Source organism: Aeromonas sp. s10, assembly GCF_040907975.1.
Classification (GTDB): domain Bacteria; phylum Pseudomonadota; class Gammaproteobacteria; order Enterobacterales; family Aeromonadaceae; genus Aeromonas; species Aeromonas caviae.
In genome coordinates, this window is sequence record NZ_JBFOCV010000033.1 from 277453 (window position 1) to 333247 (window position 55795).

The 55795-nt window shown below is 63.4% G+C and carries 52 protein-coding genes, 1 pseudogene and 1 riboswitch (2 of these 54 running past the window's edge); of the genes and pseudogenes, 27 read left to right on the plus strand and 26 right to left on the minus strand.

Features of this window, described 5'->3' with window-relative positions; translation table 11 throughout:
• Together AB5Y59_RS10470 and AB5Y59_RS10475 are read right to left on the minus strand one after the other, a co-directional pair.
• Positions 1-335 carry the beginning of a class I SAM-dependent methyltransferase gene (locus AB5Y59_RS10470; RefSeq protein WP_368211944.1) on the minus strand. The gene continues 403 nt to the left of window position 1, outside the view, so the window shows 335 of its 738 coding nt (coding positions 1-335); its start codon is at positions 333-335; its stop codon lies beyond the left edge, outside the window.
• Positions 336-805: 470 nt separating this feature from the next.
• Positions 806-1288, minus strand: a complete 483-nt coding sequence (locus AB5Y59_RS10475) for a GNAT family N-acetyltransferase (protein ID WP_202044533.1) — start codon at positions 1286-1288, stop codon at positions 806-808.
• A gap of 271 nt (positions 1289-1559) precedes the next feature.
• Between AB5Y59_RS10475 and AB5Y59_RS10480 the strand changes: the two genes are divergently transcribed.
• The 3 genes from AB5Y59_RS10480 to AB5Y59_RS10490 all read left to right on the plus strand — a co-directional run bounded on the left by AB5Y59_RS10480 (position 1560) and on the right by AB5Y59_RS10490 (position 5502).
• Complete coding sequence (locus tag AB5Y59_RS10480) at positions 1560-3602, plus strand: TonB-dependent receptor (RefSeq protein ID WP_368211945.1); 2043 nt, start codon at positions 1560-1562, stop codon at positions 3600-3602.
• 65 nt (positions 3603-3667) lie between these two features.
• Entirely contained in the window at positions 3668-4288 is a 621-nt protein-coding gene (locus AB5Y59_RS10485) for a PepSY-associated TM helix domain-containing protein (RefSeq protein WP_164882046.1), read from the plus strand.
• A gap of 176 nt (positions 4289-4464) precedes the next feature.
• Complete coding sequence (locus AB5Y59_RS10490) at positions 4465-5502, plus strand: acyltransferase (RefSeq protein WP_368211946.1); 1038 nt, start codon at positions 4465-4467, stop codon at positions 5500-5502.
• Here AB5Y59_RS10490 and AB5Y59_RS10495 read toward each other — a convergent pair.
• Entirely contained in the window at positions 5474-5830 is a 357-nt protein-coding gene (locus tag AB5Y59_RS10495; RefSeq protein ID WP_151027249.1) for a helix-turn-helix domain-containing protein, read from the minus strand. The two genes, AB5Y59_RS10490 and AB5Y59_RS10495, sit on opposite strands and share 29 nt — an antisense overlap.
• 121 nt (positions 5831-5951) lie before the next feature.
• Between AB5Y59_RS10495 and AB5Y59_RS10500 the strand changes: the two genes are divergently transcribed.
• Complete coding sequence (locus AB5Y59_RS10500; protein WP_103261951.1) at positions 5952-6257, plus strand: monooxygenase; 306 nt, start codon at positions 5952-5954, stop codon at positions 6255-6257.
• On the opposite strand, the gene AB5Y59_RS10505 is transcribed toward AB5Y59_RS10500, so the two are convergent.
• Both AB5Y59_RS10505 and AB5Y59_RS10510 read right to left on the minus strand, forming a co-directional pair.
• A complete protein-coding gene (locus AB5Y59_RS10505) occupies positions 6238-6768 on the minus strand; it encodes a GNAT family N-acetyltransferase (RefSeq protein WP_368211947.1) in 531 nt (176 codons plus the stop codon). The two genes, AB5Y59_RS10500 and AB5Y59_RS10505, sit on opposite strands and share 20 nt — an antisense overlap.
• 45 nt (positions 6769-6813) lie before the next feature.
• Positions 6814-7428 (minus strand): outer membrane beta-barrel protein, encoded by a 615-nt coding sequence (locus AB5Y59_RS10510; protein WP_368211948.1) that lies wholly within the window; start codon positions 7426-7428, stop codon positions 6814-6816.
• A 201-nt stretch (positions 7429-7629) separates the two neighbouring features.
• Between AB5Y59_RS10510 and AB5Y59_RS10515 the strand changes: the two genes are divergently transcribed.
• A complete protein-coding gene (locus tag AB5Y59_RS10515) occupies positions 7630-8268 on the plus strand; it encodes an exopolysaccharide biosynthesis protein (RefSeq protein WP_160838150.1) in 639 nt (212 codons plus the stop codon).
• Between the two features lie 63 nt (positions 8269-8331).
• On the opposite strand, the gene AB5Y59_RS10520 is transcribed toward AB5Y59_RS10515, so the two are convergent.
• Positions 8332-9222, minus strand: a complete 891-nt coding sequence (locus AB5Y59_RS10520) for a sensor domain-containing diguanylate cyclase (protein ID WP_042015352.1) — start codon at positions 9220-9222, stop codon at positions 8332-8334.
• A gap of 328 nt (positions 9223-9550) precedes the next feature.
• Entirely contained in the window at positions 9551-10135 is a 585-nt protein-coding gene (locus AB5Y59_RS10525) for a hypothetical protein (RefSeq protein WP_010672673.1), read from the minus strand.
• 223 nt (positions 10136-10358) lie between these two features.
• On the opposite strand from AB5Y59_RS10525, the gene AB5Y59_RS10530 reads away from it, so the two are divergent.
• From AB5Y59_RS10530 to AB5Y59_RS10545, 4 genes are all read left to right on the plus strand, one after another.
• A complete protein-coding gene (locus tag AB5Y59_RS10530; protein ID WP_368211949.1) occupies positions 10359-10991 on the plus strand; it encodes a Vat family streptogramin A O-acetyltransferase in 633 nt (210 codons plus the stop codon).
• 122 nt (positions 10992-11113) lie between these two features.
• Positions 11114-11545, plus strand: a complete 432-nt coding sequence (locus tag AB5Y59_RS10535) for a GNAT family N-acetyltransferase (protein ID WP_323916383.1) — start codon at positions 11114-11116, stop codon at positions 11543-11545.
• A gap of 156 nt (positions 11546-11701) precedes the next feature.
• The gene (locus tag AB5Y59_RS10540; protein WP_042015349.1) at positions 11702-12115 is read left to right on the plus strand and encodes a GNAT family N-acetyltransferase; all 414 of its coding nucleotides are present in this window, start codon (positions 11702-11704) and stop codon (positions 12113-12115) included.
• A gap of 4 nt (positions 12116-12119) precedes the next feature.
• Positions 12120-12620, plus strand: a complete 501-nt coding sequence (locus AB5Y59_RS10545) for a hypothetical protein (protein ID WP_368211950.1) — start codon at positions 12120-12122, stop codon at positions 12618-12620.
• Between the two features lie 209 nt (positions 12621-12829).
• Here AB5Y59_RS10545 and AB5Y59_RS10550 read toward each other — a convergent pair whose 3' ends face one another.
• The 9 genes and pseudogenes from AB5Y59_RS10550 to AB5Y59_RS10590 all read right to left on the minus strand — a co-directional run bounded on the left by AB5Y59_RS10550 (position 12830) and on the right by AB5Y59_RS10590 (position 23026).
• On the minus strand, positions 12830-14653 hold the full coding sequence (locus AB5Y59_RS10550; protein WP_323943433.1) for an AIPR family protein: 1824 nt from the start codon (positions 14651-14653) through the stop codon (positions 12830-12832).
• A 222-nt stretch (positions 14654-14875) separates the two neighbouring features.
• Positions 14876-15991 (minus strand): annotated as a pseudogene (thiH, locus tag AB5Y59_RS10555) (2-iminoacetate synthase ThiH); the annotation flags it as partial.
• A gap of 152 nt (positions 15992-16143) precedes the next feature.
• The gene (locus AB5Y59_RS10560) at positions 16144-16911 is read right to left on the minus strand and encodes a thiazole synthase (RefSeq protein ID WP_336578244.1); all 768 of its coding nucleotides are present in this window, start codon (positions 16909-16911) and stop codon (positions 16144-16146) included.
• Between the two features lie 85 nt (positions 16912-16996).
• Complete coding sequence (thiS, locus tag AB5Y59_RS10565) at positions 16997-17203, minus strand: sulfur carrier protein ThiS (protein WP_064337452.1); 207 nt, start codon at positions 17201-17203, stop codon at positions 16997-16999.
• Complete coding sequence (locus AB5Y59_RS10570; protein WP_368211951.1) at positions 17200-17994, minus strand: ThiF family adenylyltransferase; 795 nt, start codon at positions 17992-17994, stop codon at positions 17200-17202. The genes thiS and AB5Y59_RS10570 overlap by 4 nt, the downstream gene beginning before the upstream one ends.
• Positions 17984-19591, minus strand: coding sequence for a thiamine phosphate synthase (gene thiE, locus AB5Y59_RS10575; protein ID WP_368211952.1), 1608 nt, complete (start codon positions 19589-19591; stop codon positions 17984-17986). Before thiE ends, AB5Y59_RS10570 begins: the two co-directional genes overlap by 11 nt.
• Positions 19588-21591, minus strand: coding sequence for a phosphomethylpyrimidine synthase ThiC (gene thiC / locus AB5Y59_RS10580; protein ID WP_368211953.1), 2004 nt, complete (start codon positions 21589-21591; stop codon positions 19588-19590). The genes thiE and thiC overlap by 4 nt, the downstream gene beginning before the upstream one ends.
• 263 nt (positions 21592-21854) lie before the next feature.
• A riboswitch (TPP riboswitch) is annotated at positions 21855-21968 on the minus strand.
• A gap of 62 nt (positions 21969-22030) precedes the next feature.
• Positions 22031-22519 (minus strand): hypothetical protein, encoded by a 489-nt coding sequence (locus AB5Y59_RS10585; RefSeq protein ID WP_041214323.1) that lies wholly within the window; start codon positions 22517-22519, stop codon positions 22031-22033.
• A 78-nt stretch (positions 22520-22597) separates the two neighbouring features.
• Entirely contained in the window at positions 22598-23026 is a 429-nt protein-coding gene (locus AB5Y59_RS10590; protein WP_029313554.1) for a hypothetical protein, read from the minus strand.
• Between the two features lie 90 nt (positions 23027-23116).
• On the opposite strand from AB5Y59_RS10590, the gene AB5Y59_RS10595 reads away from it, so the two are divergent.
• A complete protein-coding gene (locus AB5Y59_RS10595) occupies positions 23117-23785 on the plus strand; it encodes a response regulator transcription factor (protein WP_042864554.1) in 669 nt (222 codons plus the stop codon).
• A complete protein-coding gene (locus tag AB5Y59_RS10600; RefSeq protein ID WP_368211954.1) occupies positions 23782-25038 on the plus strand; it encodes a sensor histidine kinase in 1257 nt (418 codons plus the stop codon). The genes AB5Y59_RS10595 and AB5Y59_RS10600 overlap by 4 nt, the downstream gene beginning before the upstream one ends.
• Positions 25039-25192: 154 nt before the next feature.
• Here the strand turns inward: AB5Y59_RS10600 and rimK are convergent, their stop codons facing one another.
• The 3 genes from rimK to metH form a co-directional block, all read right to left on the minus strand.
• Entirely contained in the window at positions 25193-26089 is an 897-nt protein-coding gene (gene rimK, locus AB5Y59_RS10605) for a 30S ribosomal protein S6--L-glutamate ligase (protein ID WP_010672657.1), read from the minus strand.
• A 191-nt stretch (positions 26090-26280) separates the two neighbouring features.
• Complete coding sequence (locus AB5Y59_RS10610) at positions 26281-27348, minus strand: Gfo/Idh/MocA family oxidoreductase (protein ID WP_368211955.1); 1068 nt, start codon at positions 27346-27348, stop codon at positions 26281-26283.
• Between the two features lie 67 nt (positions 27349-27415).
• A complete protein-coding gene (gene metH, locus AB5Y59_RS10615; protein WP_368211956.1) occupies positions 27416-31111 on the minus strand; it encodes a methionine synthase in 3696 nt (1231 codons plus the stop codon).
• A gap of 204 nt (positions 31112-31315) precedes the next feature.
• On the opposite strand from metH, the gene AB5Y59_RS10620 reads away from it, so the two are divergent.
• Both AB5Y59_RS10620 and AB5Y59_RS10625 read left to right on the plus strand, forming a co-directional pair.
• The gene (locus AB5Y59_RS10620) at positions 31316-32593 is read left to right on the plus strand and encodes a sodium:proton antiporter (protein ID WP_042880492.1); all 1278 of its coding nucleotides are present in this window, start codon (positions 31316-31318) and stop codon (positions 32591-32593) included.
• Positions 32594-33064: 471 nt separating this feature from the next.
• Positions 33065-33241: a hypothetical protein gene (locus tag AB5Y59_RS10625; RefSeq protein WP_010672653.1), complete on the plus strand. Its 177-nt coding sequence runs from the start codon at positions 33065-33067 to the stop codon at positions 33239-33241.
• A 101-nt stretch (positions 33242-33342) separates the two neighbouring features.
• On the opposite strand, the gene AB5Y59_RS10630 is transcribed toward AB5Y59_RS10625, so the two are convergent.
• Positions 33343-33864: a GNAT family N-acetyltransferase gene (locus AB5Y59_RS10630; protein ID WP_010672652.1), complete on the minus strand. Its 522-nt coding sequence runs from the start codon at positions 33862-33864 to the stop codon at positions 33343-33345.
• A gap of 140 nt (positions 33865-34004) precedes the next feature.
• Between AB5Y59_RS10630 and AB5Y59_RS10635 the strand changes: the two genes are divergently transcribed.
• Both AB5Y59_RS10635 and AB5Y59_RS10640 read left to right on the plus strand, forming a co-directional pair.
• A complete protein-coding gene (locus tag AB5Y59_RS10635) occupies positions 34005-34268 on the plus strand; it encodes a hypothetical protein (protein WP_039040440.1) in 264 nt (87 codons plus the stop codon).
• Positions 34269-34342: 74 nt separating this feature from the next.
• Positions 34343-35194, plus strand: a complete 852-nt coding sequence (locus AB5Y59_RS10640) for a neutral zinc metallopeptidase (RefSeq protein ID WP_368211957.1) — start codon at positions 34343-34345, stop codon at positions 35192-35194.
• Positions 35195-35274: 80 nt separating this feature from the next.
• On the opposite strand, the gene AB5Y59_RS10645 is transcribed toward AB5Y59_RS10640, so the two are convergent.
• Positions 35275-35724, minus strand: coding sequence for an HAD family acid phosphatase (locus tag AB5Y59_RS10645; protein ID WP_368211958.1), 450 nt, complete (start codon positions 35722-35724; stop codon positions 35275-35277).
• A gap of 164 nt (positions 35725-35888) precedes the next feature.
• On the opposite strand from AB5Y59_RS10645, the gene AB5Y59_RS10650 reads away from it, so the two are divergent.
• From AB5Y59_RS10650 to AB5Y59_RS10670, 5 genes are read left to right on the plus strand one after another with little or no spacing between them, the layout of a single operon-like run.
• Complete coding sequence (locus AB5Y59_RS10650; RefSeq protein WP_368211959.1) at positions 35889-37109, plus strand: PAS domain S-box protein; 1221 nt, start codon at positions 35889-35891, stop codon at positions 37107-37109.
• Between the two features lie 17 nt (positions 37110-37126).
• Complete coding sequence (locus tag AB5Y59_RS10655; protein ID WP_043154645.1) at positions 37127-37501, plus strand: anti-anti-sigma regulatory factor; 375 nt, start codon at positions 37127-37129, stop codon at positions 37499-37501.
• A gap of 6 nt (positions 37502-37507) precedes the next feature.
• Positions 37508-38578 (plus strand): SpoIIE family protein phosphatase, encoded by a 1071-nt coding sequence (locus tag AB5Y59_RS10660; RefSeq protein WP_368211960.1) that lies wholly within the window; start codon positions 37508-37510, stop codon positions 38576-38578.
• Entirely contained in the window at positions 38579-41245 is a 2667-nt protein-coding gene (locus AB5Y59_RS10665; protein WP_368211961.1) for a response regulator, read from the plus strand.
• Positions 41246-41254: 9 nt separating this feature from the next.
• Positions 41255-42385 carry an HD-GYP domain-containing protein gene (locus tag AB5Y59_RS10670; protein WP_202043019.1) on the plus strand — a complete coding sequence of 377 codons (1131 nt, stop codon included), beginning with the start codon at positions 41255-41257 and terminating at the stop codon, positions 42383-42385.
• Here the strand turns inward: AB5Y59_RS10670 and AB5Y59_RS10675 are convergent.
• Positions 42382-43056: an ATP-binding protein gene (locus AB5Y59_RS10675; protein WP_368211962.1), complete on the minus strand. Its 675-nt coding sequence runs from the start codon at positions 43054-43056 to the stop codon at positions 42382-42384. The two genes, AB5Y59_RS10670 and AB5Y59_RS10675, sit on opposite strands and share 4 nt — an antisense overlap.
• A gap of 154 nt (positions 43057-43210) precedes the next feature.
• Here AB5Y59_RS10675 and AB5Y59_RS10680 point away from each other — a divergent pair, with 154 nt between their 5' ends.
• The 7 genes from AB5Y59_RS10680 (at position 43211) to AB5Y59_RS10710 (ending at position 50278) form a co-directional block, all read left to right on the plus strand.
• Positions 43211-44527 carry an MFS transporter gene (locus tag AB5Y59_RS10680; protein WP_039040437.1) on the plus strand — a complete coding sequence of 439 codons (1317 nt, stop codon included), beginning with the start codon at positions 43211-43213 and terminating at the stop codon, positions 44525-44527.
• Between the two features lie 120 nt (positions 44528-44647).
• Positions 44648-45370 carry a MarC family NAAT transporter gene (locus AB5Y59_RS10685; protein ID WP_368211963.1) on the plus strand — a complete coding sequence of 241 codons (723 nt, stop codon included), beginning with the start codon at positions 44648-44650 and terminating at the stop codon, positions 45368-45370.
• Between the two features lie 159 nt (positions 45371-45529).
• Entirely contained in the window at positions 45530-45733 is a 204-nt protein-coding gene (locus tag AB5Y59_RS10690) for a hypothetical protein (RefSeq protein WP_041212219.1), read from the plus strand.
• A 266-nt stretch (positions 45734-45999) separates the two neighbouring features.
• Positions 46000-46896, plus strand: a complete 897-nt coding sequence (gene murQ / locus AB5Y59_RS10695) for an N-acetylmuramic acid 6-phosphate etherase (protein WP_103244120.1) — start codon at positions 46000-46002, stop codon at positions 46894-46896.
• A gap of 98 nt (positions 46897-46994) precedes the next feature.
• Positions 46995-48449 (plus strand): PTS N-acetylmuramic acid transporter subunit IIBC, encoded by a 1455-nt coding sequence (gene murP / locus AB5Y59_RS10700; protein ID WP_201887962.1) that lies wholly within the window; start codon positions 46995-46997, stop codon positions 48447-48449.
• A 102-nt stretch (positions 48450-48551) separates the two neighbouring features.
• On the plus strand, positions 48552-49625 hold the full coding sequence (locus AB5Y59_RS10705; RefSeq protein WP_268451452.1) for a porin: 1074 nt from the start codon (positions 48552-48554) through the stop codon (positions 49623-49625).
• A gap of 47 nt (positions 49626-49672) precedes the next feature.
• Positions 49673-50278 (plus strand): DUF2057 family protein, encoded by a 606-nt coding sequence (locus tag AB5Y59_RS10710; RefSeq protein ID WP_286700929.1) that lies wholly within the window; start codon positions 49673-49675, stop codon positions 50276-50278.
• A gap of 88 nt (positions 50279-50366) precedes the next feature.
• Here the strand turns inward: AB5Y59_RS10710 and AB5Y59_RS10715 are convergent, their stop codons facing one another.
• From AB5Y59_RS10715 to AB5Y59_RS10730, 4 genes are all read right to left on the minus strand, one after another.
• Positions 50367-51230, minus strand: a complete 864-nt coding sequence (locus AB5Y59_RS10715) for an SIS domain-containing protein (protein WP_010672641.1) — start codon at positions 51228-51230, stop codon at positions 50367-50369.
• 32 nt (positions 51231-51262) lie between these two features.
• Positions 51263-52711, minus strand: coding sequence for a metalloprotease TldD (tldD, locus tag AB5Y59_RS10720; protein ID WP_069785497.1), 1449 nt, complete (start codon positions 52709-52711; stop codon positions 51263-51265).
• A 57-nt stretch (positions 52712-52768) separates the two neighbouring features.
• Positions 52769-53575, minus strand: a complete 807-nt coding sequence (locus AB5Y59_RS10725) for a carbon-nitrogen hydrolase family protein (protein ID WP_043154366.1) — start codon at positions 53573-53575, stop codon at positions 52769-52771.
• A gap of 117 nt (positions 53576-53692) precedes the next feature.
• Positions 53693-55795, minus strand: partial view of a YhdP family protein gene (locus AB5Y59_RS10730; protein WP_368211964.1) — the 3' portion only. The gene runs 1797 nt beyond the window's last position; the window shows 2103 of its 3900 coding nt (coding positions 1798-3900); its start codon lies off the right edge, out of view; its stop codon occupies positions 53693-53695.

Consider the following 55795-nt stretch of genomic DNA (forward strand, 5'->3'; position numbering starts at 1 on the left):
CTGTAAATGAGATCGAAAGGCTCATCGGACAGCGCAAGACCGTCCAGATCCCCCTGCCGATAGCGGATGGCCTCATCCCGGGTCAGCTCGGCGGCACGGGCCAGCATCTTCGCGGAGAGATCGATACCGACCACATCGGCAGCCCCGAGATCTCTGACTGCCCGGCAGAACCAGCCATAACCGCAGCCCAGATCCAGCACCCGCTTGCCGGCAAGATCCGGCAGCATGGCGTGCAGCGCCGGCCACTCCGGCGCCCCCGCCAGCCCGTGGAGGGAGCGTGGCAGTTGGGCATAGCCCTCAAAAAACCCTGGTTCGTCATAGATATTTTGTGACATTGCACTGTTTCCTCTTGAAGATGGTCAGCCTCTCTGGCCGACGACCCGGCCCTTGCCAAGCATACCCGTCGGTCATGACAGACCATAAAAAAAGCAGAGACCCGGGCGGGCCTCTGCTCTGTCTCGCACCCGCAGCCTGGCTGCGGGACAACAAAAAAGGCCATAGACGAGGCAACGTCTATGGCCTTGGTTCAGTCGTGCGGCAAGGTCACGGCTCCCGCGAGGTAGCGAGATCCGGTCGTCACTGCACGATGAATGGATGGGAGGTCTGGGCCTCCACCGGCTCCGGACAATGCTTCATCGTGCGCATCTGTACGGAGTTCATTCGGGTCACTCGCTGATCCGAAGCATAAAGGGTCATGTCACTCACCCGGCCGGGCCGGCTCCATCAACACATTGAAAAATCTGGTGCCACTCTAGGGGACAGGAGTCTCAGAGGCAAGCCCGGCAGATCATGTTTGCCGACTCTCTCACCCCAGCTTCTTCTGCCAGAACATAGCCCGGCCCACCTCGGGATCGAGCTCATAACCCGCAAAGCCGCTGGCGCGATAGGCAGCCTGGGCCACCTTGTTCCCCTCCAGCACCTCCAGGGTCAGCTTGCAGCAACCGAGCTCCCGGGCGAGCCGCTCCGCCTCCGCCAACAGCTGCTTGCCGATGCCCTGGCCGCGATGGGCAGGGTGCACCGCCACGTCGTGGATATTGAGCAGCGGCTGACAGGCGAAGGTCGAAAAACCCTCGAAGCAGGTGGCAACGCCAGCGGGCTCCCCATCGACCCAGGCCAGCAGCACATGAGCACCGGGTCGCGCGGCCAGGGCGTCGGCCAGATTCGCCTTCACCTCGTCCGCCAGTGCACTGCCGCCCCCCATCTCGTCCCTGGCGTATTCGTCCAGCATCGCGATCAGCGCCTCGCCGTGGCGAGGGTTGTGCAGATCCGCCCTGATGATCTCGACCATGTTTCTCTCCCTGTGTGTGCCGGATGGTGCGCCAAGGCGCGAGGCCACCATGGTAGCGTCCCCTCCGAACCGAACCAAGGTTCCCCCGGCCTTTTCCCCGAGGTTCCAGCCCCCTCAGTGCCTGCCGCCAATGATCTCTTTTTCTTGCATCTTCTCCTTGCAAGGCAAATGAAAATCAATATCATTAGCAACCTCTCGCGATGAGAGAAATCAATAATTACAATTAAATCAACAAGTTCAGGCCGATTGGTCGACAAAGAGTCACACCCAGATGAACCATTACAACTCCCCGCGAGCCTTGCTGGGCGTCGCCTTGCTGGCGGTTTGCACCAGCCCCCGTGCCGAAGACGAAACCCTGACCGTGGTCGGCAAACGCAGCCAACATGAAGAGGTCGCCACCGCGACCCGCACCGCCACCCCGGCCAAGCTGGTGCCCCAGAGCATCGAGAGCGTCAAGGCAAGCGAGCTGACCGCCTTCGGCCAGCCCACCCTGAGTGAAGCCCTGACCGGCATCCCCGGCGTCAACGCCAGCGGCGACACCCGCTTTGACGGCGTCACCATCCGCGGTTTCAGCGCCAGCAACGACTTCTACCTCGACGGCCTGCGCGACGACATGCAATACACCCGCGACCTTGGCAACATCGAACGGGTCGAAGTGCTCAAGGGCCCCGCCGCCGTGCTCTACGGCCGTGGCAGCACGGGCGGCATCGTCAACCGGGTCAGCAAGGTTCCCCAGAAGGGGCAGGCCTCCAGCGTCAGCGCCCAGGTAGGCAGCTTCGACAGCCGACGCTTCGCCGCCGACCTCAACGGCGAGGCAGGAGAGCGGGTACAGGTGCGCCTGAACCTGGCCCAGGAAGACAAAGACAGCTTTCGCGACGACGTGACCAGCAAGCGCACCCTGCTGGCCCCCTCCGTCAACTGGGAGATCACCGACACCCTGAACTGGCTGGTGCAATACGAGCGCAACGAGCACGATCGCACCCCGGATCGCGGCATTCCCGGCGTCGATGGTCGCCCGGCGGATGTTCCCATCGAGAGCGTCTACAGCGACACCCGCCGCGACTTCCTCGACGATGTGGCCCAGTCCACCCGCTCCCGCTTCACCTGGGACATCAACGATCAGTGGCAACTGCGCCAGCAGCTCGGCTACACCACCCTCGACAGCCAGTTCGACAATACCTATGTCACCAGCGTCAAGGGTGACAAGGTGACCCGCGCCCGCTGGCAGCAGGATCTCAAGGCCAGCAGCCTCACCAGCAACACCGAGGCGGAAGGCCAGCTGCAAACCGGCCCCATCGCCCATCGTCTGCTGGTGGGTCTGGAGCAGGGCTGGCAGGATCGCACCCCCAAGCTCTACCAGAACGCCAACCCGATCCCGGCAGGCAACCTCTATGATCCGGGCTCCCTGCCCACCTACGACGGCGCCATGAAACTCTCCAGCGACGCCCATCACAGGGTGCGCGGTGTCGGCCTCTATGTGCAGGATCAGCTCAGCCTGGGCGACTGGCACCTGCTGGCAGGCCTGCGCCGCGACGACTTCACCGTCACCAGCCGCCGCAACGACCTCGACAAGGAAGAGACCCTCTCGGTCACCAGCCTGAGTCCGCGCCTGGGCCTGGTGTGGAACCCCATCGAGGAGCATGCCTTCTACACCTCCTACAGCAAGACCTTCACCCCGGTGGGCGGTGAGCTTATCGGCATCACCCCGGGGGACAAGAACAACAACCTGGATCCCCAGCACACCCGGCTCTATGAAGGGGGCGTGAAGAGCGACTGGCTGAACGGCCGCCTCGCCACCACCCTCTCCCTCTACCGGCTGGAGATGTACAACAAGCGCAGCAAGGATCCGCTGGATCCCACCCGGGTGATCCTCACCGGTCTGCAGCGCACCGACGGCATCGAGCTGAGCGCCCGTGCCCAGCTGACCGACGAGATCTATCTGCGCGGCGGCGTCGCCATCCAGGATGCCGAGCAGGTCAAGGCAGACGCGGACCTGCAAGGCAAGCGACCGATGAACGTCTCCCGCCAGAACGGCCAGCTGTTCGCCGGCTACCAGAGCGGCAAGCAGGGCTGGTTCGGCGAGACCGGGATGACGGCGGTGGGGGATCGCTTCGCCGACAACGCCAACACCACCGCCTTGCCCGGTTACGCCCGCTTCGACGCCCGTGCCGGCTACCGCTGGCCCCAGTGGGAAGCCCAGCTGAGCGTGGAGAACCTGACCGATCACGACTACTTCGTCAGCGCCACCAGCGCGGCCCAGATCATGCCGGGCACGCCCCGTCAGCTGCACCTGACCGCCGCCTACCGCTTCTGATCCTCCCTGTTTACCGACCCCTCTGGCCAGCGTTCGCTGGCCAGATTGTTATGAAGCACCGAACGATGACACGCAGAAAACTCCCCCTGCACAACAACAAGTGGGTGCGCCGCATCCACGCCTGGGCAGGCTTTGCCACCCTCACCCTGATGCTGCTCTACGGCCTCACCGGCCTCTGGCTGCAACACAGGGCCGTGCTGCCCCTGCCCGGTCCCCACACCGCCAAATCGAGCGAAGAGATAGTACTAAGCACGCCGCTGGCCAGCCCGGATGAACTGAAAGCCCTGCTGCAACAGCGTTATGCAGACATGTTCGAGGAGGGGCGACCCCAGATCACCCCGCCCCAGACCCTGCCCACACCATCCGGCTCTCTCACCCTGCCGGCCCGCTGGGAGCTGCGCGGTGTCACCCTGAGCGAAAGCGTGGCCGCCAGCTATGTGGAAGGCACTCTGCTGGTGCGCACCGAGCTGCAGCAGGCCAACTTCGCTGCCAGCCTCAACCGGCTGCACCGTGGCATGGGCACCGGCCTGCCCTGGCAACTGGTGGGAGATCTGGCGGCCCTGGCCATGCTGCTGCTGGCCCTCACCAGCCTGCTGATGTGGAACAAGCTGCACGGCCCCGCCGGTCGCGGCATCACCCTGCTGCTGCTGGGCGCCCTGGTCACCGTGCTGGTGGCCCTGCTCTAGCCCTTTTACCGACACCAAAACGGGATCCCGCTCCCGGCGGCGGTAACCTTGCCCGCACCTCGGGTAACAAAGGGTAACCGGCCGCCGATGGGGGTCACAGTTGGCGACCAGGCGGCTGGATAGGGAGCACCTGCGGCTGATAGGGTGCGCCCAGCTCCCGAACGCCACGAGGAATCATGCGCATCTCCAGCATCGAATGCGGGCGAGTGGTGGCCATCCTGGCCGTGATGACCATCCATCTCTCCCCTTTCAGCAACCCCTTCGACCCCGCCCTGTGGGACAGCACGCCCTACCCTCTGGTCGGGGCCGTCATCAACCAGCTCTGCCGCTTCGCGGTGCCGCTGTTCTTCCTGTGCGCCGGTTACTTCTTGCAACCCGCCCTCGCCGCGGGCCACCCGCTGACGGTCGCACTGCGCTACTGCCGACCCCTGCTGGGGCTCTGGCTGGCGTGGAGCCTGCTCTACGTGCTGATACCGTTCAACCCGCTCGCGGCGGTGAGCGAGGGCTACCTGCCCGCCATGGCGGGCCAGTGGCAGATGCAGCTCGGGGATCATCTCAACGTCTGGTGGGTGGGCGGCATGATCCACCTCTGGTTCCTGCCCGCCCTGATGGTGGCGGTGCTGATCCTGGGGCTCTGCCAGCAGGTCCGCCTGCCGAGGCTGGCCCTGCTGCTGGGAGCCCTGCTCTACGCCCTGGCCCTGATCGGCGGCTCCTATGGCCCGCTGCTGCCGGGGGGCGAGTGGGCCCTGCTGACCCGCAACGGCCCCTTCTTCTCCCTGCTGTTCGTGGCGCTTGGCGCCGAGCTGCGCCTGCGTGCCTGGCAGCCGGACGCCAGGCGCTGCGCCCTGATGATGATGGCGGGGATGGGGCTTTATGCCCTGGAGGCCGCAGGTCTGCTGCGCGCTGCCGCCGTCCCCCTCGCTCGTCACGATTTCCTGCTGGGTTCGCTCCCCTGGGCGCTGGGACTGTTCGGCCTGCTGCTGGCCAACCCCGCATGGGGCAAAGGCAGCTGGCTGGAGTGCCAGGCCCCCAAGGTGCTCGGTCTCTACTGTCTGCACATGATGCTGGTGGTGTGGCTGATGATCTTCGGCCCCCAGGGCAAACAGGTGTGGTGGGAACTCCTCAAGGTACCCGCGCTGCTGGCGTTCACTCTGCTCGGCTACCGACTGCTGGCGGCCACCGCCCTCAGCCGCTGGTTGCTGCGGGCTCGCTAGAAACAGGACCCTGACCAGCCAGCAGATCAACGTGGTTCAGCGCAAAATCGTGCATCTGCTGAAGCAGGGGGATCAGGGCGACGCCAAGGGGGCTCAGGCTGTACTCCACCCTGGGCGGTACGTCGGGGTAGAGGGTGCGGATGATGACACCGTCGCTCTCCAGCTCCTTGAGCTGGGCGGTGAGCACCTTCTGGCTCACCTCGGGCAGGCAGCGGCGCAGGTCGCCAAAGCGCAGGGTCTTTTCGCGCAGATGAAACAGAATGGCCGGCTTCCATTTGCCGGTCAGCAGGCGCAATACCTGATAGGCGGGACAGGGCAGTGAGGGCACGGTATGGCTCGTGAGTGGTTACTTTGCGGTAACTATGCCACGAAAATGTGCCTTCTTGCAGCCAAGATGCCGGCTTCCTATGATGCGGATTCCGTCAATCAACGCCCACGAGAGGTTTATCATGCCCAGCCTGCTGCAGATCCATTTCAACTTCCCCGCCCAGATGATGGGACCGGCCCTCACTGCTGCGGCCATGCCGCTGGCCGACTCCATCACCCGGGAGCCGGGCTTCATCTCCAAGATCTGGACCGAGAACCCGCGCACCGGCGAGGCGGGCGGCATCTATCTGTTCGAGGATGAGGGGAGCGCCCTCGCCTACGCCACCATGCACGAGCAGCGGGTGCTCGCCATGGGCGCCAGCGCGGTGCAGTACAAGGTGTTCGACGTCAACGAGCCCCTCAGCCGCGTCACGCGCGGTCTGGTGTGATCTCCTCGCCCAGCAGCAACCGGTAGCAGGTATCCTGCTGCCAGATGAAGCCCAGCCGCTCAAATAGCCGCTGGCTGGGCAGATTGTCCGGTTCGATATCCGCAAGCAGGGTGACGATGCCAAGCTGGCGGGCATAGACGATCAGGGCGCTCAGCGCCTCCCCCATCAGACCTTGTCCCCAGTGGCTGCGGGCCAGCATGCAGCCCACCTCCGCCTGGCGCAGGCTGGCGCCGGCCGCAAAGCTGTGCAAGCCGCAGGTGCCCACCAGGCGGCCGCTGCCGCGTAACACCAGCCCCCACTCCAGCGACTCGCCGCCAGCCAGCAACCGCTCGACGCTAGCCAGCATCTGCGACACGGTGGCAAGGGAGGGAAACGGCGGCTCCCCGACGAAGCGCATCACCAGGGGATCCCCGTAGATGGCGAAGAGATCGGCAGCATCCCGCCCATCGAAGGGGCGCAGTCGCCCCCTTGGGGTCAGCAGTACGGGCAGTTCACGGGGCAGGGATGGCACGGAGTCGTATCGCCTTGTCTGGTCAAAGGAGTCCCATCATGAGGCTCAGAACCTCAGGGTCAAGCCGATATTGGCCTGCCACTGGGTGATCAGCTCCCCTCGCACCCGAAAGGCGCAGATCTCGGGGTTGCAGAGAAACTGGCTGTCGTCGTTGACCAAGGCACCATAACCGCGCACCTCGGCCCGCACGGCCAGATGTTCGGTCAGGCGCGGCTGCACCCCGAGGGCCAGGGACATGGAAGGGGCCGTCTCGCTGTCGTAGGCATCGAAGCGGGTGACCCCGATCCCGGCACCGATATAGGGGGCCATCAGGTTGTCCGAGAGAGTCAGGGCCCCGGCAAACTGCAGGGTGTCCACCGTCAGCCTGTCGGGCAGTTCGGGGGACACCCGGGTCGACTGGTGGCTGTAGAGCAGCTCCACCATGCCGGGGTCATCCACCTCCCTGCTGATGAAGAGCCCCCAGCTGCCGGAGCGCTCCCCTTGCAGGGTGTCGATGTCGCTCCCGTGCGGCGTGGGGGCCGGCTCGTCCATGGCCCGAAAGTCGATGGCCGAGCTGTATCCCGCAAAGGGAGTCAGCTGCCAGACCGTCGCCGGGGGCTCGGCTGCCCAGCCCGCCAGGGGCAGCAGCAGCCCCGGCACCATCCCCATCGCTCCTCTCATGTGCTCATCCTTTGGTGAAAAGACCTGCGCAAAGCATATCAGAGCGCCCGTCTCCCACACTGGACGGGGGCTGTACCAGCCCCGTTGCCCCGCTCCCGATGGAAAAATCTGTGATCCCCGGGGTTATTCATCCGGGATTAACCTCGCCCCCGTAAGCTGGCGGCGCCACAGCGGTGGCATCAACAGACGAGGATCTCAGGAATGGTTGCCGCGCAACTCAACGACCCCAAAAGCACGCTCTCCGATACCCTGAGGGCCACCGCCCACGCCATCGAGGAGAGCCACATCAGCTTGCGCCAGATGCTGGCCCTGGTGGGCGAGCAGGGCATGCTGCTGTTTTGCGTGCTGCTCACGGTTCCCTTCCTGCTGCCGGTTTCCATTCCCGGCGTCAGCACCCCCTTTGGCCTGCTGATCCTCTTCATCGGCATCGGCATCACCCTCAACCGGGTGCCCTGGCTGCCCGCCTTCCTGATGGAGCGCCGCTTCGCCGCCGAGCACCTCAAGCCGACCCTGCACAAGGGGGCGGATCTGCTGGCCCGCATCGACCGCTTCATCCGCCCGCGCCTGCTCATCCTGACCGGCAGCGTGACCATCAACCGCTGCAACGGTCTGCTCATCATGCTGGCCGCCCTGCTGCTGATGCTGCCGCTCGGCGCCATTCCCTTCACCAACGCCATGCCCGCCTGGGCCATCCTGCTGCTGGCCATCGGCATGTTGCAGCGGGACGGGCTCTTCGTCGCCCTCGGCTATACCCTGGTCGCCGCCACCCTGGTCTGGTTCAGCGCCCTGGCCATCGGCCTGCTGATGGCGGGGCAGAATATCTCGACCCTGTTCGGCTGATCTGGCCCGGCCAAATGAAAGAGGGCGACCCCGGGTCGCCCTCTTTCCTGTTCACTGCGCCCCTCAGGGCGCCCCATCATGGGCCACCCGGTTGCGCCCGCCCCGCTTGGCCCGATAGAGCCACTCGTCCGCCCGGGCAAGCACGGTGCCAAGATCCTCTCCCGGCCGGATCAGGGTGGTGCCCAGGCTCACGGTCACGGGGGCGGGATCCGGCGCCATGGCCGCCACTGCGGCGCGGATCCGCTCCGCCACCTTCAGCAATATCCCCTCGTCTATCTGCGGAAGCAGGATCAGAAACTCCTCGCCACCGCTGCGCACGAAGAGATCCTCCCCCCGCAACTGGGCGGAGACGCACTCGCAGACCCGGCACAAGACCTTGTCACCGGTCTGGTGGCCGAAGCGATCGTTGATCTGCTTGAAGTGATCGAGATCCAGCATGATGAGGCCGGTGAGATGCTGCCCCTGCACCCTGTGGTGATACTGGTCGAAGAAGAAGTGGCGGTTGTAGAGGCCGGTGAGCTGATCCGTCTCCCCGAGCCGCTTGAGCCGCTGTTGCAGCTCGTGCTGGCGAGTGATGCTGCGGGTCATCCAGGCCACCGCCCGCTTCCCCTCATATAAAGAGGGCAAGGGTGCTATCTTGCCCTCGAAACGCTGCATTCCCTGGGGCCCGGCGTCGGCGTCGATGCCGTCCACCTCGGCGGGGGAAAGGTCATACTCCACCACCTGCACCTGGCCGCTGGCGAGGGCCTGAGCCACCTGCGCCATCACCCACTGCGCCTTGTCCTCGGGCAGCACGTCCAGCAATTGTCTGCCGATCAGCGGGTTGCCGTTCTGGTAGGACTGCTGCTCCATCCCGCCGATGTACTCGATGTAGTAGCCATCTTCGCTGAGGATGAAAACGGGATCCGGCAACTGGGCCATCACTTCGTAGAGTTGTGCCACTGAGAGCGCCATCCGAGCTCCTTGCTATCCATGGGAGTGGGTCCCTGTACTCCTGTTATACAAGACTCATGGAGTATCGCACAGGGGCAGAAAGCTGCCTGCCGGGCGGGAAGAATGCGGTCGGTGACGTGTTCACCGGACAAGCCTCCGGCAAAGTGAATGGTAGCAATCGGGAATGCTGTCAGAACCAGAATTGCCAGACAGTCAGGAAGGTTTTTTTGCCCTCAGGCAGTGCGACATGCCAACCCCTGTGACGTCAGGGGCGCCACAGGGGTATTCCCGCCCCCGGACAAGGGGGGCAAGGCCGGATCCCGGTCAAGAGGGATCCGGCGAGCCGGCATCAGCGGGCAGCGGATCGACTGGCGTTCCAGAGCAGTTCGCCGCTCTTGAGATCCATCAGGCTCATGGCGAGCCGGTAGCGGCCCCCTTCAGAGAGGAGATCCCCGTAGAGCATGTAACCCGCCCCGGTCTGGCGACCCAGACGCACCAGGGAAGCGGGGTTCATGCCCCCCTGCTGGTATTCGAGCTGACCCGTGATGGCCGCCACCTGGCCCGGGTCTGCGAAGCGAAAGCCGCTATTGGCCTGAATGCGCTGGATCATGGCCACCGCCAGGGGCTGGGTGCTGAAGGGCTCACCTGTACCGTTCTGGGGCGCCATCAGCAGCAGTACCGGGCTGCTGCCCGCCAGCGCCTGCACATCGGCGGCCTTCAGGAAGTCATCGGCCAGGGCGACCGCCAGCCCCGTCGGTGCCACGGGTTTGGGAGCAGGCACCGGCTCGGCCTTGTCAGGCTCGGCCACGGGTTTCTCTGGTTTGGTCACCGGCTTGTCCGGCTCGCCGACCGGCGCAGGCGTCCCCCCATAGGGATTGACCGCACATCCGCCCAGCAGCAGGGCACCCACCATCAACAAGGAACGCAGCTTCATCTTTTCTCTCCGCCAGAAGTGTGCAAGGCGCACTTCGTCCATCATCCACTTTGACGGAGCCAGACTCCGCCGCCCCTCCATGCTAGAGACAAACCCGCCCCGGGTCGATGCGCACATGGGCAGGGGGCGACAGAGACTGGCGAAGCGGAGGGCACAAAAGGGTGGCAAGGCTCCACCCGATTCCGTTAGGGTATCCAGAGCCCGGACCCCAGAGGAGCCCCCCATGCACGGACCCGATCCCGCCAACCCCCACCCCATGAACGGCTTCCCCCAGGTGTGCTTTATCAGGAACACCATCAAGGGACCCAATATCGAGGTGGGTGACTACACCTATTACGACGACCCGGAGGATGCGGCGGGCTTCGAGCGCAACGTCCTCTACCACTTCCCCTTCATCGGCGACAAGCTCATCATCGGCAAGTTCTGCGCCATCGCCCGCGGGGTGAAGTTCATCATGAACGGTGCCAACCACCAGACCTCCGGCTTCTCCACCTACCCCTTCTTTATCTTCGGCAACGGCTGGGAGAGTGCCACCCCTGCCCCGGGCAGCCTCCCCTACAAGGGGGATACCGTCATCGGCAACGATGTCTGGATAGGCTATGAGGCCCTGCTTATGCCGGGAGTCAAAGTCGGCAACGGCGCCATCATCGCCGCCCGCTCAGTGGTCACCACGGACGTGCCCGACTACGCCGTGGTCGGCGGCAACCCCGCCAAGGTGCTCCGCTATCGCTTTGACGACGACACCATCGCCCGTTTGGGCGCCCTCGCCTGGTGGGACTGGCCGGTGGAGCGGATCAGCCGGAATTTGAACTTGATCGGCGGCGGGGAAATGGACGAGTTGGAGAGGGCGGAGTGATGGCTGCCCACCTGAAGGCATCGGGAGAACCTCCCCCTACAGCCCTGGAGAGCACGGAGCCATCACCAGATCAGTGCGTTACAAGGAATTTAAAACAATCAGGTCCCACTGGAGTTATCAACATGACCATACCCGCTTTCACTGTCGTCCACTCAACACCGCCCGTCGAAACCTATCGCTATCTTCGAACCGCAGCCGGGCTCAGCCCAAAGACGCTTGAAGCAGCAGAGCGTGGTCTGCCCAATACGCTGTTTGCCGTCCAGGTGTTTTGCGGCCAGACCGCCATCGGCATGGGCCGCATCATCGGAGATGGCGGGACATTTTATCAAGTGGTTGATATTGCAGTGCTGCCTGAATATCAGGGTCAAGGGGTAGGCAAAAAGATCATGACGGAGATCGCCGACTATATCGCCCGCGAGGTACCGGAGTCAGGCTATGTCAGCTTGCTGGCAGATGGGGAGGCGTACCGACTCTATCAACAATTCGGGTTCTCGCTCACGGCGCCTGCCAGTCTTGGTATGGGGCTTAAGCGGATTGCCGCCGAAAAGTCCTGACCAATCATCCACCTTCGTACCCAGGACTGTCATGTTGGGATATCCACCTTCTTGTCTGCCCGGTGGAACAGGTCAGCCCGCAGGTGACACTGAACAGCCGCGGACAGATAGCCGTGCAGGAAGCCATCCCCCAGCCATCATCAAACAGGAAGCACCATGCAACTCACCCCACCCCAACCGCCTCAGGACGATGAGATCGAAGCGCTGCGCATTGGCCTCTCGGGCTACAACAAGGATCACGCCGGCACCCATCTGCGCGAGCGGATCGCCAGCTTTATCAAGGATGAAGAGGGCAAGGTTCACGGCGGCATCATCGCCGACATCAAGTGGGGCTGGCTGCACGTCGACTGGCTCTGGATCGACGAACGCATCCGCCGCGACGGCTGGGGCGGCCGCCTGCTGGGCGCCATGGAGCAGTACGCCCAAAGCAAGGGCATCACCAACTACCATCTGGAAACCACCAGTTTTCAGGCCCTCCCCTTCTACCAGAAGCAGGGTTACGAGGTCTTTGGCCAGCTGCCCGATATGCCGCCGGGGCATATCAGTTACTTTCTGAAAAAGCAGTCATAAGCCGATGAGCAGCTGCAACAGCCCTGCAATAGACAAGGCGCCGGGTAGCAGGAGTCTCTCCTTCTACAGACGCCTTGCCTTGCTCTTTGCGATGCTTGCAACCAGCGCCAGCACCCTTGCCCTGTCACTACACGATCTGGATCCGGCATTTGAGAGATGTGAAGCGATCAAGTCACAACACAGCGCCATACTGCCCGCAAAAAGCGACCCTTTCTGGTCACTGGAGAAGGAACAACAGACGACCGTGCTGATCTATCTACATGAGAAAAGCATGGAGCGCTGCACCGCAGCAGAAGTGGATGCGCTGGCGCTCAAAGCGTTCCATCAGGCGGTAGAGGGAGACCGCAGTTTTCTCGACACCCTGATCAAGGCGAGAACCACCACGCTAACTCCCGCCCAGCAAACCCAATTGCAGCAAATAGGGCAGGCGGAGCTGGAGAGGCTTGCAGGCATGAAGGAATTTGCTCAGCCATTCTCGTTAAGTAATTACCTAAAGCAACTTTGATATAGACATAAATCGACAATGTACGAGGCAACTATCTACTATGTTGAGCGCACCAATCCAACCCTGATCCAAATAATCATCTTCACTTTGGCTATATTCTGTTGATGTAAACTACCGAAAAATCTGCGTTAAACTAAACAAAAACATGTTGTTTGGTGACGGGCGAGCAGAATGGCTCGCCCTTGCAAGGAATTGGCTAAATCACCTTCTTATAAAATTGAGGAGACTTGCTCATTTATACATCGAGAAAGTATTGCATTAATTTCATCTCGCCTTAAGTCAATGAAATGGATAAATTCTTTCTCAAAACGGCTATTTCTTAAATACTTTTCTAATGAAAAATGTCTAGTTGGAAGACCTGTTTTTCTATCAACCTTATTTATATAACCTGCAGAATCAGGATTATCTTTCGCTGTTGAAATAAAAAGCTCCCATACATCCTCAATCACCGGAATTGAAGCCTGAATAGCATCGTCATTACTAGCATCCTTGGCGTTAACTAAAAATTCGGTTGCAATAAAGACCTTAGCATATAAATCCTTTCTTATTTTCTGAGAATGAGCGTTGAGACCGATAGACAGCGCATTATGGACTTTAACCCCTGTTGATGCTCGTGCTATTTCTCTATCTGTGATTTTTTCCAATGATGGGAACTTATTTTTCTGGAATAGTCTTTTTTGAAAGCCTAAGTTAATTTTTCCATTAGATGCGAAAAATACACGCCAGAAAAAATTTCGTTCAATTACTTGCTCTTTTTTAATATAGCCATCTTTTAGCCCATCAGAAAATTCGCCACGCTTCCTCTCGTATAGCAAGCCAACGACATTAAATACTTTATTTTGTAAATTTTTATGATACTCATCGTTTGAGAATTTATCAGCATTTATAACTGGAGTCTGTTTATTCGTGGCAACCGAGATTTCATCTATAAGCTGTAGTTTCTTTTCTACTTCACATTCAGATACAGTGATAACCTTCAACATTACTTCTTTATTATTAAAAACATCTTCCGCTTTAGCTTCATTTTCTTCAAGAATGCGACTTAAAGTAAACGATGTTTGCCCACCGTTTATTATTTGTGGATTTTTCACTCTAAGCTGAGCTTTGTTTTTTTGCCCAATTTTTTCATTAATATTTGTTTCCTCTGACAACATAGTTATTCCATTGTTATAGAGGGCGAACTCATTTGTGTTAGAGCCAATTATAGTAGTATGGATCGCATCATTCACCGTACGACCATCCATATCAAGATAACTTCTAGGATTATACTTCAAAATTGCATTCTTATATTTACGCATCATTTTTGCGATTTCTATCGCAGGAACAAAGAGAACTGTTATTTCACACTCACTATATTTCGTCTCTACGGAATAACTTATTTTGCTACCAGAACTTTTATTGGACAGGTCAATCGGTATTATTATGTCGCTAGCCGTAAAATAGTTTCCAGTTAGTACCGGAAATAGCAAACCATTATAAGTTTTCTCATAATCGAAAACATCCACAGGGTATCCATCGGTCAACCGCTTTAGTTGATGTACAGAATAGCCTCTTAGATTTGCTAATATCACCACTTGATACTTATATCTGGCTATATCACTTATGTTAGAAATCTCCCGCTGTAATTGTTTTATCTTACCATTATAAGTATTGCCATGTTCATCATGCTCCTCCCCTTCCAGAATCCTGCTAATCTCCATTGAGAGGATTTCGTCAAGGCTTATTTCTTTATTTTCAAAGTTGTGTGAATTGGCTCTGAACTTAGATTGAATTAAATATATAACTTTATTATCTTGATCAATGTGATAGCCATCAATCCCTCCATCATATCCTTTATCTGTTAGCGTATGTTCCCTCTCTGAAAAATCAGTTATTCCGAAACTAACTTTCAAATACAAATGTATAAAGGCCCTAGCTCTACACTGATTTATTTTTTCTATATCAGTTTCATTTTTATTGTATAGCTTGCTATATTTATCAGGTGCCTCTTTAATTATTTGATCTAATACAGATATTAGATAACCATAATGCATATGCCCTCCTTGCAATATTTACATATAAATACTTATAAGTGACAATCTACTCTACACCCGATTTATAAATGAATGAATATCTAGATTCACATAACTCAAAAAACACTTTGAATAACGTCTAGATAATCCCATCTCCGTAGACAAAGCAAAGCGGCAAGCAGTGGCGGGGATCTGCCCCTCCGATCTGCTTGCCGCTATCTGTTGCCACAGGTGTAACCGTCGTTAGCGACCCAAAAACGGTTCCCAATCTTTAAACACCGGCTGCAACCCTGCCTGCCGCACGGCGGCGGCCACTTCCCCCACCGGCCTGTCGTCGTGGATGGCAAACTGCTCCAGCTCCTCTGCATCCCCTTCTGCATAGCCACCCGGTTGGGTGCGCGACTCGGCCGACATCTGGGTGATGCCAAGGCGCACCGCGCCGTTGCGAAAGGTGGCGGACTCGCGGGTGGAGAGGGACAAATCCAGCGTGGGCGAGAAGAGGCGCCAGGCGCAGATAAGCTGGGCCAGCTGGCGATCCGACATGACCACGGCAGGCTCCAGAGCGCCGGTGCAGGGGCGCAGGCGCGGGAAGGAGAGCGAGTAGCGGCTCTGCCAGTGGTGGCGCTCAAGCCAGGCGAGGTGCTCGGCGACAAAGTAGCTGTCGGCACGCCAATCCGCAGAGAGACCGATGAGCGCCCCCAACCCGATCTTGTCGATACCGGCGCGACCCAGTCGGTCCGGCGTGGCGAGACGCCATGCGATGTCCCGCTTGTTGCCGCGCAGGTGATGGCGGGCGTAGGTGGGGGCGTGGTAGGTCTCCTGATAGACCATGACCGAATCGAGGCCGAGGGTCTTGAGCTCGGTGTATTCGTCTTGGGAGAGGGGCTGTACCTCCATCCCCACCGTGCTGAAGTGGCGGCGAATGATGGGCAACACCTGCCGAAAATAGGCGAGCCCCACCTTGTGCTCGTGCTCGCCGGTCACCAGCAGCACGCTGTCAAAGCCGCGCGCCTTGATGGCCAGACACTCGCGCTCTATCTCCTCGCTATTCAAGGTCTTGCGCTTCAAGCGGTTGCTCATGGAGAAGCCGCAGTAGGTGCAGTCGTTGGCACAGAGGTTCGACAGATAGAGGGGCACATAGAAGCCGATGGTGTTGCCAAAGCGCTGGCGGGTGAGGCGCTCGGCCTCGGCTGCCATCTGCGGCAAATACGCCTCGGCAGCAGGGGAAATCAGCGCCATAAAATCGCTCAGGGTGCGGCGGGGGGCACTCAGGGCGCGTGCTACATCGGCGGCAGTTTTGGCGCGGATCTGCATGCCGATATCGTCCCACTCCAGCTCCTGCCATCTATCGAGAAAACTCTCCGACTTTCTCTCAACCCCCTCCCGGCCTCCCCCTTCACAAGGGGGAGGTGTTAATCCGCCCCCTCGATCTCCTACTTCACAAGAGGGCGGAGTCGACACTCCCTCCCCTGGCAAGGGGAGGGTCGGGGTGGGGTCATTGTCATGCTGACTCATAACGCCCCCAGAAAATCGGTGAGCGGGCTGGAGGCTTGCGCCTGCAGGGCACGGGCACCGAGGCCTGCCTCATAGGCACTGCGCCCGGCAGTGCAGGCCAGCGCAAAGGCGTGGCCCATGGCGACCGGGTCGCCGCTCACCGCGATGGCGGTGTTGACCAGCACGGCATCGGCCCCCAGCTCAAAGGCGGCGGCGGCGTGGCTCGGCGCACCGATCCCCGCATCCACCACCACGGGCACATTGGCCTGCTCGACGATGATGGAGAGAAACTCCCGGGTCACCAGCCCCTGATTGGAACCGATGGGGGCGCCGAGCGGCATCACGGCAGCGCAGCCCACCTCTTCGAGCCGCTTGCACAGCACGGGGTCGGCACCGCAGTAGGGCAGCACCACAAAGCCCTCTTTCACCAATTGTTCGGCGGCTTTGAGCGTCTCGATGGGGTCTGGCAGCAGGTAACGAGGATCGGGGTGGATCTCGAGCTTGAGCCAGTTCGTCCCCAGCGCCTCACGGGCCAGGTGGGCGGCAAACACCGCCTCGGCGGCGGTCTTGGCCCCCGAGGTGTTGGGCAGCAGCTTGACACCGAGTTGCCGAAGGGGCGTGAGGATATCGTCGTGGGCCTTGCCCGGTTCGAGCCGCTTGATGGCCATGGTCACTAGCTGGGAGCCACTTGCCTCGATGGCGGCGGCCATCAGTTCCGGGCGGGCAAACTTGCCGGTGCCGGTGAAGAGGCGCGAAGAGAAGGTGTGATCGGCAATCTTGAGCATGTCAGCCTCCGGCCACTGCGATAAGAAGAGATGAGGCCCCGCCGCAAGGCAGGGCGCGCGAAGATGGGACTGCGAGCATCATGGGTCAGCCTCCCGCAATGGCGGTGAAGAGGTGAAGTTCGTCCCCGTCATTGAGACGGGTCTCGGCCCAGCGGCCACGGGGCAGCACGGCGCCGTTAAGGGCCACCGCCACCCCTTGGGGATTGACCCCTTGCGCCGCCAGCAGGTCGGCCACGCTCTGCCCTGCCGCCAGCGGCTGGGCTTTATCGTTGAGTCGAATGGTGAGGGTCATGGGGTGATCTCCTTATCGTGTGTCGGGCATCGGCGCTGCCCGCAAACCGGGCAATCGGGATCGGGAGCCAGCGTGAGGGTCTGCCACTGATGGGTCAGGGCATCAAACCGGCGCAATGTGCCCGCCACCGGGCTCGGCATCCCGAGCAGCAGTTTCAGTGCCTCCAGCGCCTGCAAAGAGCCCATCACCCCCACCAGCGGGCCGGTGACGCCGCTGGTCTCGCAGCTTTCCCTGATCTCGGTATCCAGCGGATAGAGGCAGGCGTAGCAGGCGTGATCACTGCTGGTGCGCACCATCAGCTGCCCCTGCCAGCCCACTGCGGCGGCACAGACCCAGGGCTTGCCCTGGGCCACGCAGGCGGCGTTGATGGCCTGGCGGGTGGCGAGGTTGTCGCAGCAGTCGATCACCAGATCCACCTCCGCCACAAACTCCGGCAGGCTGGCGGCATCGAGTCGCTGGTTGATGGCAATCAGCTCCACCAGCGGGTTGTGGGCGGCCAAGCGCTCGCGGGCCAGCTCCGCCTTGGAGTGGTTGACCGCCTCGCTATCGAACAGGATCTGGCGCGGCAGATTGCTGGAGTCCACCGTATCGCCATCGGCCAGCCACAAAGTGCCCACCCCGGCCCCCGCCAGATAGAGGGTGAGCGGCGAGCCAAGCCCGCCGAGACCGACGATCAGCACGGATTTATCCTTGAGCCGCGCCTGACCGGCTTCCCCCACTTCCGCCAGCATCAGCTGGCGGCCGTATCTCAGATACTCTTTGTCACTAAGAGAAGCGGCATCAGAGTGCATGTTCTGCCTCCCGTATCACGCAGGCAGAGCGCGGCTCATCCCCCGCCCCCACGGCAGCGAGCAGCCGCTCGGTCGCCCCCTGCCAGTCATCGCTCGCCGTGATGGCCGAGACCAGCGCAATGCTGCCGACCCCGCTTGCCTTGACCGCCGCCACCCGCTCCTCGCTGATGCCACCGATGGCCACCGTGGGCCACTGCGCCATCAGGGCGCGGTAGTGGTGCAGCCGCGCCAGCCCCTGGGGGCGCGAAGGCATCGCTTTGGTGTTGGTCGGGAAGATATGGCCCAGCGCGATATAGGAGGGGGCCAGCTCGCGGGCCCGCATCAGCTCGAAGTAGCCGTGGGTGGAGATGCCAAGACGCAGCCCCGCCGCCTGAATGGCGGCGAGATCGGCGGTCTCCATATCCTCCTGCCCCAGATGCACGCCCCAGGCGCCCGCCTCGATGGCCTGCTGCCAGTAGTCGTTGATAAAGAGCCGCGCCCCATGGCGGCGACCGAGCGCTACCGCATCACGAATGGCCGGCGCCACCTCTGTGGCGGGCAGATTCTTGATCCGCAGCTGGATGGTCTTGACCCCGGCCCCCAGCAGGCGTTTGAGCCACTTGACCGAGTCCACCACCGGATAGAGGCCGAGGTTGTGTTCGGTCGGCGCAAAGGGGCCCTGCGGCAGACGGGCGCTGCTTGTTTCATACAATCCGAAGCGGCGATCGAGCGGTGATCCCGCCAGCACGGCACGGGGGAAGTGGGCAAGGTCAGCGGGCCAGCCGAGATGGGCGATGGGGCCCGGGCCTGCCCCCACCCCCTGCGCCGCCGCCAGCCCCTGTTGCAGGTAGGCCCGCGCCAGGGTGATGGCGTCCTCCACCGGATAATCCTGCGCCACCACGGCGGCGATGGCGCTGGCGTAAGCGCAGCCGGTGCCGTGACCGTGGCGGGTATCGAGGCGCGGCGCGGCGAGCCAGAATTCGCGGGTCTCATCCTGGTAGTAGTCGAGGCAGAGATCCCCGCCCCATTCAAGGTGGCCCCCCTTGACCAGCACGGCGCGAGCGCCGAGTTCGCGCAGCCGCCGGGCGGCGAGGCGCACCAGCTCGGGACTGGTGGCGGGCAGGCCGGTCAGGGCTTCCAGCTCGGGACCATTGGGGGTGATCAAGGAGAGGCGCGGCAGCAGGTGCTCGCGCACCGCCACCAGCATGCCGGGCTCCGCCATGGGGGTGCCGGTGCTGGCGATGGCCACCGGGTCGTAGACCACGAAGGGAGCCTCGACGGTCGACAACCTGCGTGCCAGCACCTCCACATGCAGCCGGGTCGGCAGCAGGCCGATCTTGATGGCGGCGGGTGGCAGATCCAGCCCCAGGGCATCGATCTGGGCGGCGAAGGTCTGCATCAGCACGGGGTCGACCATCTTCACCGCCACCGAGTTCTGGGCGGTGATGGCAGAGATGACCGAGCAGCCGTGCACGCCGAGGTCATGCATTGTGTGCAAGTCGGCCTGAATGCCGGCCCCGCCGCCGGAGTCAGACCCGGCGATGGTCCAGACCACGGGGCGGGCCTGCGTCACAGGCGACAGGTCGGCGGGGCTGACAGCCCCGCGCTCGCTGCTCACGCCTCCTCCCCTGCGGCCTGCTTCAGGGTCGCCGCCTGATGGTAGATCTCGCCGCCGGTCTCCTTGAAGGTTTCAGCCATGCGGGCCATGCCGCTCTCCACCTCGGCCACCACCCGCTCCTGCTGACCGTCCATGCCGACCAGCTTGATCTCCACGGCTTCTAGTTTCGCCGCATAATCGCGCACGTCCTGGGTGATCTTCATGGAGCAGAACTTGGGCCCGCACATGGAGCAGAAGTGGGCCACTTTGCCGGACTCCTGAGGCAGGGTCTCGTCGTGGTAGGCGCGGGCGGTGTCGGGATCCAGGGCCAGGTTGAATTGATCCTCCCAGCGGAACTCGAAGCGCGCCTTGGACATGGCGTTGTCGCGGATCTGGGCGCCCGGGTGGCCCTTGGCAAGGTCAGCCGCGTGGGCGGCGATCTTGTAGGTAATGAGCCCCTGCTTCACGTCCTCCTTGTTGGGCAGGCCCAGGTGTTCCTTGGGAGTCACGTAGCAGAGCATGGCGCAGCCGTACCAGCCGATGAGCGCGGCGCCGATGCCGGAGGTGAAGTGATCGTACCCCGGGGCAATGTCGGTGGTGAGCGGGCCCAGGGTATAGAACGGCGCCTCGTGGCAGTGCTCGAGCTGCTCGGTCATGTTGCGCTCGATCATGTGCATGGGCACGTGGCCGGGGCCCTCGATCATCACCTGCACGTCGTATTCCCAGGCAATTTTGGTGAGCTCGCCCAGGGTGCGCAGCTCGGCGAACTGGGCCTCGTCGTTGGCGTCATAGACGGAGCCCGGACGCAGACCGTCACCCAGCGACAAGCTCACGTCGTAGGCGGCGCAGATCTCGCAGATTTCGCGGAAGTGCTCGTAGAGGAAGTTCTCCTTGTGATGCGAGAGGCACCACTTGGCCATGATGCTGCCACCACGGGAGACGATGCCGGTGAGGCGCTTGGCAGTCATCGGCACGAAGCGCAGCAAGACGCCGGCGTGGATGGTGAAGTAGTCCACCCCCTGCTCGGCCTGCTCCAGCAGGGTGTCGCGGAACAGCTCCCAGGTGAGGTCTTCGGCGATGCCGTTGGTCTTCTCCAGCGCCTGATAGATGGGCACGGTACCGATGGGCACCGGGCTGTTGCGCAGGATCCACTCGCGGGTCTCGTGGATGTAGCGGCCGGTGGAAAGATCCATCACGGTGTCGGCGCCCCAGCGGGTGGACCACACCAGCTTCTCCACTTCCTCTTCGATGCTGGAAGTGACCGCCGAGTTGCCGATGTTGGCGTTGATCTTCACCAGGAAGTTGCGGCCGATGATCATGGGCTCCGCTTCCGGGTGGTTGATGTTGCTGGGGATGATGGCGCGACCGGCGGCCACCTCATCGCGCACGAACTCGGGGGTGATGTTCTGGGGCAGTCTGGCGCCAAAGCCCTGACCCGGATGCTGGGTGCGCAGGAGCTCGGAGCGCACTCGCTCGCGGCCCATGTTCTCGCGGATGGCGATAAATTCCATCTCGGGGGTGACGATGCCTTGGCGGGCATAGTGCAGCTGGGTGACCCGGCGGCCCGGCTTGGCACGGCGGGCCTTATGTTGCGAAGAGTGCAGATGTTCGAAGCGCAGGTGATCCAGCCCCTCGTCCGCCAGCCGCTCCTGAGTGAAGGTGGAGCTCAGCCCGTCCAGCGCGTCGGTGTCAGCACGCTCCAGCACCCAGGCTTCGCGCAGGCGCGGCAGACCACGGCGCACGTCGATGGGGGCGGCCTCTTCCCCATAGGGGCCCGAGGTATCGTAAACCGGCACCGGCTCGTTGGGCTCGAACTGGGGATTTTCTTTGGTGCCGCCGACGAAGGTGTCGGCCAGCTGGATTTCCCGCAGTGGCACCCGGATGTCAGGGCGAGAACCCTGGATAAAGATGCGGCGGGAGTTGGGGTGCGCCATCCCCTTGAGGTTGTCGATAAAGGTCTGGGCGCTGGAGCGCTGCTCGCGGCGGCTGGATTTGGTGGTATCAGATACATTGGTAGACATAGCAAAACTCACATTAACTGGTTGAAGTTATGGGTGTTTGCTTGTCTGGAGTTCGAGGAGAAGATGAACTTGCGGCGGGGTGTGCTCGGGGGAGTGAGCCGGGCATGGATCTTCCCTGCTCTGCCGTCCCGGTGTTTCCCTAGTCTGGAAACCCGGCGCCCTAAGGACAACCGGACGGGACAACCTCCCCCTGTGCGCCTGTGCCAACCAGAGGCGGTCTGCCTCCAGCTGGCGGGAAGGTGTGCCTTCCCCGGCGCGGTAACCCGCAAGTTACCCTTGTTTCCCTTCGCAGGTCTTAACCTGATCAGGTTCCACGGATCCCGAATTAACGGTCTCAGCTTAGCGTCGTTCGACGGTCAGCACTCCGACAAGATGTGCGCCAGTATAAGTGGGGAAATTTAAAGTACAAGCCATTAACAAGGGGAAAGGGAGAGAGGTCTCACTCTTCGGCGTCGAGGGGATCCTCGGGGTCGGGAATGAGGATATCGGTGAGGCGGCCCTCTTCATCCCGGCTCAGCACCAGGCGGCGACCCGGTTGCAGATCGGCGGCGCTGCCGTTGATCCAGCGAGTGTCAGCATCAAACACCAGCACGCCGAGTTCCTGTAGCAGCAATGCCTGCTGATTGTGGGTGAGCAGTCGATCCTCCGCCCGCCGCCAGCTGGCCCCGAGCGCCGGATCCGGCGCCCCGTCGAGCACCCGGATCGTCTCGGCGACGCCGTAGCGGCTCTGGATCGCGAGGTGCATGCCGGGCACGAGCCCGTCCGGCTGCGCCACGCCGTGCAGTTCGGCACTGCCGAGCTCCAGCTCAGCCCCCTGGAATTGCAGGCGCACCCCGTCGTTGTGCTCCAGCTCCACCAGCCAGAGCTCGGCGTCGTCGGCAAGGGTGCAGAAGGGCAGCAGCAGCAGGCAGAGTGCGGTTCGGGTCATGGCAGGCGGTCCGGGGTCACGGGGTGAGGTTTAACTATGGCCCCGGACGGGCAATTTTTCCCGGTCCGCCCTGACCGGTCAGTCATCCTCCCGGCACTGGCTCAGGCGCATGCCGTCAAACTTGCACTCCAGCTCCAGCCAGCGTCCCTCGAACGGGGAGAGGCTCCCATCCGAGGTGACATAGCCCCAGATCCTTCCACCTTCCACCGGCCCTTCCAGTTCCATCTCGTCCTCCTCTTCCAGCGCCTCCACCTCGCGAACGAGCCGCCGCGCCCCTGCCGCCGTCTCCTGCACGACCCCTTCCAGATCGACCCAGGTCCCGCCGAGATCGTCCTCATCCAGGCCATCCTTGAAGCGGGTGCGCTCATCGATCACGAAGGGAATGCCGTTGACCATCAACTGGCCAAGCTGCCAGGTGGTGCGGCCCGTGAGCTTGAACTCGGCCGCCTGCACCAGACCAAAAGGCAATAGAATCAATAACCAGAAGGCGCAGAGAGACTTCTTCATCGGGGATCCTCGGGGTTACACTGGCACACAGGATGACCCATCCGGTGTGAAATGGCCGTGAAATATCGGCACAGACCAGGAGATCAGAGCATGAAAATACTGGTGGTGGAAGACAGTCCCCAGGTGGCGGAGACCATCATGGACTATCTGGCGCTGGCCGGGCACAGGGTGGATTGCGCCTATCATGGCCAGGCCGCCCTGCAACTGCTGGCCCAGGAGCGCTTCGACGTCATCATCATGGACGTCATGATGCCACGCCTCGATGGCCTGCGTACCGTGGAGCGGCTGCGTGCGGACGGCATCGCGACCCCGGTGCTCTTTCTCACCGCCCGTGACAGCCTGGAGGACAAGCTGGCAGGCTTTCGGGCGGGGGGCGACGACTATCTGGTCAAGCCGTTCGCCATGGAGGAGCTGGAGGTGCGCCTGGAGGCCCTCAGCCTGCGTGGCCCCAGAGGGGACATGGGCGTCCTCGGCTTTGGCGATCTGACGGTGGATCCCGCCAGCGGCCGCGCCACCCGCGCCGGGGTGGAGCTCAAACTCGGCAAGATCCCGTTCCAGATCCTCACCCTGCTGGTGAAGCGCGCCCCCCAACTGGTGACGCGCCAGGAGGTGCTCGACACCGTCTGGGGCGACGAGGAGCCCGACTCCGACGCCCTGCGCAGCCACATCTATGCCCTGCGCAATGTACTCGACAAGCCCTTCCCCACCCCCATGCTGGAGACCCTGCACGGCCAGGGCTACCGGCTGGTGACCCCATGACGAACCCGACGCCGCCCCTTGCCTCCGGTCTGCCGAGCCTGCGCCGGCGCCTGGTGCTGGCGCTGGGAGGGGCCGGTCTGCTGCTGCTGGCGATCCTGAGCCTGCTGATGGTGGTGGCCGAGAACAAGATGGAGGAGCTGAGCCTACGCCACTGGCTGGAGGCGGAGGCAACCCGCTATGACGACGACTGGTTGCGCCTCGGGATGGCGGCCCCCGCCCCCAGCCCCCGCCAGTTCTCCAGCTACTGGACAGAGGCGGGCCGCCTGCCCGCCTGGCTCAAGGCCTACCAGAGCCCAGGCTTCTTCGAGCATCAGCTGGGCCGGGAGGACAAGCACTTCCTGGTACGCGCCCACCCCTCGGGTCAGGGGCTGCTCTATCTGGTGTTCAACGACGATGCGGACGACTACCTCGACCCTTACGAAGCCAAGCTGCATCTGGTGACCCGCCTCATCGGCCTGGCCCTGCTGCTGGCGAGCCTCGCCTTCGGCATCTGGCTGGTGCGTCACATCACCAGGCCGCTGGAGCGGCTGCGCCAGCGGGTCGCCCACCTCACCCCGGATCAGGGGGACTTCGTGCCCGATGCCCCCTGGCAGGAGCTGCGAGAGATAGAGCAGGCGCTGCTGGCGGGCAAGCACGAGGTAGCCGCCGTGTTTGCCCGTGAACAGGAGTTCAGCCGCTTTGCCAGCCACGAGCTGCGCACCCCCAACATGGTGATCCAGGGATCCGCGGCCCTGCTCGGCAAGGTGAATGACCTGCCCGCCCCGGCAGCCCGCGCCGTCAGCCGCATCCGCGCCGCCGCCGACGAGATGGCCCTGCTCACCGAAACCTTCCTGCTGCTGGGACGCAAGGAGGCCGTGGAGCGCCCGCCCCAGCAGGTGGCGCCGCTCATTCGCCGGGAGCTGACCCGCCTCGCTCCCCTGCTGCAACGGGAGACGCTGGACATTCGCCTGCAACTGGACGAGGAGAGCGAGGTGCAGGCCCCCCTCTCCCTGCTCGCCATCGCCCTCGGCAACCTCTTGAAAAACGCCCTGAGCTACGCCGAGGGCCACATCGAGATCACCCTGCATGAGCAGGTGCTCACCATCAGCAACCCCACCGCCGCCGCACCGGATCAGATCCTCGGCTACGGCTGCGGTCTCACCATCATCCAGCGCATCTGCGAGAAGCTGGGCTGGCAGATTGAGACCCATCTGGTGGAGGGGGTCTTCAGCGCCCGGCTGGTGATGATCCCCGGCGCCCCCGGGGCGGCATAGCCCCCTCATCCCCGGCCCTTCTCCCCGGCTGTTCAACACAGTGGGAGAAGGGAGACACTTCCCGGCAAGCCCGCAGCCTTCCAGCCCACCCTCCAGATAGCAACAAGGCGCCCGAGGGCGCCCTGTGTTTACCTGTCTGACACTCGTTTGGGGCTCATTCCGCCGGCTTGTGCTTGCGGCTCGCCTTGAGCTCGAGGAACTCGATGATCTTGCCCGCCACGTCCTTGCCGGAGGCAGCTTCCACCCCTTGCAGGCCGGGGGAGGAGTTCACCTCCAGCACCAGCGGGCCGCGGGCGCTACGCAGAATATCCACCCCGGCCACGTCCAGCCCCATGATCTTGGCGGCCTGCACGGCGGTGGCACGCTCTTCCGGCGTGATCTTGATGGCTTCGGCGGTGCCGCCCCGGTGCAGGTTGGAGCGAAACTCCCCCGGCTGGGCCTGGCGGCGCATGGCGGCCACCACCTTGCCGTTGACCACCAGGCAGCGGATATCGGCGCCGTTGGCCTCGCGGATGTACTCCTGCACCAGGATGTTGTTGTTGGTCTGGATAAAGGCCTCGATGACGCTCTCGGCGGCCTTCTGGGTCTCGCACAGCACCACGCCAATCCCCTGGGTGCCCTCCAGCAGCTTCACCACCAGGGGGGCGCCCCCCACCATGGTGATGAGATCCGGTACGTCGTGGGTGCTGTGGGCATAGCCGGTCACCGGCAGGCCGATGCCGTGACGGGAGAGCAGCTGCATGGCGCGCAGCTTGTCCCGGGAGCGGGAGATGGCCACCGAGCTGTTGAGGGCCATGGTACTCATCATCTCGAACTGGCGCAGCACGGCGGTGCCATAGAAGGTGATGCTGGCACCGATGCGCGGGATCACGGCGTCATAGCTCTCCAGCTCCCGTCCTTCGTAATGGATGGAGGGGCTGTGGGAGGCGATGTTCATGTAGCAGCGCAGGGTGTCGAGCACCTCGACCTGGTGCCCACGGGCCCGGGCCACCTCGACCAGACGGCGGGTGGAGTAGTTGTTGGGCTCACGGGATAAAATGGCAATATTCATGGAAATGGCAGACCTGATAATCGGACTGGAGAGTATAAGGTGCCATGAACGACTGGCAACGCCAATCCTTTCCCCTCACCATGCGCGGTTCTGCAAGAACAGGCAAAAACCGAGAGTGCCGCACTCAAGAACGGGCCATTCTGCAAGACGGCGCCAGCCACCAGCCCTCATGCCGGATGGCGCCAGCTACGTCAATGGGGGCCGCGCAGCCCTTGCTGCAACTCAAGCAGCAGGGCGACCTCCTGCAAACGGCGCGCCGTGGTGCCGGCCCAGCCTCCCAAAGGCACGGGGGCCAGCAGGGTCTGGGCGATGCAGTGGCGATAGAGAGGCCCCTCATGTTGCCAGCCCCGCATCCCGTCGACGTCGTGATGGTGCAACCACTCCAGGTTGCCGCGGCGAAGCAGCTCGATGCGCCGCCCGTCTTTGAAGTACAGGCAAAGCCCCTTCTTCTCCACCCCGGGACCTGCATACTTGTCAAGCCAGAGGGTCAGAGGCACCCCTGCCGCCTCGCCGCGCAGGCAGGCCCGCCCCTCGGCGGTCTCCAGATCCCCGCGCCGGATGGGCTGCCCCAGCCGGTCGCAGACGCCCTCCGCGATCAGGTGCAGGCGGTCGTTCCCGCCCAGGGCCACCAGCAGTTCCCGAATCATCGCCAGCAGATGGGTACCGATGTCGAGGATGACACCGTCTGGATGGCGCAGGACCCGCCGATCCGGCTCCCCGGTGGCGAAGTTGAGGGCATAGGGATGCCCCGCCTCGTCCAGGCCGCAGGGTTCCAGCAAAAAGCCCTCCACCGCGCTGATATCGGCGAGGGTGGCCAGCCCGCCCCCGGCGCCGTCTGATTCCCGAGGCTGCCAGCCTTCATCCAGTTTGCCGCTCAGCAGCAACTGCTGGACGGCATTGCGGGCCATCCAGTGATCCAGCGCCAGCACCCTGGCCGCGACCTCGGGGTCCGCCAGCAGGGCGTGCAGGCGATCGTGCTGGGCCAGGGTGGCCACCACGGGTTTCTCCACCAGGATGAGGGGAATGGCGCTGGCCAGTGCCTGTTCCAGCACGGGCAGATGCAGCAGGGAGGGCGTGGCGATCACCAGCCGATCCAGGGGTTCGGCCAGCAGAGCTTCCAGGGTCGAGGCAGACATGACGCCGGGCAGGGTGATGGCGGGATCAAAACCCCATATCTCGGGATTTTCCGCCAGTGCGGCGAGTGCAGGCAGATAGGCTGTCTGCACTACGGCCCCCAGACCGACAAATCCAATCTTCATGGCGACCTCGATATGGCGTGCGTACCCGGCGCCTGCCCCGCACCGCGTGAGGCGGGGCAGACGGGGATCAATGCAGGTTGGGCCCCAGCCAGCGTTCGGCCTCTGCCAGGGTCATCCCCTTGCGCATGGCGTAGTCTTCCACCTGATCCTGCTGGATCTGGGCCACGGCGAAATACTTGCTCTCGGGGTGGGAGAAGTACCAGCCCGACACCGCTGCCCCCGGCCACATGGCGTAGGACTCGGTGAGCTGCATGCCGATGGCCTGCTCCACGTCCAGCAGCTCCCAGATGCTCCCCTTCTCGGTGTGCTCCGGGCAGGCCGGGTAGCCCGGCGCCGGACGTATCCCCTGGTAATTTTCGCGAATCAGTTCCTCGTTGCTGAGCGCCTCGTCCGGGGCATAGCCCCAGTGCACTTTGCGCACCTGCTCGTGGAGGTATTCGGCAAAGGCCTCGGCGAGGCGATCGCACACCGCCTGGATGAGAATGGCGTTGTAGTCGTCGTGGTCCGCCTTGTAGGCCTTGGCGATGGCCTCCTCGCCGATGCCGCCGGTCACCGCGAAGGCGCCGATCCAGTCGGGCTTGCCGCTCTCTTTCGGCGCCACATAATCCGCCAGACAGTAGTTGGGGAAGCCCTGCTTCTCGCTCTGCTGGCGCAGGTGGTGCAGCACCTTGCGCACCTGGGTGCGGGTCTCGTCGGTGTAGACCTCGATGCTGTCCCCCACTGCGTTGGCGGGGAACAGGCCGACGATGCCGGCGCAGCGTACGCTCTGATCCTTCTCCAGCTGGTCCAGCATGGCGTTGGCGTCGGCGTAGAGGCGCGTCGCCTCCTCCCCCACGACGTCATCCTCCAGAATGCGGGGGAACTTGCCCGCCAGCTCCCAGCTCAGGAAAAACGGCGTCCAGTCGATGTAGGGGCGCAGCACCGAGATGGGCACGTTTTCGAAGGTCTGTACGCCGGGCTCCCGGGGCGCCGGGGGCTCATAGCCCACCCAGTCCAGCTGATGGCGGTTGGCCCGGGCATGGGCCAGGCTGACCGGCTTGGAGCGCGGCTGCTTGCGGGCATGCTGATCCCGGGCAATCTCGTACTCCTTGTCGATACGGGCCACGAAGGCGGGCTTGAGCTCCGGGCTCAGCAGGCTCTGGGCCACCCCCACGGCACGGGAGGCATTGGAGACATAGACCACGGGCTCGGAGTAGTTCTGCTCTATCTTCACCGCGGTGTGGGCCTTGGAAGTGGTGGCTCCGCCGATGAGCAGCGGCAGCTTGAACCCCTGACGCTCCATCTCTTTGGCCACGTGCACCATCTCGTCCAGGGACGGAGTGATGAGGCCCGACAGGCCGATGATGTCGGCGTTCACTTCCCGGGCCGTCTTGAGGATGGTCTCGCAGGAGACCATGACCCCGAGATCCACGATCTCGAAGTTGTTGCACTGGAGCACCACCCCGACGATGTTCTTGCCGATGTCGTGCACGTCGCCCTTGACGGTGGCCAGCACGATTTTGCCGTTGCTGGAGCCGCCGGACTTCTCCGCCTCGATGTAGGGTTGCAGGTAGGCCACCGCCCGCTTCATCACCCGGGCCGACTTCACCACCTGGGGCAGGAACATCTTGCCGGCGCCGAACAAATCGCCCACCACATTCATGCCATCCATCAGCGGCCCCTCGATGACGTGCAGCGGCTTCTCGGCCTGGGCGCGTGCCTCCTCGGTATCCTCCTCGATGAAATCAGTGATCCCCTTGACCAGGGCGTGTTCGAGCCGCTTGCCCACCGGCCAGCTGCGCCACTCCTGATCCCGCGGGTCCTCCGCCTGGGCACCCGCGCCGCGATACTTCTCTGCGATGGCCAGCAGCGCCTCGGTGGCGTTGTCGTTGAGGTTCAGCACCACCGCCTCGACCTTCTCTTTGAGCTCGGCCGGGATGTCTTCGTAGATGGCAAGCTGGCCCGCGTTGACGATCCCCATGTCCATGCCGTTCCTGATGGCGTGGTAGAGGAAGACGGCGTGGATGGCTTCGCGCACCGGCTCGTTGCCCCTAAACGAGAAGGAGACGTTGGAGACGCCGCCGGAGATCATGGCGTGGGGCAGGTGCTCCTTGATGTCCTTCACCGCCTCGATGAAGTCCACCGCGTAGTTGTTGTGCTCGTCGATGCCGGTCGCCACCGCGAAGATGTTGGGGTCGAAGATGATGTCTTCCGGCGGGAAGCCGACGCGGTCCACCAGAATGCGGTAGGCGCGCTGGCAGATCTCGAACTTGCGGGCCCGAGTATCGGCCTGGCCCACCTCGTCGAACGCCATGACGATGACGGCGGCGCCGTAGCGGCGCAGCAGTTTCGCCTGCTCGATGAATTTGTCCTCCCCCTCCTTCATGGAGATGGAGTTGACCACCGGCTTGCCCTGCACGCACTTGAGGCCCGCCTCCAACACCTCCCACTTGGAGGAGTCGATCATCACCGGCACCCGGGCGATGTCCGGTTCCCCGGCGATGAGGTTCAGGAAGCGCACCATGGCCGCCTCGGCGTCCAGCATCCCCTCATCCATGTTGATGTCGATGATCTGGGCGCCGTTCTCCACCTGCTGCTTGGCCACGTCCAGGGCCTCGTCGTAGAGCCCCTCTTTTATCAAGCGCTTGAACTTGGCCGAGCCGGTGACGTTGGTCCGCTCACCCACGTTCACGAACATGGAGTCCGCCGTGATGATGAGAGGCTCCAGGCCCGACAACCGGCAGGCCACCGGCAGCTCGGGCAGGGCGCGGGGCTTGATGCCCGCCACGGCGTCCGCCATGGCGCGGATGTGGGTCGGGGTGGTGCCGCAGCAGCCGCCCACCAGGTTGAGAAAGCCGCTCGAAGCCCACTCGCGGATATGCTCCGCCATCTCGACCGCGTCCAGATCGTACTCGCCAAACGCATTGGGCAGACCGGCGTTGGGGTGGGCGCTGACATGGGTCTCGCTGATGCGGGACAGCTCCTCCACGTACTGGCGCAGCTCGTCCGGCCCCAGCGCACAGTTGAGGCCGAACGAGACCGGTTTGACGTGGCGAAGGGAGTGGTAGAAGGCCTCGGTGGTCTGGCCCGAGAGAGTACGACCGGAGGCGTCCGTGATGGTGCCGGAGATCATCACCGGCAGGCTGTAACCCAGCTCCTCGAACACCAGGTCCACCGCGAAGGCGGCCGCCTTGGCGTTGAGGGTGTCGAAGATGGTCTCGATCAGGATGATGTCGGCACCGCCCTCGATGAGGGCGTGGGTCGATTCGGTGTAGGCGGCCACCAGCTCGTCATAGGTGACGTTGCGCTTGCCCGGATCGTTCACGTCCGGCGAGATGGAGGCGGTACGGTTGGTGGGACCCAGGACCCCCGCCACAAAGCGCGGTTTCGCCGGGTCCTTGGCGGTCCACTCGTCCGCCACGGCGCGGGCCAGGCGGGCCGCCTCCCGGTTTATCTCGGCCGAGAGCGCTTCCATCTCGTAGTCCGCCATGGCGATGCGGGTGGCGTTGAAGGTGTTGGTCTCGAGGATGTCGGCCCCGGCGGCACAATACTGGTCGTGGATCTCGCGAATAACGGCGGGACGGCTCAACACCAGCAGGTCGTTGTTGCCCTTGATGTCGGTATGCCAGTCGGCAAATCGCTCCCCCCGATAGTCCGCCTCACCGAGTTTGTAACCCTGGATCATGGTGCCCATGGCCCCGTCGATGATCAGGATCCGCTCCTTGAGACAGGCTTCCAGCCTGGTTGTGACATCCGCTTTCTTGTTCGACTCTCTGCTCGACACCGCTCGTACCCCTTACATCCATGCAACTGCGTGATGCCCATCCTAGCAGCAATCAAATTAAATGGAAATCTAGCCGTCTATCTGTCCGTGATGACGATTAAATATAACCATAAATAGGTAATGAGCATGATCTAACCCGGGAGTACCCTATGCCCGTCCTCAAGAGGGATACGTGCTTGCTGTTTACCAAAGAGAAAAATAACTATGAGCGTCTACTACACACTCTGCTTCCTGGCAGCGTTGGCGATCTTCATCGCCTTTGCCAACCAGTATGTTGTGAAGATCCAGACCACCATCGCCATCACTGCGGGCTCCATGCTGATCTCCGCGCTGCTGGTGCTGTTTGGCAAACTGGGTTGGTTCAATCTGGAGCCTCTCGCCATCAAGACCATGGAGAGCATCGACTTCCAGAACTTCCTGTTGAAGGGGATCCTGGGCTTCCTGCTGTTCGCCGGCGGGCTTGGCATCAACCTCAAGGCGTTGCGTAGCCAGAAGTGGGAAATCACCATTCTGGCCATAGCCGCCACCCTGCTCTCCACCTTCCTCATCGGCTACGGCTTCTGGTTCATCGCCAAGCTGCTGGGCTGGGACCTGCCGCTGGTCTACTGCATGCTGTTCGGCGCGCTGATCTCCCCCACTGACCCGATTGCCGTACTGGCCATCGTCAAGAAGATGAAGGCGCCACCCCAGATCGCCATCCAGATCGAAGGGGAATCCCTGTTCAACGACGGTGTCGGTCTGGTCATCTTCGCTACCGTGTTTGCCGTGGCCTTTGGCGGTGTGGAGCCCACCTTCGGCAGCGTGGCAGGTCTTTTCCTGCATGAGGCCCTCGGCGGCATCCTGTTCGGGGCCGTGCTGGGCCTCATCGCCCACGTGATGATCAGCGCCACCGACGACGGCTCCCTGGAGCTGCTGCTGACCCTCTGCATCCCGACCGCGGGCTTCGCCTTCGCCAACATGATCGGCGTCTCCGGCGCCCTGGCCATGGTGGTGACCGGCATCATGATCGGCAACTGGACCCGTCATTCCGGCTTCTCCGAGCAGAGCCAGCACCACCTGGATCACTTCTGGGAGTTGATGGATCAGTTCCTCAACGCCCTGCTGTTCCTGCTGATCGGTCTGGCACTGGTGCTGCTGGATCTGGCCTGGCGCGACTGGATCCTGCTGGTCATCGCGGTACCGCTCTGCCTGGCCGCCCGCTTCATCAGCGTCTCCCTGCCCTATGTGGCGTTCCGCAAGTTCCGCAGCTACAACACCTTCTCGGTGCGCATCCTCACCTGGGGCGGCCTGCGTGGCGGCCTGGCCATGGCCATGGCCCTGGCCCTGCCATCCGGTGTCATGATGATCCCGGAACACAACGTCGATCTGCGCCAGGTGATCCTGGTGATGACCTACTCGGTGGTGATGTTCTCCATCGTGGTACAGGGCATGACCATTACCCCCATGATCACCGCCGCCAAGAAGGCCTGTGGCGACGCCTGAGCCCGTCCCTGACCGGCAATGAAAAGGGCTCCCTCGGGAGCCCTTTTGCCGTCCCCGTGGCAGTGAAAAACAGGGAATGACAGAGTGAGCGCATAATTAGTGTTTGCTTTTTACACATTTAGAGGCGAGAATGCGCGCCGGCTAGTTAATCAGCCCTGATTATGTTCGCAATGCTTCACCTCACGATGAATCCTGCCAGTACCCGCATAACCTTCTTCTGATTTACTCGCCTTGAGAACCGTTCAGGCTGTCTGCCTGCGTTGCCCGGCTCTCACGGTGCAGACCCGATCTGCCCACTCCCAAGTAGCATCATGCATCCGCGTGGTCCTTGGCGCCTTCCTTGAAAGTGCAGACGCCCCTGAACCGGGCTGGGTATTCCTGCGCGCTCGTCCGCCATCGTGCTGACCGCGCCCATTGACCTGACATTTGCCAATACAAGGAGCAAACACTTAATTTATATAGAGAAATACCATGATGAAACACGTACAGATCCGCAAACCCCTGCGTCGCAGCAAACCCATCAACCTGCCCGTGCAAGAGCACGACGACGATGCGTTCCTGATCCAGTTCAGCACCCGCTTCAGCGGCGGCTTCGCCATCTCCTGTGATGGCATCGCCGGCGAGTTCTCCATCGAAGAGCTCAACTGATCCTGCCTGCCCAGGCAGCGCCCGATGCAGACAGGCCGCAACTCACGGCGGCCTCCTTGCCTGACGTCATAGTCTGCATGGCCCCACCACCCGAGCGATGACTAGACCCCGCAAGTCTCCTTGTCCGGCGCCTCCAGCAGCAGGCACTCCTCCTCGCCGGCTCCCAGCCTGACCCGTTTGCCCTGACTCAGCCCCAGCTTGGCGAGTAGCCGGACCGAGCGCTCATTGCCCGGGGTGACGATGGCGACCACCCGCTCGATGCCGAGCCGTTCACGGCCATCTGCCATGGCCGCCCGCGCGGCTTCGATGGCATAGCCCTGGCCGCGCCAGGCGGGCAGGAAGGCATAGCCGATGTCTTCACAGGGCAGGGTATCGCGCTTGATCAGACCGCAGATGCCGAGCCTGGCCCCGTCTTCCCGCCGCACCACCAGATAGAGTCCGTGACCGTGGCGGGCATAACTGACCGCAGGCCCCTGCTGGATGTAGTTTTCGGCATCCGCCAGGGTACGCACCCCGCGATCGCCGATGTAGCGGTGAAAATCACCATCGTTGAGCAGTTCGAGAATGAAGGGGGCATCGACAATGGTCAGTTCGCGCAGTTCCAGGCGCTCGGAGAGGATCATGACATGGGCTCGTTCGGCAGAGAGAGTGTCCAAGACTGCTCCCGCCCCGCTTCCTTGGCAAGACCCGGACGATATTTTCGCCCCCGGGAGCCGCGTCCCCGCTATACTGCCCACCCCATGGAACAGGCAGGAGAACGGCCATGACCGATACCCCCGAATTTTTTGATGAAGAGACACTGCTGGAGATGGTGGAGAATCAGCTCGCCGACGGCCATCCCCTCCAGGTGAAAGCCACCCTGATGCGCCTGGTGATGAAGGGCACCCCGCGGGAAGAGGCGCTGCAATACATCGCCTGCGCCCTGGGCGCCGAACTCATGGCCATGGAAGCCGAACAGGGCCCCTTCAACCTCGTCCGTTACGGCGAGTTCCTCGACAGCCTGCCCGAGATGCCCTGGGCCGAATGACCCGGGCCGATTAGGCAAGCCCCGGCGCCAGCCATTATCATTACCGCCACCACCAATGACGGGAGTATGGGGATATGCGCTGGCAAGATCGCCGTGAGAGCAACAATGTGGAAGACCGACGCCAGCAAGGCGGCAACGGGGGCGGCGGCCTGCCCATCGGTGGCAAGGGGCGCCTGATCCTGCTGGTGGTGGTCATGGTGGCGGGGTACTACGGCGTGGACCTCGGCCCCCTGCTGCAGGATCCGGCCCCGCAGAGCCAGCCCCAGCGTCAGAACTCGTCCCAGGCTGCAAACGATCCCCTCGCCCGCTTCACCTCGGTGATGCTCGCCTCCACGGAGGACGCCTGGGACGAGATGTTCCAGCAAAGCGGCAACCACTATCAGGCCCCCAGACTGGTGCTCTATCGCGGTGCGACCCGCACCGGCTGCGGCCAGGGGCAGTCGGTGATGGGGCCCTTCTACTGTCCGGCCGACAGCACCGTCTACATCGATCTCTCCTTCTATCAGGACATGCGCGACAAGCTGGGGGCCGACGGCGACTTCGCCCAGGGCTATGTGATCGCCCACGAGGTGGGCCACCACGTGCAGAACCTGCTCGGCATCTCCACCAAGGTGCGCCAGCAGCAACAGGGGCTGAGCCAGGTCGCCCAGAACCGGTTGTCGGTCAAGCTCGAACTCCAGGCGGACTGCTTCGCCGGGGTCTGGGGCCACTACATGGAAAAAGAGCAGGTGCTGGAGCGCGGCGATCTGGAAGAGGCGCTCAATGCCGCCCAGGCCATCGGCGACGACAGGTTGCAGCAGCAAGGTCAGGGCCGGGTCGTTCCCGACAGCTTCACCCACGGTACCTCGGCCCAGCGCCTCGCCTGGTTCAAACGCGGTTTTGACAGCGGCAAGCCCGCCACTTGCGACACCTTCGCCGCCCGCTAGACGCCCAAAAGAAGGGCCGGATCCTGACAGGATCCGGCCCTTTTTCCATTCATGGGAATCTCAGTACAGGGAGTTGACGCTCACCTCCTCCTCCGATGCGGCAGCGGCAAGTAGGTGGAGTTGGCCGAACGGCCGGTGACGAAGTAGATGTGATCGCCGCGCGGGAAGTGCATGGCGATGAGCGCCTTGCCCACCTCTTTCGGCACGCTGAACGCGTCCCAGCCGTTGCTCATCTTCTCCCAGAAGGCCGGATTCTTCAGGCAGCTCTCACCATTGGGGGAGAACGCCAGCTTGCCGCGGTAGCACCCCGGGCTGGAGAAGAACAGGGTGTCATCGATGTCAAAACCCACCGCCATCGGCGGCAGCCCATCCAGGCTCCTGGCAATCTGCATCACCGACACCCAGTGAAGGGGGGCCTGCTGGGCCAGACTCACCGCAATGACACCGGCGGGGCTGGTCGGGATTTCAACTGCCACGGCGGGCAGGGTCAGGCTGGCGGCAACCAGGGCAAAGCGGGGCGATAAGGACATTAGTCCCGATATAAGGTGTTCATGACGAACTCCCCAGGCCCAAGACCCATCCGCCAGCAGGCTCTTTCGGCACTTCTTGTCCCCCGCTCTCGCCCCGGTGGGCTATAACTGCTGTACGCCTTCTAATGGCATTCAAATCAATTGCACCATTTACCGGAGATGCCATGGACGTGCACACCGCAGCTGCCCATTCGAATACTGTCACTCCCGCTTCATCCCAGGCCAGACTGGAGGCCGTCGACCAGCTGATGGCCCGGCTCGAGATCGCGCCAGACGGATTGATTCTGGATGCCAACCCCCGCTTTCTCGCCATCATGGGATACCAGCTGGCCGAGCTCAAGGGTCAGCACTACAGCATGTTGTTCCCCTCGGAGGCAGAAGAATCCGCCGACGAAGCCGCCCGTTGGCAGGCGCTGCGAACGGGGCAGGCACAGGAGGGAGAGTTTCGCCGCCGGGATCGGCAGGGGCGGGACATATGGCTGCGAGGCAGTTGCAGCCCCCTGCTGGACGAACAGGGCGCGCTGGTTCAGGTCATCGAATACACCATGGACCTGACCGAACAGAAACAACTGAACGCCAACTTCGAGGGGCAGCTCAACGCCCTGAGCCGGGTCATGGGCAAGGTGGAGTTTTCACTGGATGGCATCATTCTCGATGCCAATGCCCGCTTCCTGGAGACAGTGGGCTATCAGCTGGAAGAGCTGAAGGGCCAGCACCACAGGCTGCTGGTCGATCCCGACTACGCCCAGTCGACCGACTATCGCACCTTCTGGGAAACCCTGCGCCGGGGTGAATTCCTGGCGGGAGAGTTCTGCCGAATCGGCAAACAGGGTGAAGAGATCTGGATCCAGGGCTCCTACAACCCGGTGCTGGATCTCACCGGCAAGCCCAGCAAGATCGTCAAGTTTGCCACCGACATCACAGCCCAAGTAGAACAGCATCACCAGCTCAAGCGCGCCATGGAGGAGGCGGAAGAGGCCGCCAGGGTGCGCGAGGAGCTGCACAAGTCGCTGCAGGAGATGTCGACCCCGGTCACCCCCATCTGGGACGGGATCCTGCTGCTGCCACTGGTGGGGATCATCGACTCCATGCGTACCGCCGACGTGATGAACAAGTCGCTCACCAAGATTGCCGAGACCCGGGCCCGGGTCTTCGTACTGGACATCGCCGGGGTCGCCACCGTGGATACCGGCGTCGCCAACCAGCTGATCAAGATCACCAAGGCGACCCAGTTCATGGGGTGCGAGGCCATCATCTCCGGCGTCTCGCCGGCCATCGCCCGCACCATGGTGGAGCTGGGGGTCTCTGTCGGCGACATCCGCACCACGGCGACCCTGCGGGATGCCTTCGAGATAGCCCTCAAGCGGGTCGGATCCACCCTCTAGGCCTCTAGGAGAGATGCATGCTGCTCAACAATGATCTGGGCATCGCCGACGTGGCCGACTGCATCGTGGTCAGCATGCGCCCCGACCTCGGTGACGAGGGCATGCAGCAACTGATGCAGGCCCTCTCCCAGCGGCTGATGCTGGGCCGCCAGCACGCGGTACTGCTCGACTTCTCCGGGGTCATGCTGCTCGATCACCACGAATTCAGGCAGGTACGCAAACTGGCCGAGGTGTGCCGCCTGCTCGGTGCCGTCTGCCTGCTGGTTGGGCTCAATGCAGGGATCGCCGCCTTCCTGGCGCTGGCCGATGCAGAGCCCGGGCCGCTGCGCTGCTTTCTCGACATGGATGATGCCTTCGCCCATGTTCGCAGGACGCTCAAGGATGAGGAGTAGCGCATCATGCAGTTGGAACAGAGCCTTCAAGAAGCCAGCTACCCGCTGCGCCACGACATCGACCTGCACCTGACGGTGATGGCGGTACGCCGCCTCCCCTTCATCGCCAACCTGTCCGAGGTGGACCGTGCCATGCTCTCCACCGTGGTCTCCGAGCTTGGCAGCAACATCCTGAAATACGCCGAGCGGGGGGAGATCACCCTCACCCTCCACCATCCCAGCGGGCGTCCCTGCATCGACATCATCGCCCGCGATCAGGGACCCGGCATTGGGGATGTGCATCAGGCCATGCAGGACCACTACAGCACCTCGGGCACCCTGGGGCTAGGCCTGCCCGGCGTGCGCCGCATGATGTCGGAACTCACCATCAGCACCCCGCCGGAAGGGGGAACTCTGGTACAGGCCCGCAAGTGGCTGGGCGCGGCCCCTCTGGCATCCAGGCCAATCGCTCCCCTAGCCTGCACAGGCCAGCTGCACGCCGGCCTGCAACTGGCATGGGCCAGCGAGAACCGCCCCTGCTATCCGGAACGGGTCTCCGGTGATCTGGCCTTCATCCGACTGGGGCCGGAGGGGGTATCGCTGATCCTGATCGACGTGAGCGGCCACGGTGCCTCGGCCAACAAGCTGGTACAGGTGCTGGAGGCAGCGCTGCAGCAAACCCGCGAGCAGGAACCGGCCCGCCTGTTGCAACTGCTGCACCAGCACTGCATCGGTACCCGGGGCGCCGCCGCCGGCGTGGCCCTGGTCAACGGCGAACGGGGTGAGCTGAGCTATGCCGGCATCGGCAATACCCGCATCTGCCTGCGCGGCCACGAACCCTGGCGCGGCATCTCCCGCGACGGGGTGCTTGGGGAACGTTTCCCCACCCCTTTGCTGCAGCGCCAGCCGCTCGTCGCGGGGGACGTGGTGATGCTCTATTCGGACGGTATCAGCGAATCCCTCAACCTGCGCGACGGTGCGCTGGATCTGGCCGCCGAGCCCGCCCAGCTGGCACGCCAGGTGATCGCCCACAGTGGCCGCAGCACCGACGATGCCAGCTGCATCGTGCTGCGCGTGCTGGCAGGAAAGGAGGACTAGATGCGGCAACTGATCGGCGAAACCCTGCTGTCAGGCCCGGCGGCGGCACTCACCGCCCGGCGCAAGGTGATCCAGGTACTCACCTGCCTCGACGGAAGCCCCACCTTCGTGGCACCGCTGGCGGGCGCCACCTCCGAGCTGGTACGCCAGCTGGTGGCGAACACAGAGCCGCTGCAACTGCAGTTGTGGCTGGAGCCTAGCACACAGGAGTTATGGCTCTCGCTCTCGGCTGACGCCCCCATCCCCCCCGAGCCGGACGGCCGCCATTCATGTGGCATCCGATTGGTCGCGCACACGGACAACGCCATCGCCCTGGTCTACCGCCTGCCCCGCTGGCCCGATGAACTGCTGCTGCAACAGATGCAGCAGCAGTTCGCAGAACCGACCCGGGATGAGCTGTTTGCGGTGATGCAGGCCAAGAACCAGGAGCTGGAAGTGGCCTATGAGCTGGCGGAGGGCGCAACCCGGGCCAAGAGCGATTTTCTCGCCAACATGAGCCACGAGATCCGCACCCCCATGAACGCCATCCTCGGCATGTCCCATCTCGCCCTGCAGACCCGGCTCGATCCGCAGCAGTTCGACTATGTCAGCAAGATCCAGCGTTCGGCCCAGCATCTGCTCGGCATCATCAACGACATCCTCGACTTCTCCAAGATCGAGGCCGGCAAGCTGGATCTGGAGCGGATCGAATTCGATCTCGACCATGTACTGGAGAATCTGGCCACCCTGGTGGGCGAAAAGGCGGAAGCCAAGGGCATAGAGTTGCTGTTCGAGGTCGATCACCAGCTCGACACCCTGCTCTATGGCGATCCCCTTCGCCTCGGCCAGATCCTGATCAACTACGCCAACAACGCGGTCAAGTTCACCGAGCAGGGGGAGATCCTGGTCAAGGTCAGCTGCCTGGAGAAACAGCCCCAGGAGGTGTTGCTGCACTGCTCGGTACAGGACACCGGGATCGGCATGAGCCAGGAGCAGCAACAGCGGCTGTTCCAGTCATTCCAACAGGCGGACAGCTCCACCACCCGCAAGTACGGCGGCACCGGCCTCGGCCTCGCCATCTCCCGCAAACTGGCCGAGCTGATGGGTGGCGAGGTGGGGGTACAGAGCGAACCAGGCCAGGGCAGCACCTTCTGGTTTACCGCCCGACTCGGTAGGGGCAGGCGCAGATCCCGCTATCTGCCGAGCCTGGATCTGCGCGGGCGCCGCATGCTGGTGGCCGACGACAGTGCCAGCGCCCGCACCATCATGGCCGCCCTGCTGCGCAGCATGAGCTTTGTGGTGGACACCGCCGAGTCGGGCCAGCAGGCACTGCAGATGATCGGCGGCGCCGAGCAGGAGGGACAGCCTTACGAAGTGGTATTGCTGGACTGGCACATGCCGGGGCTGGATGGCATCGAGACCGGTCGCCGCCTCATCGCCCGCGGCATGGGCCCGCGTCCCTATCGGGTCATGGTGACCGGCTACGGACGGGAAGAGGTCTTTCGCCAGGCCGATGCCGCCGGCTTTGATCGGGTGCTGGTCAAGCCCGTATGCGCCTCCGTGCTGTTCGATACCGTCATCGGCCTGTTTGGCCAGCAAACCAGTTCACTCACCTTCAAACCACCGCAGGTGACCCATCGCTACCGCTTCGACGGACTCAGGATCCTGCTGGCGGAAGACAACGAGCTCAATCAGCAAGTCGCGCTGGAGCTGCTGCGGGCGGTCGGTGCCGATGTCAGCATCGCCGGCAATGGTGCCATCGCGCTGGAGATGGTGGCCCAGACCCACTACGACCTGATCCTGATGGACATGCAGATGCCGGTGATGGATGGCCTGGCCGCCACCCGGCTGTTGCGCGAGCGGGAAGGCATCGGGCAACACACCCCGATCCTGGCGATGACGGCCAACGTCATGGCCGGTGACCGCGAACGCTGCCTCGCTGCCGGGATGGACGATCACATTGCCAAGCCCATCGACCCCGACAGGCTGTATGCGGCCCTGCAGCGCTGGGCAACCTCCTTCAGCCGCGAGGTCAACAGCACGCTCACTGCCTCACACGCATCACCCGCCACCGCCTTGCTGCCACAGCTGCAGGCGATCGGGCTCAACGCCGAGCCAGCCCTGCAACGATTGATGCATAACTGGGAGTGGTATCGGGATCTGCTGCAACGTTTCGCCCGCCAGGGGAGTCAGCCGATGGAAACCCTGCTGGCCGCCCTGCAGGCGAATGACCGGGAAGAAGCGCATCGACAGGCCCATACCCTCAAGGGCATAGCCGCAACGCTGGGGGCCGGGTCGCTGCAGGATGTCTCGGCCCGGCTGGAGAGCGCCCTCGCCCGGGGAGACGATGCCACCAGCCTGCTGCCGCTGGCCGAGCTGGGGCTGCAACAGCAGCAGCAACTGGCCGCCAGCCTGCTGACACTGCTGCCGGCCCCTGCCACCCCCGGCTTGCCGGAGGCTACCCCCGCCGAGCTGGCCCCCCTGCTGCACCAGCTGACCGGGCTGCTGCTGGAAGACGATGCGGAAGCCTTCATCCTGTTCCAGCGCAATCAGGCCAGGCTCGCTCCCCTGCTGGGCGAGGCAGCACCGGCCATGCACGATGCCATGACCCGTTTTCGCTTCGCCGATGCCCTGGCATATCTGCAACAAGTCCGGGCCCTCAGACCCGATCTGTTCAACCAAGAGTGAGGCGCCATCATGCTCAACTTGCTGGATCCCGATACCAAACCCACCCTGCTGGTGGTCGATGACACACCGGAGAACCTCTCCCTGCTCAGCGCCCTGCTCAGCCCCCATTACCGGGTCAAGGTCGCCATCAGCGGCCAGCGGGCGCTGGAGATCCTCTCGGCCGGCACCCGGGTGGATCTGATCCTGCTCGACGTGGTGATGCCCCAGATGGACGGCTATCAGGTGATGCAGGCGCTGCAGGAGATGCCGCAGGTGCGGGAGATCCCGGTGATCTTCCTGACCGCCAAGGTGGAGGAGAGTGCGGAGGCGCACGGCCTGGCGCTGGGGGCCGTCGACTACATCCACAAGCCGATCACCCCCGCCATCGTGCTGGCCCGGGTCAGAAACCACCTGGAGCTGAAAGCGGCGCGGGATCTGCTGCACGACCAGAACGCCTTTCTGGAGCAGGAGGTGGAGCGGCGCACCCGGGAGAACGAACTGATCCAGAACATCACCATCCACTCCCTCGCCTCTCTTGCCGAAACCCGCGACAACGAGACCGGCAACCATATCCTGCGCACCCAGCACTATGTGCGGCTGCTGGCGGAGACCCTCTGCGAGCATCCCCGCTTTCGTGCAGAGCTGACCCCCAAGACCATCGATCTGCTGTTCAAATCGGCCCCGCTGCACGACATCGGCAAGGTCGGCGTGCCAGACCGGATCCTGCTCAAGCCTGGCAAGCTGGATGCGGACGAGTTTGCCCAGATGAAGCACCACTCCATTCTCGGCAAGGAGGCCATCGTCCATGCCGAGGAAGCGCTGGGGGTAGAGGTGGAATTTCTGCGACTGGCCAAGGAGATCGCCTGCTACCACCACGAAAAGTGGGACGGCACCGGCTATCCCTATGGCCTGCACGGTGACGAGATCCCGCTCTCGGCCCGCTTGATGGCGCTGGCCGACGTGTACGACGCCCTCATCAGCAAGCGCTGCTACAAGGCTGCCATGTCCCACCAGGAGGTGGTGCCGATCATACTGGCGGGACGAGGCAATCACTTCGACCCCGACATCACGGACGCCTTTGCCCGCATCCACCAGCAGTTCCACGAGATCGCCCTGCGTTACAACGACGACAAGGGCGAGCGGGAGTCCAATCGCGACTAGGCGGTGGCGGGCAGCAGATCGGTGAAGACGAAGCCGTCCCGCAGCACCGTCTCCCCCACCCGGATGGGCAAGGGATGCAGGAACATGGGGCCGTCCCAGGCCAGGGTGTGGAACTCCCCGTTCTCGCCGCAGAGATCCACCCCGGCGGGCAGGGCAGCCAGCAAGGCCGGGCCGAATTCATGACCACCTAACCCGGCGTCCAGCTTGCCCGGATCCAGGGTACAGACCCTGGCCTTGAGCCCGGCGTCGATCATCGCCTGCGCCAGCTCGGTCGTGTCGCTGCCCCAGAGCGGGAAGAGCGGCGTGATGCCGGTCCCCGCCAGTTGCCGCTCCCGATAGGCGCGCACATCCTCAAGAAAGAGATCCCCGAACGCCATGTGGTAAATGTCCTTGGCCTGCACATCGGCGATGAAGCCCGTCATGATGCGCCCATACTCCTCGTTGCTGCAGGGCCAGGGCAGGTCGATGGTGGCCAGCGGCAAGCCCACACACTCAGCCTGTGCCAGCAGCAACTGCTTGCGCACCCCGTGCATGGCCACCCGCTCGAACGCCTGGTTGAGGGTGGTGAACAGCCCCACCACCTCGATGGCCGGATCCTGGCGCAGGCGATGCAAGGCCCAGGCGCTGTCTTTTCCGCTGCTCCAGGAGAGCAGTACCTTTTTCTTCGTCATGATCTCTCCAGCTTCTTGCCGCACCGTGCTGCAAGACAGTGTTGCGAATTGTGCGATTTACATTGCGGGACACAAAAGCATACCCTCGTGGGTGAGCGTATCCCCGCAGCACACCGGGGAGAATAACTAAAAAAACGATGGGAAACATAAGGATATGAGTAAAGTCAGCACATCGCACGACCACGGTCGCCCCCTCAATCGACAGGATTACAAGACCCTGAGCCTGGCGGCGCTGGGCGGCGCCCTCGAATTCTACGACTTCATCATCTTCGTCTTCTTCGCCGTGGTCATCGGCGAGCTCTTCTTCCCGGCCGACATTCCCGAGTGGCTGCGCCAGTTCCAGACCTTCGGCATCTTCGCCGCCGGCTACCTGGCCCGCCCCCTGGGGGGCATCATCATGGCCCACTTTGGCGATCTCATCGGCCGCAAGCGGATGTTCACCCTCAGCATCATCCTGATGGCCTTGCCGACCTTGCTGATCGGCCTGCTGCCCACCTACGCCGTGCTCGGCATCGCCGCCCCCCTCCTGCTACTGCTGCTGCGGATCCTGCAAGGGGCCGCCATCGGCGGGGAAGTCCCCGGAGCCTGGGTCTTCGTGGCCGAACACGTGCCCGCCCGCCGGGTCGGTGTCGCCTGCGGTACCCTCACCGCAGGGCTGACCGCCGGCATCCTGCTCGGCTCCCTGGTGGCCACCGCCATCAACCGTGGCATGAGCCCGGGCGATGTGAGCGACTGGGGCTGGCGTCTGGCCTTCGTGCTCGGCGGCGTGTTCGGCATCGTCGCCATGTACCTGCGCCGCTGGCTGCACGAGACTCCGGTCTTCGCAGAGATGCAGGCCAACAAGTCCCTGGCCGAGGAGCTGCCCCTCAAGACGGTGCTGCGTGAACACAAGGGCAGCGTCGTCGTCTCCATGCTGCTGACCTGGCTGCTCTCCGCCGGCATCGTGGTGGTGATCCTGATGACCCCGACCTATCTGCAGAAGGTCCACGGCATCAGCCCGGCCGATGCCCTGACCGCCAACTCCCTGGCCATCGTCGCCCTCACCCTGGGCTGCATCGTCTATGGCCGCCTGATCGATGCCATCGGCAGCGGTCCTACCTTCATCCTGGGCTCCCTGCTGCTGGCCGGCGCCACTTATACCTTCTACCACAGCCTGGCGGCGGGCACGGATCAGCTGGTGCCCCTCTACATGCTGGCGGGCTTTGCGGTGGGGATCGTCGGCGCCGTGCCCTACGTCATGGTCAATGCCTTCCCGCCGGTGGTGCGCTTCTCCGGGCTGTCGTTCTCCTACAACGTGGCCTACGCCATCTTCGGCGGCCTCACCCCCATGCTGGTCACCCTCTGGATGAAGGAGGACGTGCTGGCCCCCTCCCACTATGTGGTCAGCCTGGCCGCCCTCGGTTTCGTGCTCGGCATCTGGCTCTGGCTGCGCCAGCGCGGCCAACGCCAGGCCACCCCGCAGGCCGCCTGATCCTTCCCAAGCAAGCCCCGCACTGTCGGGGCTTGTTCTTTGCGGATATCATCGATCGGGTGGCGGTCCGCTACGGACCTGCCAGCTCACCCCAATCCGTCCACCTGCCCGAGGTCCACTATGTTCTTCCAGGTCATCTTTCTCGCCTTGCTGGCCCTGCTGCCCATGGTCAACCCGCCCACCACGGCCACCCTGCTGCTGGGACTGAGCAAGGGCATGTCCCGCGAGCACATTCGCCGCCAGATCAACATGGCCGCCCTCTATCTGTTCGCCACCCTGTGCGTCAGCTTCTTCATCGGATCCTCCATCCTGGATCTGTTCGGGATCTCCATTCCCGGCCTGCGCCTGGCCGGTGGCCTCATCATCGCCTTCATCGGCTTTCGCATGCTGTTCCCCTCGCCAAACCAGTCTGCCGGGGTCGAGGCCAACCAGAATATCGCCTTCGTGCCCCTGACCATGCCCAGCATGTGCGGACCCGGCACCATGGCGCTGGTGATCAGCGGCGCGGCCCAGATCGCCGAGCTGCCGGCCGAGGCCGATCGCGTCGTCATCTATGCCGCCATGGTCACCGCCTTCGCCCTGATGAGCCTGATCAGCTGGAGTGTGCTCAAGCTGGCAGATCCCGTGTGCAAGATCCTGGGTGCCACCGGCATCGACGCCATGACACGCATCATGGGTTTCCTGCTGGTGTGCATGGGTATGCAGTTCTGCATCAACGGCGTCAAGGAGGTGGCGCAGGATCCCGTCTTCCATGGTCAGGTGATGGAACAACCCGCTGCCGCCTTGCCGTCCCATGCCGGATCCACCGCCTTCGATCATCTCGCCGTGCCGCGCCAGCCCTGATTGAAAACGGTGTCATTTTTCGTGCAAATCCCTCCTGATCTTGCGCCTGATCATATTGCCTTCATCTTGATGGGGTAGTCTGGTTTTTGTACAGGCAGGGTTCAGAAGGTTGCCGCTAGCGTGGCATGTGCTGAGCCCATTACTTGAGGAGATATGCAAATGGAAAAGATGCTGACCGAGATTGGAAGCTACAGCCTGTTTCATGAGTATCTGAACGTGGTCGGTGCCGCCAGCCCCGCGCTGACCCGGATCAAGACAGGATGGGAGTTCAAGCGAAAGGATCGCCTGCTCGCCCAGATAAGGGTGGATGACCACGGCCACGCCCGCTTCTTCATCGACGCCCGCGCCATTTCGGTCAACTGACCCGACCCCTTTCCCAGCCCCGGCGCCTGCCGGGGCTTTTTATTGGCTGTCCTTCAGCCTCTTCCCCCTCTAGTGCCATCGGCATCACCCCGATCCCACCCAGCCCTCTCCGTGCAGGAATTATCAGAACTTATAATCAGAAATAAATGGAATAATTAATTATGCGACATTGATCTCATCATCGAAATCAAAAATCGATGATCATGTTCATCATCGAGAGGGATGTTTTACGCCGGGAGTGGCGATGACCTTAAGCAGAGGAAACGATGACCATTGACCTATCAAGCATGATTACCGAGACCCGCAACCCGGCCAGCGTCGAAATCGACCAGCTGTCGACCCTGGAGATGCTGCGCGTCATCAATCAGGAGGATCAGCAGGTGGCGCTGGCGGTGGGCCAACTGCTGCCCGAAATCGCCCGGGCGGTCGATGCCATCGCGGCAGCCTTTGGCAAGGGCGGGCGCCTGGTCTATATCGGCGCCGGCACCTCGGGCCGGCTCGGCATCCTGGATGCCAGTGAATGCCCGCCCACCTATGGCGTCTCTGCCGAGCAGGTGATAGGCCTGATTGCTGGCGGCCACAAGGCCATCTTGCAGGCGGTCGAGAACGCCGAGGATGACGCAGAGCTGGGTGCCCGGGATCTGAAGAACATCCAGTTCTGCGCCAACGATGTGCTGGTGGGCATCGCCGCCAGCGGCAGAACCCCCTACGTACTGGGCGCCATGGCCCACGCCAGCGCGGTGGGTGCCACGGTCTGCAGCATCAGCTGCAACCCCGGCAGCCCGCTGGCCCGGGCCGCCGACATCAGCATGGTGGCGGTGGTCGGCCCCGAGATCGTCACCGGCTCCTCCCGCATGAAGGCGGGCACGGCGCAGAAGCTGATCCTCAACATGCTCTCCACCGGCGCCATGATCCGCACCGGCAAGGTCTACGGCAACCTGATGGTGGACGTGGAAGCCACCAACGCCAAGCTGGTGGAGCGGCAAAAACGCATCGTGATGGAGGCCACCGACTGCGAGCGCGCCGTGGCGGAGCGGGCGCTGGCGCAGGCGGACAACCACTGCAAGACAGCCATCGTGATGATCCTGGCCGGACTCACGGCCGACGAAGCCCGCACCCGTCTGCAGAGCAGCAACGGCTTCATCAGCCAATGCACCCACTGATCGGCCAACCGCACATTGGCCAGGCCAGGGATGACCATCACATAACGAGAACAGGGTGCCAGGCACCCTGCTGACACCACAGACTGACTGGGTTCTTTATGGCAAAAATAACTGACACCATGATCGGCCAGATCATCCAGGCCATCGGCGGCCGGGACAACATCACTCACTGCGGCCACTGCATGACCCGATTGCGACTGAGCCTGGCGGACAGCCTGCATGCGGATCGCGATACCATCAAGCGCATCGCCGGCGTCATGGGGGTGATTGAGAGCGACAACCAGTTCCAGATCGTGCTGGGGCCGGGCAAGGCCCAGACCGCCTGCGAGCTGATGAACGACATGCTGAGCGCAGGACTGGGGGCGCTGGAGGCTCCGGCTGCGGCCCCCACCGAGCTTGGCGACATCGCCTCGGCCAACAAGCAGGCACTCAAGCAGAAACAGAGCAGTGCGGCCCACCGCTTCCTGGCCAAGTTTGCCACCATTTTTACACCACTGATCCCCGGCTTTATCGCCGCGGGGCTGCTGCTCGGCTTGGCCACCCTGATCGAACAGACCCTGCTGCAGGACGGCGCAGCCACCAGCGGCATGCTGGTGGAGCTGGTCGGTTACATGAAGCTGTTCAGCAAGGGATTGTTCAGCTTCCTCAGCATTCTCATCGGCTACAACGCCCAGAAGGCGTTCGGCGGCTCCGGGGTCAACGGTGCCATCCTGGCCTCCCTGTTTGTGATGGGCTATGACCCCCAAGCCACCAGCGGCATCTACTCAGGCATCACCGATTTCTTCGGCCACCACATTGATCCTCGTGGCAACATAATCGGGGTGCTGATCGCCTGCATCATCGGCGCCTCGGTGGAACGCCAGGTGCGTCGCTTCATGCCGGACAGCCTCGACATGATACTCACCTCCTGCATCACCCTGCTGATCATGGGGGCCGTCACCTTCGTCCTGATCATGCCCCTGGGGGTGCAACTCTACAACGGCATGTCCTGGCTCTTCATCCACCTCAACGGCAACCCGTTCGGTACCGCCATCCTGGCCGGTTTGTTCCTCATCTCGGTGATGTTCGGCATTCACCAGGGGTTCGTGCCCGTTTACTTCGCACTGATGGATGCCCAGGGCTTCAACTCCCTCTTCCCCATCCTCGCGCTGGCAGGGGCCGGCCAGGTCGGCGCCGCCCTGGCGCTTTACAGTCGCGCAGCCAAGGACTCCCTGCTGCGCACCCAGGTCAAGGGCACCATCATCCCCGGCCTGCTCGGGGTCGGTGAGCCGCTCATCTACGGCGTCACCTTGCCGCGGGTCAAACCCTTCATCACCGCCTGCTGCGGCGGATCGCTGGGGGGGTTCGTGGTCGGTCTCATCTCCTGGATGGGCCTTCCGGTCGGCCTCAACACCGTGTTCGGCCCTTCCGGCATCGTCGCGCTGCCGCTGATGACCTCGGCCCAGGGGATCTTCCCCGGCATGATGGTCTATGGCCTCGGTCTGGCGGTTGCCTACTTCGGCGGTTACCTCTTCACCCTGCTCTTCGGCTGCAAGAACGTCGATCTGAGCTAACCCTCTCTCCTCTATCCAGCTGGCTATCTGGCCCCGAGCAATCGGGGTCACGGCTTCACTCACCCCGGCTCTGGCACAAGAGCCCACACAGGAAAGACAACAATGAAACAGTCCATGCTTGCCCTGGCCATTCCTGCCCTGTTTGCCGCCGGTACGGCGCAGGCCGCCGTCATCTACCAGGCCGATGACGGCTCCAACGTCGATCTCTACGGTCGCCTCGGCTTCAACGTCTCGGACAAGAAGAACGGCAACAGCCAGGGGGACTTCGACGGTCGCATCGGCTTTACCGCCCGCCAGACTGTCAACGAGCAGGTGGCCGTGATCGGCATGGCCCAGTACCAGGTCAATGCCGCCGAATACGCCAACAACGTGCAGAAGAACAGCAGCGACCTCACCGCCCGTTACGTCTGGGCCGGGCTCGATGGCGGCGAGTGGGGCAAGGTGACCGGTGGCCGGGTCTCTTCCGGCCTCATCATGTTCACCGACATCGGCGACGTGTTTGCCGCCTCCGATGTCTCCATGGCGCGCCAGGCCAGCAAAGTGGACTCCACTGCGGTCCAGGTGTTCCGCCAGGACGGTACCCTGCAATACCAGAACACCCTCGGCAATCTGGATGTATCGCTAGCCTACATCCTCGGCAACGGCACCTCGGATCTCGACTACGGCTACAACGGCGCCCTGCGTTACACCTTCGACCTCGGCGCGGCGGGCAAGCTGGCACCGGTCATCGCCTACCAGCAGAGCAAGGCGGCCCAGACCGATGCCAGCAAGGTGGATCCCGACGCCGACCAGTACCGCTTCAGCGGCATCGGCGCCCGCTACACCCTGGGTTCGCTGATGCTGGGCGCCCTCTACGCGAAGGATCAGGTGAGCTATCGCAACGGCCGGGCAGAAAGTGAGGACAAGGTATGGGAACTGACCGCTGTCTACGACATCAGCCAGAAGTGGGCAGCCCGCGCAGGCTATCGTCACCTCGACAACGACGGGGGAGACGGCATGAGTCTGCGGGATACCACCCTGGAGCTGCAGTACAAGCTCACCCCGCGATCCTCCCTCTACAGCGCCTACGTGTTCCGTGATGGCGAGGATGGTCTGGCTGACAACACCATCACCAGCTTTGGCGGCAGCAGCAACAGCGAGAGCTTCTACCACCTCGGCCTGCGCTACGAGTTCTGATCCCCTGCCGGCCTCTGGCCGGCATTTTCTTTCTGCTGGAGCTCCCCATGATCCGCCTCCTGTTCCTCTTCATCCTGCTGCTGCCCATGACCCTGTCGGTCCAGGCCGCCCGGCTGGAGCTGGCAGACACCCTCGTCCTGCTGGCCTCATCCCGGGGCCAGGTCTCCCCCTTCGATCGAGCGCTCACCCTGCCCGCTGGCGACACCCGGCTGCTGGTACGTTTCGACAGCCCCCTCGACCCCGGCTCCACCAACGAGAGCCAGGGGCGCGTCCGCTCCGCCCCGCTGCTGCTGACCCTGACCCTGCCCGCCAGCGGCACCCTGAAACTGACCACTCCGCCGCTGGCCGACTCCCGGGCCATTCGCCACTTTGCCACCCACCCCAACCTGCGGCTTGAGACCCCCGAGGGTAGCCACCCCCTGTCGGCAACCACCCTCCCCCGCAGCCAGGACAGTCTAATGACGGATTATCAGGCGCTGCTGGCCCGTTACGACGGGTCAGCCAGCGCAGCCACCGCCCTGCCAGCCGTCACGCCCGTGCTGCCCGCAGCCACCCCGGGCGCCGTGCCCGTCGACCCCGAACTGCAACGGCGCTACCTCGCCGCCGACGAGGCTCAGCGCAAGGCCTTCCTGCGCTGGGCTCTCGCCCTCTGAGCCGGCACTGGCCCATAAAAAAACCACCCGCAGGCGGGTGGTTTTTCTCTTTAGGCAGGTCTCGGCGTCTGTTGCAGCCGGGCCCGCGTCACTCCTTGTTGAGACGGTCGATGGCGTCCCGCGTGCCATCGATGAGGGCCCAGGCCTGCTCGTCACGGCGCTGCACCAGACCGAGGAACAGGATGTCGGTGATGGTGTTCTGGGCGGTACGCGACGAGATGGAGGAGATGCGCAGCTCGTTCTCGTCGGCCACCGTGTCCAGCACCATGTCGGCCATCTGCCGCAGAGGGGTGTTGCGAAACGAGGTGACCGCGATCAGGGTGGCGCCGTTGCGCTTGGCCAGCTCGGCCGCCGCCAGCACATCCCGGCTGGCGCCGGAATAGGAGACCACCAGCTGCACGTCCCCCGGGCCCAGGGTCTGGGCGATGGAGATCTGCACGTGGCTGTCCTGGGCGAACAGGGTGGTGACCCCGATCTTGAGCAGCTTGTACCAGAGATCCTTGGCGGTCAGCGCCGAGCCGCCGATCCCCACCAGCTGGACCCGGCCAGCCTGGTTGATGACGTCCAGCACCCGCGCCAAAGTGGCATTGTCGAGGGCCTGGGTGGTCTCTACGATGGAGTTGATCTTCTCCTGGGCCAGCTTCTTGGCCATGGTCTCCAGATCGTCGTCCCGGCCGATGCCGTTGTAGAGATCCCCTACGTTGTCGGTCTTGATGGCGTGCTTGCGCCCCAGATCCTCGCTCACCGCCAGCTTGAAGGCGGTGAAGCCCTTGAACCCGATCTTCTGGGTGAACTTCACTATGCTCGACTGGCTGACGTCAGCCTGCTGCGCCAGCTCCTGAGAGGAGAAGTGGGTCACCTGCTCCGGGCACGCCAGGATGTAATCGGCGATCTTGAGCTCGCTGGGGGAGAGCTGACTGCGGATATTGGAAATTTTCGACAGGGTAAGCATGGGTTCTCTCTGCTGCTTGTTCTGCGGCGCCCTTACTGGGTGCCGCCCACGGTGAGCTGATCCAGCTTGAGGGTGGGCTGGCCGACACCGACCGGCACGCTCTGCCCCTCCTTGCCGCAGACCCCGACCCCGCGATCCAGCGCGAGATCACGGCCCACCATGGAAACCTGGCTCATCGCCTCGGGGCCGTTGCCGATCAGGGTCGCCCCCTTGATGGGCGCGGTGATCCTGCCATCCTCGATCAGGTAGGCCTCGGAGGCGGAGAAGACGAACTTGCCGGAGGTGATGTCCACCTGGCCGCCGCCGAAGTTGGGGGCATAGATCCCCTTCTTCACCGAAGCGATGATCTCGGCCGGATCGTACTGACCCGCCAGCATATAGGTGTTGGTCATGCGCGGCATCGGCAGGGCGGCGTAGGATTCGCGGCGGCCGTTGCCGGTGAGCGGCACCCCCATCAGGCGGGCATTCTGCTTGTCCTGCAGGTAACCCTTGAGGATGCCGTTCTCGATCAGCACGTTGTAACCGCCCGGCGTCCCCTCGTCGTCGATGGAGACGGAGCCGCGCCGACCCGGCAGGGTGCCGTCATCGACGATGGTGCAGTGTTTGGAAGCCACCTGCTCGCCGATGCGCCCGGCAAAGGCGGAGGAGCCCTTGCGGTTGAAGTCCCCTTCCAGACCGTGACCCACCGCCTCGTGCAGCAGCACACCGGGCCAGCCGGCACCGAGCACCACCGGCATGGTGCCGGCCGGGGCGTCGATGGCCTCCAGGTTGACCAGGGCCTGGCGTACCGCTTCGCGCACATAGCCAAACGCCCGGCTCTCGAGCCCGTCCAGCTCGAGGAAATGGTCGTAACCGAAGCGGCCACCGCCCCCCGCGCTGCCGCGCTCACGGCGATCCCCCTTCTCGGCGATGACGGTCACCGAGAGGCGCACCAGGGGGCGCACGTCCGCGGCCAGGGTGCCATCGGTGGCGGCCACCAGGATCTCTTCATAGACCCCGCTGATGGAGGCCATCACCTGATTGATGGCGGGATCCAGGCTTCTGGCGAACTTGTCCATCTGCTCCAGCAGGGCAATTTTCTGCTGCTTGTCGAGGGTTTGCAGGGGATCCAGCGCCGGGTAGAGCAGGTTTGCTTCGGTGCGAGCCCACGCCTTTACCTTGCCGTGAGCACCGGCGGCGGCGATGCCGCGAGCGGCAGTCACCGACTGTTGCAGCGCCAGCAGGCTCAGCTCGTCCGAGTAGGCGAAACCGGTCTTCTCGCCGCTGACGGCGCGCACCCCCACCCCCTGATCGATGTTGTAGCTGCCATCCTTGACGATGCCGTCCTCCAGCATCCAGGACTCGTGCCAGCTGCGCTGGAAATAGAGGTCGCCGAACTCCACCTGATGGCTCATCAGGCTGCCGAGCAGCTGTTGCAGCCGCCCTTCGTCGAGATCGTTCGGGGCCAACAGTGAGGCACTAACCTGGCTCAATAGACTCAAATCTTTCTCTCCACTCTCATGCGAGATGTCGTAACGGTTAAATCCACGGCTGCGGGCTCACAACAGGCGGGCGTGTTGCAGCACCGGCATGGTGCGTTTCAATTCATCGACCAGGGCCCCATCCAGCGGCGCCAGCACAGTGCCCTGCCCCGACGCCCGACAGGCCAGCACCCGGCCCCAGGGGTCGATCACCATGCTGTGGCCCCAGGTCTGGCGCCCCGTCTCGTGGGTGCCCCCCTGGTTGGCGGCCACCACGTAGCACTGGTTCTCGATGGCACGGGCCCGCAGCAGGGGCTCCCAGTGCGCCTCGCCGGTGACGGCGGTAAAGGCGGCCGGCACCAGCAGCACCCGGGCACCGGCCCTGGCCAACTGGCGGTACAGCTCGGGAAAGCGCAGATCATAACAGATCGAGAGGCCGAGGGGACCAAAGGGGGAATCCACCAGCACAGGCTGATCACCCGGGCTGAAGGTCTCCGACTCCCGGTAGCGGCCGTGATTGTCCGCCACGTCCACGTCGAACAGGTGGATCTTGTGGTAATGCCCCTTGAGCTCGCCGTCGGGATCGAACACCAGGGTGCTGGTGTGGATGTGGTCGGCACCGGCGATGGCGGTGGGCATGGCCCCGGCCACCAGCCAGATGCCGTGGGATTTGGCCCAATCAGAGAGTTGCTGCTGGATTGGGCCATTGCCCAATGGCTCTGCCCCGTCCAGATACCCCTGCCGCTCGCCAAAGAGGGCGAAGTTTTCCGGCAGCAGCACCAGCAAGGGGCGCTCCCCGGGCAGACTCGCCAGCTCGGCGGCGATCCGCTCCCGGTTATCCTGCCAGGTACGACCCGATATCAATTGCATGGCGGCTAGCCACATGACGCGCTCCTTCTGTTGGACGAGCCGGTGACACAAGGCCTTCTCGGCTCGCGGGCAATATCTGCACTATGAGGGGTTTGGCGGCCGGGGGAAAGTCCCCCAGCCCGGTGCATGCCCTCAGCGCTGACCCGAGCCCTGGTGCTTGGGATCGAGCAGGAAGGGGGTGACCTCCTTGGCGGGCAGGCCGGGCGCCACCGCATCCACCGCATCCTTCTGGTGCTGGTTGAGCTTGATGCGGGCGCGATCCCGCCCCGCCTCCACCAGCCTGGGGGCGTCCAGCGGGCCGGAGACCCGAAAATCGATGCGGGTCACCACGTCCACCACAGGCTCCAGCAGCTTGGAGAGGGCCAGCACATAGAGCCCGGTGATGGGGGTCAGGGAGAAGGCCGCCACCACAGGCAGGGTGCCCCCCAGGTTGGGGGAGAAGCTCAGATCAAAGTCGAGCCGCCAGCGCACCAGATCCGCGATGCCCTTGCCCCGCAGGTTGCCCGCGGCGCCCTTCATGTAGAAGTCGTTGTTCTCCACCACCCCCTGATTGACCTTGGCGGAGGCGGACATGGACTCGAAATAGAAGCCCTTGTCGAACACATCGCGAAAATCGAGGCGCAGCTTGCGCATCAGGGAGTCGAGGCTCAGCAGGGAGAGCAGCCGGGCCCCCTTGTCGTTGACCTCCCGCAGGGTGCCTCCCTCCAGCTGGTAGTCGGCGCTGCCCGCCAGAGTCGGCAGGCTCAGGCGGTAGGGCACGTCACGCCAGTTCAGATCCAGCGCCAGCTTGCCCGGGGCATCCCCGATGGGCGAGGTGTAGCCGAGCCGCTTGAGCAGGAGCTCGCTGTTGCGGGTCTCGAGGTTCACCCTGGCACGGGTCTGCATCTGGCTGCCACGGGCCAGCCACTCGGCGCTGCCGCGCAGGGTGCTGCCCGCCAGGCGCATCTCCAGCCCCTTGAGATCCAGCCGGTTGGCCCCGGGCAGCAGCTCCCCCTTCACCTCCCCCAGGGGCAGCTCGCCGAAGCGGCAATCCACGCAGCTGAAGGTGAGCCAGGGAATGGCGTCCATGATGGCCCTGTCCTGGCGCTCATCGGGATCCGGGCTGAGATCGGTCCCCTTGCCGGACCAGTAGATGCGGGCAAACTTGGCATCGATGGGGCGCCTATCGGCCACCGGAACCCGCACCACCCCCATCACGTCGGGGCTGTCGATCATCACCTCGGTGGCCTGGTTCACCGGCCCCAGGGTAAAGTGCACCGCCTTGAGGCTGGCGCTGCCGATGTCGGCACGGGCCAGTTGGCCATCCACCCACCACTCCTGGGGCAAGAAAGCGGGACCCACCACCGCATTGTCACTCGGCGCCGTGCCAGCTGGCAGCCACTGCTTGAGACGGGCCAGCCAGCCGGCTACGTCCGCCTGCTGCTGGTTGATGGCGAGCAGCATGGGCTTGTCCTGCATCACCCGCGCCCCGGGCTGGCCGATATTGACCCGCACCCGGCTGAGATAGGGCACGCCGTCGCCATACACCAGGCGGCTCTGCATGTCGATGTCCGCCCCCAGCACGGCACGGATGTCGGCGCTGCCATCCCGCCCACGGGCCGTCACCTTGAGGGGCAGCCGGGTACCCGCCGCCTTGGTCAGGGGCACGGGCAGATCCAGCCCCATGCCCTGCAGGTTGGAGTCCAGCGCCAGCTGGAAGCTGAACGCCTTGTTCTCGGGCAGGGTCAGCCCCAGGGTACCCGACCAGTTGCTGCGCCCCTGGAGCATCTCGAGGGCCGGTATGTCCCGGCGCTGGCGGCGGCTGTCCCACTGCCCCTGGAACTTGAGGTCGGCCTGATAGCCGTGGGGCAGTTGCCGCCCCTGATAATCCAGGGTCAGCGGCTGGTTCCACAGGCTGGCCTTGAGGTTGTGAATGCGCGTCTGCTCGTTGTCATACTCGAGCGTCCCTGCGACCCCGTCGAGGGGCAGATCCAGGGAGGCGATCCTCACCTTGTTGTCCTTGAAGCTGGCTTCCCCGCTGGCCTTGACCTCCCCCTCGCCATCCAGCGGTATGTCGAGCTTCACCGTGCCCTTCATGGGGCCGCGGATCTCCACCTCCCGCAGCGCCTGACCGACGGTTCCCCCCAGCGGCGAGTCCTGCAAATAGTCGCTGATGGCCTTGCCCTCGCCCTCAACCCTGGCATCCACGTAGAGGTGAGCACCCGGATAGAGGTCCGGGATCCAGGCGTGCACCGA

What these genes read in the sequence shown, in the direction of transcription:
- AB5Y59_RS10475 (WP_202044533.1), bottom strand. Translation starts at nt 1,288, where the DNA reads ATGGTCGAGATCATCAGGGCGGATCTGCACAACCCTCGCCACGGCGAG.
- AB5Y59_RS10480 (WP_368211945.1), top strand. Translation starts at nt 1,560, where the DNA reads ATGAACCATTACAACTCCCCGCGAGCCTTGCTGGGCGTCGCCTTGCTG.
- AB5Y59_RS10485 (WP_164882046.1), top strand. Translation starts at nt 3,668, where the DNA reads ATGACACGCAGAAAACTCCCCCTGCACAACAACAAGTGGGTGCGCCGC.
- AB5Y59_RS10490 (WP_368211946.1), top strand. Translation starts at nt 4,465, where the DNA reads ATGCGCATCTCCAGCATCGAATGCGGGCGAGTGGTGGCCATCCTGGCC.
- AB5Y59_RS10500 (WP_103261951.1), top strand. Translation starts at nt 5,952, where the DNA reads ATGCCCAGCCTGCTGCAGATCCATTTCAACTTCCCCGCCCAGATGATG.
- AB5Y59_RS10510 (WP_368211948.1), bottom strand. Translation starts at nt 7,428, where the DNA reads ATGAGAGGAGCGATGGGGATGGTGCCGGGGCTGCTGCTGCCCCTGGCG.
- AB5Y59_RS10515 (WP_160838150.1), top strand. Translation starts at nt 7,630, where the DNA reads ATGGTTGCCGCGCAACTCAACGACCCCAAAAGCACGCTCTCCGATACC.
- AB5Y59_RS10520 (WP_042015352.1), bottom strand. Translation starts at nt 9,222, where the DNA reads ATGGCGCTCTCAGTGGCACAACTCTACGAAGTGATGGCCCAGTTGCCG.
- AB5Y59_RS10525 (WP_010672673.1), bottom strand. Translation starts at nt 10,135, where the DNA reads ATGAAGCTGCGTTCCTTGTTGATGGTGGGTGCCCTGCTGCTGGGCGGA.
- AB5Y59_RS10530 (WP_368211949.1), top strand. Translation starts at nt 10,359, where the DNA reads ATGCACGGACCCGATCCCGCCAACCCCCACCCCATGAACGGCTTCCCC.
- AB5Y59_RS10535 (WP_323916383.1), top strand. Translation starts at nt 11,114, where the DNA reads ATGACCATACCCGCTTTCACTGTCGTCCACTCAACACCGCCCGTCGAA.
- AB5Y59_RS10540 (WP_042015349.1), top strand. Translation starts at nt 11,702, where the DNA reads ATGCAACTCACCCCACCCCAACCGCCTCAGGACGATGAGATCGAAGCG.
- AB5Y59_RS10545 (WP_368211950.1), top strand. Translation starts at nt 12,120, where the DNA reads ATGAGCAGCTGCAACAGCCCTGCAATAGACAAGGCGCCGGGTAGCAGG.
- AB5Y59_RS10550 (WP_323943433.1), bottom strand. Translation starts at nt 14,653, where the DNA reads ATGCATTATGGTTATCTAATATCTGTATTAGATCAAATAATTAAAGAG.
- AB5Y59_RS10560 (WP_336578244.1), bottom strand. Translation starts at nt 16,911, where the DNA reads ATGCTCAAGATTGCCGATCACACCTTCTCTTCGCGCCTCTTCACCGGC.
- thiS (WP_064337452.1), bottom strand. Translation starts at nt 17,203, where the DNA reads ATGACCCTCACCATTCGACTCAACGATAAAGCCCAGCCGCTGGCGGCA.
- AB5Y59_RS10570 (WP_368211951.1), bottom strand. Translation starts at nt 17,994, where the DNA reads ATGCACTCTGATGCCGCTTCTCTTAGTGACAAAGAGTATCTGAGATAC.
- thiC (WP_368211953.1), bottom strand. Translation starts at nt 21,591, where the DNA reads ATGTCTACCAATGTATCTGATACCACCAAATCCAGCCGCCGCGAGCAG.
- AB5Y59_RS10585 (WP_041214323.1), bottom strand. Translation starts at nt 22,519, where the DNA reads ATGACCCGAACCGCACTCTGCCTGCTGCTGCTGCCCTTCTGCACCCTT.
- AB5Y59_RS10590 (WP_029313554.1), bottom strand. Translation starts at nt 23,026, where the DNA reads ATGAAGAAGTCTCTCTGCGCCTTCTGGTTATTGATTCTATTGCCTTTT.
- AB5Y59_RS10595 (WP_042864554.1), top strand. Translation starts at nt 23,117, where the DNA reads ATGAAAATACTGGTGGTGGAAGACAGTCCCCAGGTGGCGGAGACCATC.
- AB5Y59_RS10600 (WP_368211954.1), top strand. Translation starts at nt 23,782, where the DNA reads ATGACGAACCCGACGCCGCCCCTTGCCTCCGGTCTGCCGAGCCTGCGC.
- rimK (WP_010672657.1), bottom strand. Translation starts at nt 26,089, where the DNA reads ATGAATATTGCCATTTTATCCCGTGAGCCCAACAACTACTCCACCCGC.
- AB5Y59_RS10610 (WP_368211955.1), bottom strand. Translation starts at nt 27,348, where the DNA reads ATGAAGATTGGATTTGTCGGTCTGGGGGCCGTAGTGCAGACAGCCTAT.
- AB5Y59_RS10620 (WP_042880492.1), top strand. Translation starts at nt 31,316, where the DNA reads ATGAGCGTCTACTACACACTCTGCTTCCTGGCAGCGTTGGCGATCTTC.
- AB5Y59_RS10625 (WP_010672653.1), top strand. Translation starts at nt 33,065, where the DNA reads ATGATGAAACACGTACAGATCCGCAAACCCCTGCGTCGCAGCAAACCC.
- AB5Y59_RS10630 (WP_010672652.1), bottom strand. Translation starts at nt 33,864, where the DNA reads ATGATCCTCTCCGAGCGCCTGGAACTGCGCGAACTGACCATTGTCGAT.
- AB5Y59_RS10635 (WP_039040440.1), top strand. Translation starts at nt 34,005, where the DNA reads ATGACCGATACCCCCGAATTTTTTGATGAAGAGACACTGCTGGAGATG.
- AB5Y59_RS10640 (WP_368211957.1), top strand. Translation starts at nt 34,343, where the DNA reads ATGCGCTGGCAAGATCGCCGTGAGAGCAACAATGTGGAAGACCGACGC.
- AB5Y59_RS10645 (WP_368211958.1), bottom strand. Translation starts at nt 35,724, where the DNA reads ATGTCCTTATCGCCCCGCTTTGCCCTGGTTGCCGCCAGCCTGACCCTG.
- AB5Y59_RS10650 (WP_368211959.1), top strand. Translation starts at nt 35,889, where the DNA reads ATGGACGTGCACACCGCAGCTGCCCATTCGAATACTGTCACTCCCGCT.
- AB5Y59_RS10655 (WP_043154645.1), top strand. Translation starts at nt 37,127, where the DNA reads ATGCTGCTCAACAATGATCTGGGCATCGCCGACGTGGCCGACTGCATC.
- AB5Y59_RS10660 (WP_368211960.1), top strand. Translation starts at nt 37,508, where the DNA reads ATGCAGTTGGAACAGAGCCTTCAAGAAGCCAGCTACCCGCTGCGCCAC.
- AB5Y59_RS10665 (WP_368211961.1), top strand. Translation starts at nt 38,579, where the DNA reads ATGCGGCAACTGATCGGCGAAACCCTGCTGTCAGGCCCGGCGGCGGCA.
- AB5Y59_RS10670 (WP_202043019.1), top strand. Translation starts at nt 41,255, where the DNA reads ATGCTCAACTTGCTGGATCCCGATACCAAACCCACCCTGCTGGTGGTC.
- AB5Y59_RS10675 (WP_368211962.1), bottom strand. Translation starts at nt 43,056, where the DNA reads ATGACGAAGAAAAAGGTACTGCTCTCCTGGAGCAGCGGAAAAGACAGC.
- AB5Y59_RS10680 (WP_039040437.1), top strand. Translation starts at nt 43,211, where the DNA reads ATGAGTAAAGTCAGCACATCGCACGACCACGGTCGCCCCCTCAATCGA.
- AB5Y59_RS10685 (WP_368211963.1), top strand. Translation starts at nt 44,648, where the DNA reads ATGTTCTTCCAGGTCATCTTTCTCGCCTTGCTGGCCCTGCTGCCCATG.
- AB5Y59_RS10690 (WP_041212219.1), top strand. Translation starts at nt 45,530, where the DNA reads ATGGAAAAGATGCTGACCGAGATTGGAAGCTACAGCCTGTTTCATGAG.
- murQ (WP_103244120.1), top strand. Translation starts at nt 46,000, where the DNA reads ATGACCATTGACCTATCAAGCATGATTACCGAGACCCGCAACCCGGCC.
- murP (WP_201887962.1), top strand. Translation starts at nt 46,995, where the DNA reads ATGGCAAAAATAACTGACACCATGATCGGCCAGATCATCCAGGCCATC.
- AB5Y59_RS10705 (WP_268451452.1), top strand. Translation starts at nt 48,552, where the DNA reads ATGAAACAGTCCATGCTTGCCCTGGCCATTCCTGCCCTGTTTGCCGCC.
- AB5Y59_RS10710 (WP_286700929.1), top strand. Translation starts at nt 49,673, where the DNA reads ATGATCCGCCTCCTGTTCCTCTTCATCCTGCTGCTGCCCATGACCCTG.
- AB5Y59_RS10715 (WP_010672641.1), bottom strand. Translation starts at nt 51,230, where the DNA reads ATGCTTACCCTGTCGAAAATTTCCAATATCCGCAGTCAGCTCTCCCCC.
- AB5Y59_RS10725 (WP_043154366.1), bottom strand. Translation starts at nt 53,575, where the DNA reads ATGTGGCTAGCCGCCATGCAATTGATATCGGGTCGTACCTGGCAGGAT.